The sequence below is a fragment of the Methylonatrum kenyense genome (genome assembly GCF_023195885.1).
Classification (GTDB): domain Bacteria; phylum Pseudomonadota; class Gammaproteobacteria; order Nitrococcales; family Aquisalimonadaceae; genus Methylonatrum; species Methylonatrum kenyense.
Map to the genome: position 1 here is coordinate 286,292 of NZ_JALPKO010000002.1, position 56,344 is coordinate 342,635.

Here is a 56,344-nt window from a genome sequence, read left to right on the forward strand (position 1 = left end):
GAGGGTGAACACCAGCAACAGAATCGGCACGATGATGACGCCGCCGCCCAGGCCGAACAGGCCGGACAGAATGCCCGCGGCAATGCCGGCAGCAAGGTAGAGCAACACGAAACTCATTGACCTGATGACCAAGTGGCGAGCAGGGAAGCCGGAGACGGTAGCGCAGTTGACTCGTGCTGTCAGGTTGCAGCCCTCGGGTGTTGTGCTGCAGCAATCTGTTCCTTCCAATGACCAGTCAGCCGGTGCTGTCGCCACCGCCGTGAGGAATTCGCGAGGTGCCCGGGGCTGGCCCAAGGCAGTACACTATCGGTATGCGTGACAGGAGGAGCACCGTATGACGGTTCGACGAGTCTGCATTCTCGGAGGCAGCGGCTTCATCGGCCGCCATCTCGTCAATCGACTGCAGGCGCACGGCATCAACAGCCGCGTGTTGACCCGGTACCGGGAAGGCTGCCGCCACCTTCTGGTGGTCCCGGGACTCGAATTGCAGCAGGTCGATGTCGAGGATGGTGGCGCGCTGGAGCAGGCCATTGCCGGATGCGATGCCGTGATCAACCTGGTCGGCATTCTCAACGAAAAGGGCGACGATGGCAGTGGCTTTCGGCGGGTCCATCTGGATCTGACCCGGCGTCTGGTGGAGGCCTGCGGACGGGTCGGCATTCACCGCCTGCTGCAGATGAGTGCGCTTGGCGCGAACGCCAAGCTGGGTCCGAGCCACTACCAGCGAAGCAAGGGAGAGGCCGAGAACCTGGCGCTGGAGGCCAATGGCAAGAATCTCGCGGTCACCGTGTTCCGGCCCTCGGTCGTGTTCGGCCCGGGCGACAGCTTCTTCAACCGCTTTGCGAGGCTGTTGCGAATGGGGCCGGTGTTCCCGGTGCCCACGCCAAGCAGCCGTTTCGCGCCGGTCTACGTGGGAGATGTGACCGAGGCGATGGCGGTCTGCCTGGAGCGCGAGGAGACCTACGGCCGCAGTTACGACCTGTGTGGGCCGAAGACCTACAGCATGCGGGAACTGGTCGAGTACACAGCCCGTACCGCGGGCTTGCGCCGCTTGATCATCGGTTGCAGTGATCGCCTGTCGCGGCTGCAGGCGCGAGTGCTGCAGCGGCTTCCGGGAAAACCCTACTCGATGGACAATTTCCGCTCGTCTCAGATCGACAATGTCTGCAGCCGTGGCAACGGGCTTGATGAGCTTGATATTCAGCCAACCGCGATCGAGGCGGTGGTGCCGGGATACCTCTCCGATACGAGCCAGCGCATGCGTTACAACCGGTTCCGCCAGACCGCCCGGCGCTGACTGTTCAGGCAGGCGCCGATCCATTCACATGCACCATTGAGCCCGGGTATCTCGGTGCTCCGGGCCCGGTGTTCACGGTGAGACATTGAGTTGATGCAGCGCAACACTCTGTCTGACTATTTGCACATTCCGCTCAGTATGTTGCACTGCGCAAACCTGCTCCCGGCACTGTTGCCGCGGAGGCACTCGTGACCAGTAGCGACGAGCGGCTGAGCGGCCTCGAAGTCTATCTGGTGGGCGGTGCGGTGCGTGACCGCCTGCTCGGGCGCCCGGTTACCGAACGTGACTGGGTAGTCGTCGGAGCCACCCCGGAATCTATGCTCGATCGCGGGTTTCGCCCTGTTGGCCGGGATTTCCCGGTGTTCCTGCATCCGGACAGCCATGAGGAATACGCGCTCGCCCGAACCGAGCGCAAGACAGGGCCGGGCTACCATGGGTTTACCGTCCATGCGGCCCCCCAGGTGACTCTGGAGCAGGACCTGCAGCGGCGGGACCTGACAGTTAACGCGATGGCGCAGACACCGGATGGGCAATTGGTCGATCCCATGGGCGGTCGCGAGGATCTGCTGCAGCGGACCTTGCGCCACGTCTCCGAAGCTTTCGCCGAGGATCCGGTGCGTATCCTTCGGCTTGCCCGCTTCACCGCTCGCTATGCGCCGCTCGGTTTTCGGCCGGCGAACGAAACCATGCGCCTTTGCTGCCAGATGGTGTCCAGCGGCGAAGTCGATAACCTGGTGCCCGAGCGGGTCTGGCAGGAATGGTCCCGAGCCTTGATGGAGTCGTGTCCACAGGCGTTCCTGCAGGTGCTGAAGGACTGCGGCGCGCTGCACCGGCTGGCGCCGGCCCTGGCGAATCTGCTGGAGACGGATGCCGGCGAACGAGCCCTGGGGGCACTGACTGAGGCCTGCCACCGGCAGATGCCGCTGGCGGTGCGTTTCGCGGTCCTGACCGCCGACCTGTGTCGAGAGCAGGAACCGACGACAGCCGGCAACGCCCTACAGGCACTCTGTCAGCGCTATCGTGTTCCGCAGCCCTGCGCAGAGCTGGCGCAGCGCCTGGGCCGGTGGCACGACACCTTCGAGCGAGCCCCCGAGGCCGGCGCGGAACCGATGCTGTCACTGCTCGAGGCGGTTGACGGGTTTCGCCAGGGCGAGCGCTTCGATACTTTTCTGCTGGCGGCGCAATGTCGATCGGCGGCTGCGGGCGACGAGGGGGTTCGGCGTGGCGAGCGGGCTGCCGGATTGCTGCAGCGGGCGCGCGATGCGGCGGCCCCGGTGACCGGCGCACCGTTCGCTGCCGAGGGGCTCAGCGGGCCGGCAATTGGGCAGGCAGTACGGAAAGAGCGGCTTCGACGCATTGAGGACGTTGTGGCTGATCACCGGAACCAGGCCGGCGCCGTCCCGGGCAAACACTGACGGTGTCCGTGTGTCTAACCGTTGACCACCTGCAGCCGGCTGTCATCGGCTCCCATCAGGTTGAACAGCCGCACCGGCTCGGCGAAGCCGCGAATCTTGACGTAACGGCCGTTGCGGAAGCCGAAGCCCCGGACCGCATGCAAGGCCTGTTCGATGTCCTTGGAAACAACAATATCCATTGATGCGGCATGGCCGCAGAGTCGGGCCGCGAGATTCACCGTTCTGCCGATTACCGTGTAATCCAGATGGCTGCCGGAGCCGATGTTGCCGGCGACCACCGGACCGCGATGAATACCGATGCCCAGGGGCATGCAACCGCTGGACGATCGGGCCGCCAGTTTCCGCGTCTGCGCCATGATGTCCAGGGCGCAGCGGCAGGCCGCCTGCATCATGTCGCGGGCGTCGAACACGGCCATGATGCCATCGCCGCTGAACTTGTCGACATAACCGCCGTGCGCATACACCGCCTCGACCTGCGCACCGAGCTGAAAACTCAGGTTCGCGAACAATTCGTCCGCCGGCATGCTCTCGGACTTGAAGGTGAAGTCGCGAATGTCGGAAAACAGGATGCAGACATCCTGCTCCCGGGGGGCGCCGGGCTGCTCCGCCTGCAGGATTTGCTGAAGCCGGGGTGAGACGTAGCGGGACAGGCTGTGGCGCACGCGTTCGAGGTCGTGCGCCGACTGTGCCTTGCGCAGCAGGTTTTCCAGTCGGGCGCGAAAGACAACAGACTCCAGTGGCTTGCGCAGGACGTCATCACAACCGGCCGCGAACGCGCGGCGCCAAGTGTCGCAATCCGCCGCCAATGTGGCAATGACAATGGGAGTAAAAGCGTGTCCCGGCTGGGATCGCAGTTCGGTGCACAGGGCGATGCCATCACCGCCACAATCTTCCAGGTCGATCAGGATTGCATCCACGTCCCGTTGTCGAACCAGCCTGGTCGCCGTCGGACCATCTTCGGCAACCAGCATCTGTTGACCATCCAGCGACAGTACCGTCTTCGCGATGGTCAGCGCTTCACCCCGTGCACCGACCACCAGAATCGGCCGCCCGGCTTTCCCGTGACTGTCGATCGCCATTTTCATGCCCACCTGTATCGCGAACCGCCGGCTTGTCGCTGCGTGTTATCGATAGCTCACCCATGCGGTGCAGCGGCAGTTCCTTTTGTTATCGGCATACCTGTTGTTGGCCTTGAATATGCCCGTTGGCGTTGTGTGCGTGGGTGACATCCTGCCGTGGCAGCAACCTGTCGCCAATTGCGCACACTTCACCTTAACTTTCGTACTACAGCTTTTTTAGGTGGTTGTAAAGCTGGAAGCCGGGAACCGGGGCCGGGAAATTGCGTCCCAGGGCAAGCGCCTGGAAGCGCTCGCCCATCTCGCTCGGCAGCATCAGGGCCTTGGCCTGCTGCGTCAGGGCGACTTGGGAGGAGGATGACGGGGGGCGGCAAGCCAGCAGTTCGGTCAGGCCGGAGGCCATCAGGAAATGCGATTGCGGTGCGTAACCGAGCACATCCAGCCCGGCCGCATCGGCCGCCAGCGCAACCGCGGTGAAGTCAACCGAGGCGGTCAAGTCCTGTAAGCCGGGTAGCAGCAGCCAGTCATCATGGGCGCGATGCCGGTAATGGCAACGCAGGGTCCCCATCCGGCGTTCCGGGTGATAGTAGGCCGAGCGCGTGTAACCGTAATCGATGAACAGCATCAGACCACGCTGCAATGAGGTCGACAGGGCGCTAATCCAGGGCCTCAGGTCGGGGCAGAGTTCCGAGACATAGCCAGGCTCCAGCCTCCGGCCCAGGTCGTCCTCGAGTTGTTCCACCTGCGCCGCAAGCCTTGCCGGCGCGGCGCGACATGCTTCCCCGAAGGAATCGCCGGCGCGGCGGACACCGAGTTGTTGCACACCGGACGCCTCGCGGCGAAACCGTTCCACCGGCAGGGCATCGAGTACTTCGTTGGCGAGGATCAGGCCGTTGATCGGCGAATCCGGCAGACGGTCCAGCCATTGGACGCGCGCCCGAACCTCGTCAGGCAGAACGCTGAGGGTCTGCGCCTGCTCCTCGCGCAGTGTGCCGCTCCGGTCCAGCATCAGGTAGCGTGCCGGCAGCGTCTCATCCTGTTGCATGGCCCGCAGGATGTCGCGGGCCAGCATTCCGCGACCGGGACCGAGTTCAAGGATCGTATCGCCGGCACAGGCCGCCAGGCTGTCGCCGCATTGGCGGGCCAGCGTCCGGCCGAACAGCGGGGAAACCTCCGGTGCGGTGACGAAATCGCCCGCAGCGCCGAACCGGGTGGCACCGGCGCTGTAGTAGCCGAGGCCCGGGCTGTAGAGCACGTGTTCCATCCAATCGCGGAATGACATCCAGTTGCCGTTTTCCGCCAAAGCGTCGGCCAGCGTCTTGCAAAGCCGCTCACTGTGGGCGGCCGCGCTGTCGTCGGGGGTTGGCCAGCCGGCGGGCAGTGTCCCCGGTGACGGCTCAGCGCGCGTCGTCATCGGCCTCCTCCAGTTCGATGGCCCGCATCGGCTGGCCTGTGGCGTCGAATTCCTGCCAGAGATCCCGGTACCGGCGCTGCAATACCGGGTGCAACGCGTCGGGCGCCAGTTCCGCAAGTGGCCGCAGGACAAACGCGTAGCGGGTTATCTCGTCGCGTGGGATCTCCAGTCGGCCCCGGCGAATGCGCTGGTCGCCGTAAACGAGGATGTCCAGATCCAGCGTGCGCGCGCTGAACTTGCCCTGATCCCGCACGCGGCCCTGTTCAGATTCCAGCCGCTGCAGCCGTGCCGACAGTTCGTCAGCCGACAGCGTGGTGGTAAAGCCAACCACCAGGTTGAGGAAGTCTTCGCCGGCAAAGCCGATGGCGCGGCTGCGGTAGACCGGAGAGACCTGGAGCGGGCCAAATTCCTCGTGCAGGGCGGCCAGGCTCGCCCTGACGTTGCTGACCGGCCGCAGGTTGCTGCCGATGCTGACAAAGACCTGGACCGCACTGGTCATCGCTGGCCCCGCTCGATAATCACGGCGACGTGCTGCGCACCGCCAACCGCTCCCGGCTTGCGCAATTCAAGCCGCAGCCAGGCAACGCCGAATTCGTCACGAATCGCGGCCACCACACGCTCGGCCAGGGTCTCGATCAGCGCGTATCGGCTGCTCGCGACCAAAGCCCGGATGCGTTCCGAGATGGCTGCATAATCCAGCGTTCGACCCAGGTCATCATCGTTGGCCGCCGGGCGAATATCCGTCCCCATGTCCAGATCAAACACCAACGGCTGCCGGATACGCTGTTCCCAGGCGTGGACGCCAATGACTGCCTCCACGCGCAGCGCGCTGATGCGCACGATATCCATGATTCGCTCCTGCGATACGCCGACCGGTCGTCGATGATAGCGGCAGCGCGGGCGTGCCGGCCAGACGCCGGGCTTGACCGTGCCGGATGCCGCCCGTTCAATACCGCGCATGGTTATCGCCGTCCTGCTCATGCTGCTCGCCTACCTGTTCGGATCCGTCTCCAGCGCGGTACTGGTTTGCCGCGCCCTGCGGCTGCCGGATCCGAGGACCAGCGGTTCGCTCAATCCCGGGGCCACCAATGTGCTCCGTATCGGCGGCCGTCCGGCGGCGGCCATGACACTGGCCGGAGATTTCCTGAAGGGCGTTTTGCCGGTTTCCCTGGTTCTGGGTTTCGGCGGGACGCCGGTGCTGGCGGCGGCGGTTGGCGTCGCAGCCTTTCTTGGCCATCTGTTTCCGGTGTTCTTCGGTTTCCGCGGTGGCAAGGGGATTGCCACCGGCCTCGGTGTCCTGCTGGCTTGGTCCTGGACGGCATTTCTCGGCACGGTCGGGGTCTGGCTGCTCGTGGCCCTGGTGTTCCGTTACTCGTCCCTGGCCGGCATGAGTTCCTTCGTCGCCGCGTCGATCTGGCTGCTGGTTCTTGGCGAGCCGCTGCCGATGATCGCCGGCATGCTGATCATCGCCGCTGCAACGCTCTGGCGTCATCAGGGCAACATCCGCAACCTGCTCGATGGCACCGAGAAGAAACTGGGGGAGAGGTCCTGACCTCGGTCCGAAAATGCTGATTCTCGGTGTCGAGACGTCCTGCGACGAAACCGGCCTCGCGCTTTACGACAGTGCCGGGGGCCTGCTCTCGCACGTGTTGCACAGTCAGGTCGATCTGCATGCCCTGCATGGTGGGGTCGTGCCGGAGCTTGCCTCCCGGGATCACATCCGCCGGGTGATACCGCTGCTGGACCAGCTGCTGCAGCAGACTGACCGCCGGACTGCGGAGATCGACGGGATTGCCTACACACGGGGTCCCGGGCTTGCCGGGGCGCTGCTGGTGGGCGCCGGCGTTGCACGATCACTGGCCTGGGCCCTGGACCGGCCCGCACTGGGCATTCACCATATGGAAGCCCATCTGCTGGCCCCCCTGCTGGAGCCGGAGCCGCCGGCGTTCCCTTTCGTCGCGCTGCTGGTGTCCGGCGGTCACACCATGCTGGTCCAGGTGGCCGGTGTTGGCCGTTACCGGCTGCTGGGCGAATCGGTGGACGACGCTGCCGGGGAAGCCTTCGACAAGACGGCAAAGCTGCTGGGCCTGGGATACCCGGGCGGTCCGGCGCTGGAACGGCTGGCACGGCAGGGTCGCCAGGGCGTGTTTCGGCTGCCGCGGCCGATGACCGACAGGCCCGGGCTGGATTTCAGCTTCAGTGGCCTGAAAACGCAGGCGCGAAACCTGATTCGCCGGCATGAAGGCACCGAGGATGCGGCGGCGGATATTGCCCACGCCTTTCAGGAGGCGGTAGCCGATACGCTGGCGATCAAATGTCGCCGCGCGCTGACCGACACCGGTGCCGGGCGCCTGGTGGTCTCCGGCGGTGTCAGCGCCAATGGCGTGATCCGGACTCGCCTGGACGATATGGCCCGGGCTGCAAACGCAGAGGTGTACTATCCGCGGCTGGACCTTTGCACCGACAACGGTGCCATGGTCGCCTATGCGGGTTGGTGCCGAATGCAGGTCGGAGAGTGTGACGGACTGGACTTCGATGTGCGGCCGCGCTGGTCGCTGGCAAGTCTGCAGCCGCCAGCTGCGGACTAGGGAAACACTGAATTTTACAAGTTGTATTCCGCGTGTGGCACGCATAGAATCATGCGCCCTTGCGGGACAGGTGTGCGTGTGGCTGCCTGCTTTTCGGTTTTCGACAGACTTAGGTGAATCGACTATATGCCCAACGTGAAAGTGCGAGAAAACGAGCATTTTGAAGTCGCTCTGCGGCGCTTCAAGCGCTCCTGTGAAAAGGCCGGGGTGCTGTCGGAAGTGCGGCGCCGCGAGCATTATGAAAAGCCCACCCAGGTTCGGAAGCGCAAGGCGGCGGCGGCCGTCAAGCGTCATCTGAAGCGACTCTCCCGCGAACAGCAGCGTAGCGTCCGACTCTACTGAAGCGCGGTTCGGGGGCAACCAGCATGCGTCAGGATAGTGCCCTGCTCGCGCGGCTGCAGGATGAGATCAAGCAGGCAATGCGTGCCGGCGACAAGCGCCGCCTGGGTCTCCTCAGGCTGGTGTCCGCAGCCGTCAAGCAGCGCGAGGTCGATGAGCGGATTTCCCTGAGCGACGACGATGTGGTCGCCCTGCTCAGCAAGCAGGTCAAGCAGCGTCAGGAGTCGATCGCGCAGTATGAGTCTGCCGGCCGGGATGATCTTGCGGAGCAGGAGCGCTACGAGATTACCGTGCTGCAGGAATTCCTGCCGCAGCCCCTGGACGATGCGGAAATCGATCGACTGGTAGATGCCGCGATAACGCAGACTGCCGCTGAATCGATGCGCGACATGGGCAAGGTAATGGGCGTGCTGCGCCCGCAAGTGCAGGGCCGTGCCGACATGGCCGCGGTCAGCGCCCGGATCAAGACCCGTCTGCAGTAGTATCGAACCGTTTCCCGCCGGCGTCCCGAGTTCGGCGATCGCCAGGGCTGTCTGCGATACTTGAGTGTTCAGGCGAATGTTGGCTGCCCCCTGTGATGGCAGGTGCTGAGCGCATGGCGGGACGAATCCCCGACGCATTCATTGATGACCTTCTGGCCCGGACGGATATCGTCGAGTTGGTCGCGGCCCGGGTTAAGCTGCGACGAAGTGGCAGCAATCATCACGGCCTCTGCCCGTTTCACAACGAAAAGACACCGTCCTTCACGGTCAGCGCCGACAAGCAGTTCTATCACTGCTTTGGCTGTGGCGCGCACGGCACCGCCATCCGTTTCCTGATGGAGTACGACCGGCTGTCATTCCCGGAGGCGGTGGAGCTGCTTTCCCGACAGGCCGGCATGGAGATCCCGCGTGAGGCCCGCGCAGCGGCGCCCTCGCCGGAAACCGCGACCCTGTATCCGCTGCTGGAGCGGGCGGCGGACTGTTACCGGGACTGGCTGCGGCGGCATGCCGGACGAGAACGTGCGGTCGATTACCTGCGCAAGCGTGGCCTGAGCGGCGAAATCGCCGCGCGATACGGCATTGGGCTTGCGCCACCGGGCTGGGACAATCTGCTGGGCGCGCTTGGTGATGCTGAGTCGCTGGTCCGTGCCGGCCTGGCGATCCGTAACGAACAGGGTCGGGTCTACGACCGGTTTCGCGACCGCATCATGTTCCCGATCCGCGACCGACGCGGTCGAACCGTGGGCTTCGGCGGCCGTGTGCTGGACCAGCAGGAGCCCAAGTACCTGAATTCGCCGGAGACCCCGGTGTTTCAGAAGGGGCGGGAACTCTACGGGCTTTACGAGTGCCTCGAGCAGCAGCGCAAGCCGACGGAGATCATCGTCGTCGAGGGCTACATGGACGTGGTGGCGCTGGCTCAGCATGGAGTACCCAACGCGGTTGCGACACTCGGGACGGCCACCACGGGCACGCACCTGGAGCGGATATTTCAGGTTTGCCGGGATGTGGTGTTCTGTTTCGATGGTGACCGCGCCGGGCGTGAGGCTGCCTGGCGGGCGCTGGAAAACGCCCTTGCCGTGATGCGCGACGATCGGCAGGCCCGGTTCCTGTTTCTGCCTGACGGCGAAGACCCGGACAGCCTGATACGCGAGCGCGGCGAGGCGGGGTTCCGCGCCCTGCTGGCCGAGGCGGAACCGTTGTCGGAGTTCCTGTTTCGCGAGCTGTCGACGGATGCCGACCTGCGCACGATGGACGGCCGGGCCAGGCTGGCAGAGCGCGGCGCGCCGCTGCTGGCCCGGGTGCCTGCGGGTGTTTTCCGGGATCTGCTGGTTGACGAACTGGCGCGTCGGGCGGGCGTTGACCGCGAGCATGTGCTGGCGACCATGGAGGGCCGTGAGACGCCCGCACGGCAGGCGCGCCCCTCAGCAAAGCAGCCGTTGAATCTGCCGCAGCGTCGCACGACCGTCCGACTGGCGGTGGCGCTGCTGTTGCAGCGGCCTGCGTTGGCGGCACTGGCCGGCGACCCGGCGCGCCTCGCCCGGTTGTCGCTGCCTGGCGTGCCCCTGTTGGTGCAGCTGCTTGAATTGCTGCGCGACGAACCGCATCTCTCTACAGGCGCAATACTGGAGCGATTCTCCGGAGACAGTCACGAGACGGCATTGTGGAAGCTGGCGGCCTGGGACCACATGGTCCCCGGCGATGGGATCGAGGAAGAGTTCACCGACAGCATTCGGCGGCTGGAAACGTTGCTAGCGGCCGAGCGCTTGCAATACTTACATGAGCGTTTGCAAGACGAAGGCTTGTCGGAGGATGAGCATGCGGAATGGTTAAGTCTGCTGCGAAGCCGCCGATAGCTTGTGCAATGCGGCACTCCCTGGCATTCGACCAGACCCACGCTATAATTGCCGGTTTATTTGAATTCAGTTCACCATTCACCGACCTCCAGGCGGGCAGCGATCGGCTATGAATCAGGATCAACAATCTCAGATTAAACAGCTCATTGCCAGAGGCAAGGATCAGGGTTTCCTGACTTATGCCGAGGTCAATGACCACTTGCCAGACGACATCGTTGATCCGGAACAGATCGAAGACATCATTTCGATGATCAACGACATGGGAATCACGGTGCACGAAGTCGCACCGGATTCCGACACGCTGCTGCTGAATGATTCTGCGGTGAGCACCGACGATGACGAGGCAGCCGAGGAAGCTGCCGCGGCACTCGCGGCTGTGGATGCCGAGTTCGGCCGCACCACGGATCCGGTGCGCATGTACATGCGCGAAATGGGTACCGTCGAATTGCTGACCCGGGAAGGAGAAATCCTGCTCGCCAAACGGATCGAGGAGGGCCTGGATCAGGTCGTAACGGCCCTGGCCGCCTACCCGGAATCCGCCCGTCTGCTGATCGGCGAGCACGCCAGGATCGAGAACGAGGAGCAGCGGCTGACCGACGTGGTTGCCAGCTTCCGGCCCAAGGACGACGAGCCGGCCCAGAATCCGCCGCAGGGCGGAAACAACGCGTCCAGCAACAACGACAGCGATGACGATGCGGCGGCGCAGGATACCGGGCCGGACCCGGAGCTCGCGCGCGAGACCTTCCAGCGCATCGGCGAACTCTACGATGCGATGCAGGACAGCCTGTCGGCCAATGAGCGCAAGGCGGTCAAGGGGCAGCGGCAGGAAATGGCCGAGCTGTTCCTCAGCATCAAGTGGACGCCGCGGATCCTCGACGCGCTTGTGCGCCAACTGCGCTCCGCGGTGGACCGGATTCGCCACCAGGAACGGGTGGTCATGGAGTCCTGCGTGCGCAAGGCGGGCATGCCTCGCCGTGCCTTCCTGCAGAGTTTTCCGGGCAACGAATCCAGCAGCAAGTGGTTCGATGGCCTGCTCAAGGGCAAGGATGGCTATGCCTCGAAGTTGGCCGAGGTGCAGGAGAAGGTGCGTTACGCACAGGATCAACTGGCCGAGATCGAGCGTCGTTCAGGGCTGGATATCCTGGAGATCAAGGACATCAATCGTCAGATGTCCATCGGCGAAGCCAAGGCACGCCGGGCGAAAAAGGAAATGGTCGAGGCCAACCTGCGGCTGGTGATTTCCATCGCCAAGAAGTACACCAACCGGGGCTTGCAGTTCCTTGACCTGATCCAGGAAGGCAACATCGGCCTGATGAAGGCGGTGGACAAGTTCGAATACCGGCGTGGCTACAAGTTCTCCACCTATGCGACCTGGTGGATCCGTCAGGCGATAACCCGGTCCATCGCCGACCAGGCGCGGACGATCCGGATTCCGGTGCACATGATCGAGACCATCAACAAGCTGAACCGCATTTCGCGGCAGATGCTGCAGGAGATGGGTCGCGAGGCGACACCGGAAGAACTGGCGGAACGCATGGAAATGCCCGAGGACAAGGTCCGCAAGGTACTGAAGATCGCGAAAGAACCGATTTCCATGGAGACGCCGATCGGCGACGACGAGGACAGCCATCTGGGGGACTTCATCGAAGACTTGATGGTGATGTCACCGATCGATTCGGCCACCCGTGAGGGGCTGAAGGAGGCCGTGCGCTCGGTGCTTGGCGGCTTGACCCCGCGCGAGGCCAAGGTGTTGCGCATGCGCTTCGGCATCGATATGAACACCGACCACACCCTCGAAGAGGTCGGCAAGCAGTTCGACGTTACCCGTGAGCGGATCCGGCAGATCGAGGCCAAGGCGCTGCGCAAGCTGCGTCATCCGACCCGCTCGGAATCGTTGCGCAGTTTCCTCGACGAACAGTAAAGCCGGACAATGTAAGGCCCCGTAACGAGGCATCGTTGCGGGGCCTTTTCGTGGGTGGCCGGCTGCCGTCAACGGATGCCCGAGCGACGGAGTGTCGGTTCACCGGCCATCTGCTCGCGCAGCCGCACCTGCTCCATGACACTCTGGATGCCATCGATCACGGAATCCGGCTGTTCCAGATGGATATGATGGCCGCTGCCTGGCACGATGCGCAGCTCGCCCATCGGTGCGCGCGCCGCCAGATCCTCGTGCAATTCGCGCCACAGCGCCTCCATGATCATGCCGCGTTCGTTCTGGGGCCAGGCATTCGAGCCTCGGCTCAGGATGATTATGGGTACATCGGGGAGCTCCGGTGCGGATGCTACCTGGGCGGCACTGGTGCGAAAGCCGAGCAATTCATTACGGGTCGTCGAAATCCGGAGGTCGGTAATCAGCAGCCGTTTCGCCGTGCTCACCCATTCCTCGGGGAGGTTCGGCGGCAGTTCCGGCCGGTAGAAGACCTGTCCGCGCTCGTTGCTCGGTGCGATGTTGACTCCGCTTTCCTCATAGAAGCGCAGGATCTGCTCCTCGTGGGACGGGTCAACCAGCACCATGCCCGCGACCTTGGCGGGATACCGGCGCGCGAAGATGCGCAGCGTATAGGCACTGAAGGAATGGCCGACCAGGACGAAGGGGCCGCGTTCAACGCTGTTATTGAGCAGCCGGTGCAGATCACTGGCCATCCGGCCCGCCGTGCGGGGGCCTACCGGCGCATCGCTCCAGCCCAGGCCGCCGCGATCGTAGCTGCAGACCCGCGTCGACTCGGCGAGCTTGCCCTGGACCCGCACCCATTCCAGCGAGTCGCCGCCGAGGCCCGCGTCAAGGATGACAGTGGGTTGCCCGCTGCCCTGGCAGTGCAGATGCATGCGGTGTTCGCCGGACAGTGTCGGCAGCAGGACGCCTGGCGCGGGGATGTTGGTGCCATGCACGGTGCCGTGCATGAGAACGCCCGCAATAAGGGCGGCGGCGGAAGACAGTGACAAGAGACACGATCGCATTGACGCGACCTCCCTGGTGCATTGTTGCACGGAAGCTGACTGTCCCCCTATCGCAGTTTGCAACGAACTTCAGACTGCGTCCAGTATGCTTCGCTTCGCGAAAGACAGAGGATCATCGAGCATGGAACAGACGGACAGGCGGCTGCTTGGGCAGATCGCCGTGGTGACCGGCGGCAACCGGGGTATCGGTGCCGCCGTGGCGCGGGGGCTGGCGGCGGCCGGCGCCGACGTGGCCATCACCTACCACCGATCAGTTGACGATGCCGAGACTGTGCAACGGGCCATTCAGGCCCTGGGGCGACGCAGTCTTGCAAAGCCCATTGATGTCTCGAGGCCGGAGCAGCTGACCGCGCTGGCGGAGGCGACCCGGGCCGAGTTCGGGCAGCCCACGATCTGGGTCAACCTGGCCGGTGCGGACATCCTGACCGGCGACTTCGCTCGGCAATCCGACGAGGAGAAGTTGCAGCGGCTTGTGGCCGTCGACCTGCTGGGGACCGTGCACGGGTCGTGGGTAGCCGCGGACAATCTGAGCGACGGGGGCGTGATCATCAATACATCCTGGGATCTGGCACTGCGCGGCATGGCCGGGCGCGAGGCCGAGATGTTCGGTGCGGTAAAGGGCGGCGTTACCGGGTTCAGCCTCAGCCTGGCCCGTTCACTGGCGCCCGGCCAGCGCGTGAACGTTATCGCCCCGGGGTGGATCGAGACCGCCTTCGCGCAGAAGGATTTGTCGGCGGATGCCTACGAGGAAATTGCGCAGCGGATGCCGATGAAGCGTTTCGGCCACGGCGATGATGTCGCCGAGGCGGTCATCTACCTGGCCAGTCCGGCGGCATCCTACATCACCGGTCAGGTGTTGATGATCAATGGGGGGTTAACGAGTTAGAAACAAAGTTTTCAGTGGTTCAGTTTTCAGTGTTCAGACGTTGCAGGCCCGCAACGTTGATGCCGAAGTCGTTTGGTTTGTCTGAACACTGAACCACTGAAAACTGAACACTTGCGCTAAAAAACCCCGATCGCCGTACAAGCCGAGCGGGGTTTCGAAGGCGTTTACAGCAGGGGCTGCACCCCACGCGCCTTACCGCGGCGCCATTTCCTTCTCGATCTTGTAGTCGTGGAAAATCACGCCCCAGGGTGAATCACCGACCGGGATGTCCTTGATCACCTCCAGCGTCTCGGTGTCGATGATCGAGACATCATCGCTCTCGCCATTGGCCACCGCGAGCAGGCTGCGGTCGCGGTTCATCGCCAGGCCCCAGGGCCGGTCACCGACATCGATCAGGTCGACTTCTTCCAGGGTCTCCGCATCCAGCACGGCGACCGTGTTGTCGCGCCCCAGCGAGACAAAGACCAGCGATTCGTCGGCATTCAGACGTACGTCCTTGGGCCGGGCGCGGCGCTGGCTGAAGCGATGGTTCTTGACGATGTCCCGTGCCTCGATGTCGATGATGTTGATCTCACCGGCGACCTCCGAGGTCACGTAGAGATACTTGCCATCGGCGGTCACGGTCAGCTCGCGCGGCCTTGTACCGACCAGGATGTTCGCCACCACATCGTGGTCCGGCCAGGTGATCAGGTGCACCATGTGGCTGGATTCGCTGACCACGGCGATGATGCTGCCGTCCGGCGTCGATACCACGCCTTCGGGCTCGAGGCCGACATCGATGCCGCCCTTGAGCTCGCCAGCCTCCGGGTCGACCTGCATCAACTGGGCGGTGGCCTCGTTCGAGACGTATATGTGCCCGGTTTCCGGGTGCACGGTAAATGCCTCCGGATCGTCACCACCCGGAATCGTCTCGATCAGCTCCATTTCGTAAGGATCGATTATCGCGATCAGATCGGAAATGCCGAGCGCCACGTAGAGTTTCGTGCCGTCGCGGGAGAAACCCATATCCCGCGGCCGCTCACCACCGATCTCGTCAATCACCTTGATCACTTCCCAGGTTTCCGGGTCGATCACCGAGACGGTGTGATCCCATTCGTTGGACACGAACAGGCGGCCGGTGAGCTCGTCGGCCGCCACCGGGACCATTGCGCCAAGGTAGAGGCCCAATGCCAGGCACCAGTGCTTGATTCTCATATCAGATCATCCTCCAGTCGGCTTGCGAGTTGTTGTCTCGCTTTCGGCCAATGCGTCAATCCGCGCAGGAAATATTGCCCAGGGTGTCCAGATCGTCCGGGTCGACGACACCGTCCACCGGTGCCTCGCCGATGACGCTGTCATCTTGCACGATCCACAGTGGTTGTCTGAGCTGGCCGTTTTCACGGAAGCTCAGGGGTTGCCCCTTGGACGCGTCAAAGCTCTCGAGATCCTTCAGATGCTGGATCAGGGTGTCGGCTTCGCGGCTCGCGGTCCGGGTTACACCGTCGCCTACCATGCGTAACGCGACGAATGCCGTCCAGGCGCGTTCCGTCATCGGCTCGTCGTAGGCTTCAACGAAGCGGCCGTTCAGGTCACCGGAGGAGTAGCGGCGGAACGCGTGGTGGTGCGCAACGGCCGCGATATCGTGGTCATCGGCCTGCTGATGCCACTGCTCCAGCGCATCCTGGCGCATGCTCGCGCTCGGCATGATGCTGAACAGGTTGTCACGGCAGGCCTCTCGCAGCGCGTCATCATCGGAACCGGTATTGAATACCGCCAATGCGGGGAAGCCGTCCGCCACGGACCCGGCGTCGTCACCATCGCTGGTTACGACAACGGCGATTGCGTCGTCGGCGATATCGTCGTGGCTCGCGACCACGTCCAGCGAAAATTCGTAGCCAAGAAAGCCTCCGGCCCGGTTGATTTCTTCCAGACCCATTTCGGCGCCCTTGTAGGCATCGCTTCCGTCCTCGCCGATGAAGGCGATGGAGACAATTTCATCTGCGACGCTGGCTGAAACCAGGCCCATGCCGATCAGTCCTGCCAGCAGCGGCGCCGCGTAGCGCGTTCGATTCATCAATGCTCCTCCCTGTCGGGCCATCTCTGGCCGCATTGTTCTTTCTGCCGCCCAGCATCACACCACGTATCTGTATGGCGCGTGAATGGGGAACGCTGTATCCGAGACTGAATGAGTCGTTGATTCAGCCGCAAGGGGAAAACTTCCCGCTGTGTGTGTTCACATCCTTGGACGCACTGTGCCACCTTCGGTTCACTCGGCTCGCTGCCCGGCTTCGGCAGCCCCTTTGCGCCATCGGCGCCAGCCGCGGGCTTGCAAGCGGTAGTGCACTGATGTTCTCCTTATCGGCTCGCTGGCACGTCCATTGCTACTGGTGTGGACTTGAAATGCCATAACAACGTTAACTTTTCTGGGGGACATTCACGGCGTGAGTGACAAGCCGACGATTTTGCACATGCTTGATCCGAACCCTCGGGTCAGCCCATTTGATGTCAACATGGCGGTCGACGCCGGATTCCAGCACATCATTCCCTACACCAACGTCGGGATGGAAGAAGTGCTGGGTTTGACGCAGGACGCTATTTTTTCGCGTGGTCCGAGCGGTGTGAAGGCCACAGGGCTGTTCATTGGTGGTCGCGACCCCTGGCTCGCGCTGGACATGGTCGAGGAAGCCCGCAAGTCGATGGTTCCGCCGTTTGAAATGGCGGTCTTTGCCGACCCGTCGGGTGGTTTCACGACAGCGGCCGGCCTGGTTGCCGTGGTTATCGAGCAGATGAGGGAGGCTGGCCTGGATGGCGGTCTGGACGGCACGAAGGTTGCAATTTTCGGTGGTACCGGGCCGGTCGGCCTCGTCTCGGCGGTATTGGCCGCGGACGCCGGCGCCGAGGTGGTCGTGGTTAGTCATCGCTCCGCGGAGGCTGCGGCCAAGCACACCGCCGTAATCAAGGAACGTTATGGTATCGACACGGTTCCTGGTGACGGCTCCAGTGAGTCCAGTCGCGCGGAAATCCTCAAGGACGTGCATGCGGTGATGAGCACGGCCAAGGCCGGCATTCAGATTCTCAGCAACAAGGAACTTTGCGCGGCGCCGGAATTGCTGGTCGCCGCCGATGTAAACGCTGTGCCGCCGCTGGGCCTTGAGGGCGTTGGCGTGTCGGATAGAGGCAACATTCTGGAAGGCACCGCTCGAGGTGCCCGTGGTGTGGGCGCTCTCGCGGTCGGTGACGTGAAATATCGGACGCAGAACCGACTCTTTCAGGATATGCTGGCGGGCGATGGAACACTCGATCTCGAGTTCCGGGCCGCCATGAAACGGGCAATGGAGTTGCTCGGATAAGAAGCGCCACCAGGCTTGCCTGGGTGAGCGGCGCCGCACGGCGACGCCTGACCTGAAGGATGACGAGTCGCCGGGCAACTGAAGTCCAAGAAGGAGGGTCAGGATTGTGGGAATTTTCAATCTCTTTAAATCGCAAGAGCAAGCGCAAGGAGTAAGTAAAATGGCACGAATCAACAGCATGCGTGTTGGTGAAGCATTGGTTGGTGACGGCGCGGAAGTCGCGCACATCGACCTGATCATCGGTCCGCGCGGTAGCACCGCCGAATCCGCGTTCACGAATTCCCTGACCAACAACAAGGACGGTTTCACCTCCCTGCTGGCTGTGGTCGCCCCGAACCTGATGTGCAAGCCGGCCACCGTGATGTTCAACAAGGTGACCATCAAGAACGGCACTCAGGCGGCCCAGATGTTTGGTCCGGCCCAGCGCGGCGTGGCAATGGCGGTTGCCGATTGTGTCGAGGACGGCACCATCTCCCAGGACGAGGCCGATGACCTGTTTATCTGCGTCGGCGTGTTCATCCATTGGGAAGCCAAGGATGATGCCAAGATCCAGGACTACAACTACGAAGCGACCAAGATGTCGATCAAGCGTGCGGTGAAGAACGAGCCGTCCGCCGCAGAAGTCGTTTCCCAGAAGGGCAAGGCTTCGCATCCGTTTGCTGCCCACGACTGATACACGTCGGATCAGCATGCACTAAAAAGGCCGCCATCCCGACGGGATGGCGGCCTTTTCTGATGGCGGTACGAAAACCTGGGAGCTACCTGTCGGCTTCCTCCGGGGCAGGCCAGTCCATGTCGCGATGGATCGCGATGCGGCCCCGGCGCCAGGATTCGTCGGTGTTGCCGGCAATTCGTACCGATCTGACGCCGACCGGTTCGCCGGTTTCCGTGTTCCGTATCTCGACGCGAAGCGACATGATCAACTCGCTCATTTTGTCCGCCACCGGCATGATCACCCGGTCCGCCCCCAGATCCCTGCCGATCCGGGCCTGGCAGCTGTCGCAACTGTTGATTCGCCGACCGCCCACGTGCTGTTTCGTCAGCGCCTGCAGATCGGCGTGGTCAACCAGTTCGTAGTTATCGGAGCGCTCCAGCGCATGCCGCAATTCCGAGGAGAACCGTTCCAACCGTGCCTGCTCGTGCTCGGTGATCGGCTGCTCGACACTGCCGAAGGTCATGGAGGCATCCAGCACGGCAATCTTTGTCGGTTCCGCGGCTGTGGCGCTTGTCGCCCAGGCCAGGCTCAGGGCGGCCAGCAAGCCGCCGATCCATTGTCTTTTCACTCTTTCTTCTCCTCCGCCCTGCCGGGCAACATACGCTGGAAGACGGTATCACGTTTGATGATCAGGTGGCGCAACGCAGCAGCCGCGTGCATCAGCACCAGGAACGCAAGGAAATAGGCGGAGCCCACATGAATGAAGGCGAAGATATCGTTCGCCAGTTCGTTTTCGCCGCCCCACTTGCCCAAGTCGATGGGGATCCACCAGAAATAGGTAGGGTATCCTGTGAACGAGGTGGTGAAAAAGCCGCTGATCGGCATCACCGCCATCATGATGTAGAGCACGCGATGGCTGACGGCCGCCGCGCGGCGCTCCCAGTCTGGTGTCTCAGGGGGCAGCGGCGGAGCCGGGTGGCGGATACGCCACCAGACCCGCAGCAGCAACAGCAGGCCGACGGTCAGTCCGATGTTCTTGTGATGCCGGAAAAACCAGGCTCGGGTGTCGTCGAACGGCAGGTCCACCATGTAAACACCCATGGCGAAGGCGACCATGATCATCAACGCCATCAACCAGTGGAGACTCATCGCGAGCCGGGTGTACCGTTTGCCGGTGTTTGCTTCCTGCGCCATAACGATCCTCGTTGTCCCTGCCATGCCGCCCCGAGTCTGCGGAGTTGGCATGAATCGTACATGAACACTCTGCTCGGCGTTTTCTGTTGAGGAAACACTGATTTATCCCCGCGTCTGCGTCCGAGGCCGGTTTTGGCCCCTCGGGTTGGGCCGCATTTTCCCCGATTGCTGCGTTGCGCTGCTTGACCGCAGAATGACTGCGGCGCTGCGCAGCGCGCCTTGCCTCGGAAAAAATGCGGACTCCTACGCAGGCGTGCGAATAGATCAGTGTTTCCTTAGTTGCTTTTCCGACTTCGTGGACAATGGTGTGTTCCGGGAAAATCTCCCGACTGGCGGATTTCGCCCCGATTCTGGCCGAATCCCGGCGAACCGTCCGCTGATAACCGGCTTTGAACGAACAAGGGCACGTTTTCCCGGTCGGGCGGGGAGCATTTGGCGCAGGTTTGTTGTCATATTGCGCGACGATGGTCTGACCGGTGAAACAATGGCCTGCCTCTGGCGCTGCGTGACCAGATTGCCGGACAGCTTTCGATTTCACGAGCGGGTGGATATAAAGGTGTCCGCTCGGATTCGGTTCGGAGAGGAGGGAGGAGTGCCGTCCGCTGCGGTCGGGTATCCTCCGAATAATCATTTCGAGAGTGGAGTGAACAATGAAGCGATTCAGTCTTGTCGCATTGCTTATGGCATCCCTGGGGTTTGCTGCAACGGCGCTGGCCGAAAACGAGGCACATGATTACCCGACCATTGACCGCTATCAGTGGATTGAGGAGTGCATGTATTTTCAGGGCGAACGCAATTTCGAGACGCTGTATGCGTGTGCCTGCGCCATCGACGTGATTGCGGAGCATATGCCGCATGAAAAGTTCGTGCAGGCGGACACGGCGGAAAAGGCGGCAACCGTTTCCGGTGAGTCCGGCGAGTATCTGCGGGAACCGGCTCGCAACATCCAGGAACTGCGGCTTGCCTATGGCGAGGCAAAAAACGAGGCCGACAAGCGGTGCTTCGTGCGGCCGAACCGGCTGCGAAACATCTGGCCGGAGTTTTAAGCCTAATACCTGTCCCGGGTCTGTCCGGACCCGGGATATTGCCCCCTGCCTGCCCTCGGTTTTCCTCGCCTAATACTTTGGTTGTAACCCTTCCGTCGATCGTCCATTTCCCGATCGAATGCCGCTGTCCACGGCGGTTTCCTCCCAGTCGCTGCCGTCCGTCGAAGAGTGCGCAACGGTTTGTGACAGAAACGACGCACCGTTCTAACGGTGTTGAACACTCGAATCTGCGGCGCCGGTTGGTCGATTCCCCACGAGCACAGGCGAGATGCCGCTCAAGACAAGGTCTTGCGACACTTCCTGCTCAAGGGCATGGGATTGGCCTGCATTTTGAATGCCTTCTACCGCGGTGGATTCCGATCGCCACCGCCCGAGTGACTGTGTCCTTGGGTGAAATCTGATCGGATCTGTCTTGCGGTACCGGCAACCCCCAAGCGCCGGGCGCCGTCACACAAAACACTAGGAGGGGGAGAAGAAGATGACTCCGACGAGACTTTCTCGTACGACCCTGGCCTTTATGGCTTCTGCGTCCATGGGCGCAATGATGCTGTCCGGTGGTGCGATGGCCAACCAGAGCGTGTTGGACCGCATCGATACCAACGTCAACCACGCGATCACCGGTGGTAACTACGAGCAGCACCGCTTCAGCGAGATGGACCAGATAAACCGGGACAATGTGCATCGCCTGGTGCCGGCCTGGACCTTCTCCACCGGCGTGCTGCGTGGCCACGAAGGTGAGCCGCTGGTCGTCGACGGCATCATGTATGTGCATACGCCGTTCCCGAACAACGTCTACGCCATCGACCTGGATACCCGGGAGATTGTCTGGGCCTATGAGCCGAGCCAGGATTCCAACGTCATTGGCGTGATGTGCTGTGACACCGTCTATCGTGGCCTAGCCTACGGCGACGGCAAGATCTTCCTGCAGCAGGCGGACACCACCCTGGTCGCCCTGGACGCCAAGTCCGGTGAAGAGCAGTGGTCGGTGAAAAACGGTGATCCGGCCGTCGGTGAAACCAACACCAACGCCCCGCTGGTTGCTGGCGACAAGGTCGTCACCGGCATCTCCGGTGGTGAGTTCGGTGTGCGCGGTTTCGCGATCGCCTACAACATCGAAGACGGTTCGGTGGCCTGGAAGGGCTACAGCACTGGTCCAGACGATGAAATGATCGTCGACCCGGACTCCACCACCCACATGATGGAGCCGATCGGCGCCAACACCGGCCTGGATTCCTGGGAAGGTGACGAGTGGACCCGCGGTGGCGGTACCACCTGGGGCTGGTTCTCCTATGACAAGGACCTGAACCTGGTCTACTACGGGACCGGTAACCCGGGCACCTGGAACCCGGAACAGCGCCCGGGCGACAACAAGTGGTCCATGACCATCTTCGCTCGTGACCTGGACACCGGTGAAACCAAGTGGGTCTACCAGAAAACCCCGTGGGACCAGTGGGACTACGACGGTGTTAACGAAAACATCCTCGTCGACATCGAGATCGACGGTGAAGAGCGCAAGGTCATGGTCAACTTCGACCGTAACGGCTTCGCCTACACCCTGGATCGTGAAACCGGTGAGCTTCTCGTCGCCGAGAAGTACGATGACACCGTGAACTGGGCCACCCACGTCGACATGGAAACCGGCCGTCCGCAGGTTGTGGACGAGTACGCTCCTGGCGTCCAGGGTGCTGACGTGAACACCACCGGCATCTGCCCGGCGGCTCTGGGCTACAAGGACCAGCAGCCGGCCTCGTTCAGCCGTGACACCGGCCTGTTCTACGTGCCGACCAACCACATCTGCATGGACTACGAGCCGTACGAAGTGTCCTATGTGGCCGGTCAGCCGTATGTCGGTGCAACCCTGAGCATGTACCCGACTCCGGATTCCTTCGGCGGCATGGGCAAGTTCATTGCCTGGGACGCCGCCAAGGGTGAAGTGGTCTGGGAGCAGGAAGAAGCCTTCGCTGTCTGGTCGGGTGCGCTGACCACGGCCGGTGGCCTGGCTTTCCACGGGACCCTTGAGGGCTACATCCGTGCCCGTGACAAGGACACCGGTGAAGAGCTGTGGAGCTTCCGTACCCCGTCCGGCATCATCGGCAACGTGTTCACCTACGAGCATGACGACAAGCAGTATGTCGGTGTGCTGTCGGGCATCGGTGGCTGGGCCGGTATCGGCATGGCTGCTGGCCTGGAAGGTGATTCCGAAGGCCTGGGTGCTGTGGGTGCCTTCCGTGGTCTCTACGACCACACCCGTCTGGGTGGCACTCTGACCGTGTTTGCACTGCCTGACTTCGATTAATCGATAACAGGTAAGGCACACAGTCGGGCCGGTCGCATTGCGACCGGCCTTTTTTTTTGTCGCGAAAGTGAATAAAAAGAAGAGTCCCCGTTGCAGGCCTTCCCGTTGGTCCGCCGGGCACGTGATCGGGTTTGATCCCGGATGACCTTGGATGTGGAGATGAAAAGAATGAAAAGCGATACGAATGCCCTCCGTTCGAGCGGCATGAGGTTCTGGCTTGTTCTGCTGATCGCCATGGTGGGTGGCGCCATGGTGCTGACCGGTTGCGGCGACAGCTCTGTCGAACAGGAGGAGGTTGTCGAGGAACTGGATGATGTCGAGGATGCCGCGAACAATGACGATGAGGCGCTGTCTGAAGAAGCGGATACCGAGGAGCTTGATGAGGCAGCTGAAATCGACGCTGAGACCGAAGCGGACCGCGATCTTTATACGGTGGTTTGCGAGACGGATGCCGACGGACGTCGTGTCAGTTGCGCTGTCGATCAGGACACCTTTATTGGCTGGCGTTCGGTGGGCAGCAATTGCGCTGTCTGCCACGGTCAGGAAGCGGCCGGGTCATCGTTTGCGCCGAACCTGATCCGGCGTGTGAACGAGATTTCGGAGGAGCAGTTTTTCGAAGTACTCAAGAATGGGGTCCAGACCGAAGGCAGCGCGATGCCCGGCTTCGGTGACAACCCCAACGTCTGGCCCCGGCGGGAAGCGATTTACGCCTACCTGAAGGCCCGTGCCAACGGGGATCTCCCGGCGGGCCGTCCGGAGCGACTGCAGGACTAGAACGCCCGTCCCCCGGGATTGGCGAAAACGAAAACGGGCGGCGGTTGACCGCCCGTGTTCTATGGTGAGGAGTTACAGAATGTTGTTGTTATCGGTCAATTGGATCCGGCGTGCCGGGCTTGCCATGCTGCCTGCCGCCACGCTGCTGCTGGCTGCGCCAGCGGCCATCGCCGACGATATGTTTACCCGGGACCACGGTGGCCCGCCGGAGGAGCGTGGTGCTCTGCGCATCTGTGCCGATCCGAACAACATGCCGTTTTCGGGTGCTGGCGGTGAGGGCTTCGAGAACAGGATGGCCGAATTGTTCGGTGAGTCGCTGGACCTGCCGGTCGAGTTCTTCTGGCTACCCCAGCGGTTTGGTTATATTCGCGCCACGCTGCGCAGCTGGGTCGACGAGGAACGTCGTTATCGCTGTGACATCATGATGGGTGTGCCGCAGGAGGCATCAGGGCTAAGCACCACGACGCCTTACTATTACACAACCCATATGCTGGTCTTCAAGAAGGACCACCCGGTCTTCAGCGAATACGAACAGGCCAACGATCTCCTTGCCAAGGGTATTCCCGCCGATACCAAAATCGGCGTGTTCGATCGCTCGCCGGCCAATGAATGGATGATCCGCAATGGCATGCGGAACAACATCAAGGGCTACATCATGGCGGACGGCGACATCGGTTTCTATCCCGGCAAGGTTATCGAGGGTGACTTGGCCGAGGGCAATATCGATGCTGCGATCATCTGGGGTCCCATCGCCGGTTATTACGCGAACAAGGTCACCGAGGAGACGGGGCAGGAAATTGCCATGCTGCCGATGGAGTCCGACGTGCGGGCCCAATTCGACTTCGGCGTCTCGGTGGGCGTGCGTGCCGGCGACCACGAACTGATGCGGCCACTGCAGGTGGCGCTGCGTGAAAACGAGGACGAGATCAAGGCCTTGCTCGACGAGTATCACGTGCCGCAGGTTGATCGCCCGGAACGGCGTCGGCGTTAAGGAAACACTGAATTATTCGCGCGCCTGCGTTGGAGTCCGAAATCAATGTCTTTGGTGGTAACGGGTGGAGTGGCATGGCCACTCCCGCCCGAGTCTTTTTGTCGACAATAATTTCGCGTTTGGAGGAGCCCCCCGTGAAACCCTTATCATTACTGGCAACGCTGACCCTTGGTCTGAGCATGGCGGCGACAACGGCTTATGCCGATAACCGGGATGAGTTTTCCAAGGCCAATCAGCTGCTTTTCCTGACGCCGCATATGGATGCGCTTGACGAATCCGGAATCGATGTCCGCTATCGGTATGAGCGGTCCGGTACGCACCAGGAGCCGGACGACGTCTTCTCGGATCACATCACCCTGACCATCACCGACGTGCTGGATGACAGCTTCCGCGCCGGTGAGGTGGAGTTCCTGACCGGTGAGCGGCAGCGGCCTTTCCCGGGGTTCCGGCAGGCACGAGGCAACCCGGTCCTGGCCGGATTTCTGCAGCATGACGTGCATCGCATGGGCCTCGCCTCAAGTGCTCCGGTCCGGTATTTCCAGGATCGGATCAAGATAAAGCTGGAAGAAGAACCGGTCATGGAGGAAGTCAGCTTCGAATTCGACGGTGAGGAGTTCGACGGCCACCGCATTACCGTGACGCCGTACGCCGATGATTCGGATCGCAGCCGGTATGACCGGGAGTTCTGGGAAAAGTACTACGTCTTTACGGTTTCGGAAGAGCTGCCGGGCTTCATTTATCAGCTCGAGGCGGTTGCACCGAATTCCAATGGAGAAGAGCCGTACTACAAGGATGTCCTGACCCTGGAATCGATCGAGCGGCCGTAGGCAAGAGCAGGCCGGCATCGCATCAATCGACCCGGCAGGCCGCCGATGTATCAGTCATCGGCGGCCTTTTCCTTGCTGCTGCTCCGCTTTCGCCGGGCCTTCATGGTCGGCCCAGGGTTGCGATGCACCAGCTTGTCCTCCGGCGGTGGATCAACCAGCGCACCCCAACGGAGTTCCTCGTCCTGGACGTAGCGCTTGCCAAGCTGTAGCGCGATCTGCGCGCGCGCCAGTTCCACGCCCAGGTAAAAGGCATGGCCACCATCCTCCTCCACGCCCAGGTGGGGAAACAGTTCAAACGGGTCGTGATGGCTGTGCAGTCCGTCGCGATTGTAGATATGCAGGCCTTCTTCGGTCACGTGAATCCGGAAGTTCGGGTCGCGGACGCGGCCGGCGAGTTCGCGAATCTCGTCCAGGGTGTCCGGGTACGGTTTGCGCTCGTGCAGGGCGAGCAGGTCGCCCCCGTAGCCTTTCGGAAGATCCTGATTCTCCCGGGATGCGTACATGACCCGGCGCGCCCGATCAGTTTCCCGGACCACGGTTCGCGCGTGCTCCGAGACCTGTGTCGTCAGCATGTAGGTAATGCGAAGCTCCGAGCAGATGCCCATGAGCAACGTGCTGATGCCGACGGTGTCCGCCTCGGTCAATTCGGTCACATTGCCCGCGCCGAACATGATGTCGGTTTCCGGATGCCGTTGCCGCAAGTCGCGATAGCGGCAGATGGCCTCGGTAAAGCCGAAATGAATGGGGTCGAGAATGGCGTCGGCGACATGATGACGGCCCCGCTGTTCCATGCCCTTGATGGCTCGGCTCAGCGAATCCAGGTCACCTGCCTCGGCCGGAATCAGGATCGGCGTCGACGGGACCTCATCGGCAATCCACAGCGTGTTCTCGGTCAGGCTGAGCAGATAGTCGGCACCGGCCCGCCCGCCGCGCAACAGGTCATCGCTATTCAGTGAATCGACACTGACCTTGAAGCCCGCCTGCTGCAGGGCCTGGACCGATTCCTCCAGGTGCGGAAACGGCGTTTCCGGCAGGCAGCCCAGGTCGATGACATTGGCGCCTTCCCGGCAAAGGGTCTCGGCACGCCGGACGATGTCTGCCACCTCCAGTCGCGGTGCGTCAGTAATCTCGGCAAAGATGTTTAAGTCATAGCGACTCAGGTCCGGGGCCTTGCCCTTGAACCCCAGGTGAACCGGAAGGTCTTTCAGGTCAGTGGGACCTCGCTCCACCGGAATGCCATAGCGTTGTTCCAGTTCCCGGATGTCCCCGCGGCAGTGGCCAGGCAGCATGATGCGGTCAACGTCGCTGACGCTTGGCAGACGCCGGCCGATCATCGCCACGGTCATCAATGCGGCCACATTGATGCCGATATTGTGCACGTGGTAACGGCCCTCCTCCGAATCCAGTTCGGCAAGGATTCGACGCAGGCTGGGCTCTGCAAGGTGGCCGGTCAGGAATAAGATGGAGTCGCTCACGAGTGGCCTATCAGGCTGCAGTCGGCCGCATTTTTCGCGAATGCAGTGTTGCGCCGCTTGACCGCGGAATAACTGCGGCGCTGCGCAGCACGCCTTGCCTCGGGAAAAATGCGGACTCCAACGCAGGCGTGCGAATAAATCAGTGTCTCCCTAGACGCCAGGTATCCGTGGACGCACCGGCAGTCACGGCGTGCCCGGTCGTGCGACAGCCAGACTGCTGCATGACCGGGCCAGGAACGGCCCGGGGCGGGTCGCGTCTCGTTCAGGAATTTCCCAGCTTCACATTATGCCGGCGCATCTTGCGATAGAGGGTGTTTCGGCAGACGTTGAGGTGCTTCGCGACGCGGGTGATGTTCCAGCGATGGCGTTCGAGGACCTCCACCAGCGCTTCCCGCTCCGCAGCTTCCAGCGGGTTGGTGCTGACTGGCGCCTCACCGCCGTCGTCCTGTCCGCCGGAGTCCCCCGACATGGAGCCGGTCATCTCCATCTGCCGGAGTTCCGGAGGCAGATGCTCAAGCTCCATCACATCGTCCGACAAGGCCAGCGCTGTTCGCAGCACAAGCCGCAGCTGACGGATGTTGCCGGGCCAAGGGTACTCGTGCAGCAACGACCAGACCGCATCATCGATCTCCACGTTCCGGCCATCCTGGACCTCGGACTTGAGGATTTCGTTGATCAGACGCCGTTTGTCACTGCGTTCATTCAATGACGGCAAGGTCAGCGTCAGGCCGTTAAGGCGGTAATACAGGTCCTCACGGAAGGCATCGCGCTTGACCAGATCCTTCAGCGAGCGGTGGGTCGCACTGATGATACGAATATCCACCTTGACCGCGGTGCTGCTGCCCAGCGGCAGTACTTCCTTGGTCTCAAGCACGCGTAATAGCCGGGCCTGCAACTCCACCGGCATATCGCCGATTTCATCCAGGAACAGTGTGCCCCCATTGGCATCCAGAATCTTGCCACGCTGACCCTTGCGACTGGCACCGGTGAATGCACCGGCGCGGTAACCGAACAGCTCGCTTTCGATCAGGGTGTCGGGTATCGAGGCGCAGTTGACGGCGATGAACGGCTGATCTGCCCGGCTGCTGGAGTCATGGATTGCACGGCTGAAGACTTCCTTGCCGGTACCGGTCTCACCCTGCAGCAGCAGCGGAATATCCTGTTCGAGGATCCGCTTGGCGCAGCGGATGTTGTACGCCATCGTGCTGTCGCCGTAGTGCAGGTTGTCCAGCGGCGTGCTATCCGGCACCGCGCCGGGCGCATTACCGGCCTCGGACCGGCTATCCGTGTCGGGGACCGTTCCCACGAGTTTGTCTTCCATGCCTCGCGGACGCTGCACCACCGCGAAGAATAGCCGGCTATGTGTGACTTCGCGGAGCGGCTTCGGATGCAGGCCCTGAAAACGCGGTCCGATACACAGTTCCTCCATGCCGGTTTCGAACAGTTCATCGATGCCCTGGCCACGGAGCTGGTTTTGGTCCTCCATGCCAAGCTGCATCAGCGCACTGCGATTGGCGTTCAGGATCTGTCCGTCACCGCGAATGGCGATCATCCCCTCACCAGAGGTCGCCACGTATTCGGCGCGGCTGTGAAAGCGCAGCACGAAATCCTCTTCGTGGGCCTTGAGGAACAAGCGGTTTTCGATGATCTGTGCCGACATGTCCACCAGGGCCATGGTGTGCTGCTGGGCGTACTGGGAGTCACTGGACGCGTCCAGCACGCCGAGCAGAGAACCGTCGGGACTGCGAATCGGCACGGCGGCACAGGTCAGCCCGGTGTTGCGCGAAAGAAAATGCTCGGCGTGGTGGATGACCACCGGACGTTTCTCGACCAGGCAGGTGCCCATGCCGTTTGTGCCCTGTTCGGGCTCGTTCCAGAGGCCGCCGGCACGGAGGCCGCTCTCGCGCACCGACCGTTCAAAGCCGGCTTCGGAAAGGCAGCGCAGAATGACGCCTTCGTGATCGGTCAGGACCACGGCATATTTCGACCCGGCCACCTGCTGGTAGAGAGTCTGCATCTCGAAATCAGCGATCTCGATCAGATCACTGAGGCGATCCTCCCGCTCCCGCAGTTCCGGATGTGTCAGGATCGGTGGTGACTTGTCGTCATCGGGGTTCAGTCCGTAATGTTCGGCGCAGCGGCGCCATGACGCCTCTATTGTCGTTTTCCCGATTCTCCTCTCTCCATCCAGAGTGGCCCGCACCAGGGCCGCATGATCAACTGCGCTATCAGGCATCGTCATGTCACAAGCTCTCTTCCGGGATTATCGTTGTTCTTGTCTGTTGTTTGTTGTCGCCGATGGTTTGTCCCCCTGAGCATTTCACCGCGCCGGCACCATGTTGCGCCGACACGGATAACCGGCATTGGCCGGCAAAAGCTGAATCGCTTCCTCGCGGGATGGTGATAAGTGTAGCCATCAGCATAGCAGGCCGCCGCACAAGGCGGCGTTTCCCTGACCGATCGACGCCGGTCTCTCCTGAGCCACGTAGCAATATGGCAGTGCGACGCCCAGTATTCAAGGCGAATGGAAGGCGGCCTGCTGCCGGTGAGAGGCGGTCCAGTCAGTGCGCCACTGGCCCGGCGGTGGTTATCCGATTCTCGCCCCGCAGCTGCAACAATAATGGGGTGTGACCGATGCGCCAGCCGCCGATATCCAGTTCCCGCAAGGGCCCCGGCCTTTCCGGTGTCATCGGCGTGGCGACATTGAGCGCTGTCACGATCTCGTGCATGGGCCGTTGGATATAGGCGGGAAGGCTGCGCCAGTCCGTTTCGCCCAGCGCGGCAGCGCGGTCCAGCGGACCGGCCAGAATATCCAGGTCGATGCTGACCGGCAGAGGGGTGTCGTCAGCTGCTCGCCGGCGGCCGAGGCGGCTTTCGATGCGTTGCAGTTCGGCCTTGAGTTGCCGGGCCGACATCGGGCTGCGCAGATAGACCGCCAGGTTCAGGAAGCGGTCGCCGCCTGCCTGGTTGCCAGCGGCCTCGGTACTGTACACGCGGCTGACAACCAGGGCCCCGTGCCGCCGTGCCAGCATCGTCAGGGTAGCGACCAGGCGCAACTCCGCCTGGTCATTGCTGCCCAGCGACAGCACATAGCCCGACCCCGAATCCGTCGCCAGGCCGCATTCCCGCTCCAGGGACAAGGGCAGTGGCGATGGCACGCCGGAGGCAAGCCAGGCCTTCATTCCCACGGCCGGCATTGTTCGTAAAGCCCGCGAGCTTGTCATCCGACTACTCCCGGCGCAGCTCAGCTACCCGAGCCGGCTCGCCGCGCCTCGTCGCTCAGCGGCACAATGGAAACGGCGCTGTACTTGAACGACGGGATCTTGCCCTGCGGGTCCACAGCCGGATCGGTCAGCACATTGGCGCAGGCCTCGCGGAAGTGCATCGGGATGAACACCGAGCCTTCGGCCACCCGGTCCATCAACTGCGCCTTGAGCTGGATGGTGCCGCGACGCGAGCGGACCTCCACCATCTGACCATCCGTGACGTGCAACGAGACCGCGTCATTGGGATTGATCTCGACAAAGGCTTCCGGGCTGATCGTGTGCAGCGCGGTGGAGCGCCGGGTCATGCTGCCGGTGTGCCAGTGCTCGAGCATACGGCCGGTATTCAGCACCAGGGGATACTCGGCGTCGGTTTTCTCGTGTGGCGGGCTCTGACGCGCGGCGACCAGCCTGGCCTTGCCGTTCGGCCGCGGGAAGCTTTCGCTGAACACAATGCGCTCGCCCTCGGAGTTAGCCGGATCGTGGCAGGGGTACCATTTGCCGTCCCGTCCCAGCACTTCGTGACTGAGATTCTGGTACTCGGTGGTGCAAGCGACGAACTCGTCGAACACCTCCGACACCGAGTGGTAGGCCATGTCGGCACCCATACGCTTGCCGATCTCGCAGATCAGCTCCCAGTCCTGGCGGGCATCCCCCGGCAGGGCCAGAGCCGGCCGGCCGATCTGCACGCGCCGGTCGGTATTGGTGTAGGTGCCGAGCTTTTCCATGAACGAGCTGCCGGGCAGGATGACGTCGGCGAACTCGGCGGTCTCGGTCATGAAGATGTCCTGCACCACCAGGAAGTCGAGAGCCATCAGTCCCTTGCGCACCTTGTTCGTGTCCGGGTCGGAGACGAACGGGTTTTCGCCCTGGACATACATGCCCTTAATGCTGCCGTCCAGCGCGCCGCTCATGATTTCGGTGACGGTCAGGCCCGGGTTCGGCGACAACTCGGTGTTCCAGTAGGCCTCGAATTTCTTCTGGATCTCCGGATCGTCGACCGGCTGGTAGTCGGGGTAGACCATCGGGATCAGACCGGCGTCGGAGGCACCCTGCACATTGTTCTGGCCGCGCAGCGGATGCAGGCCGGTACCCGGCTTGCCGACATTGCCGGTGATCATAGCCATGGCGATGATGCAGCGTGAGTTGTCGGTGCCGTGGGTGTGCTGGCTGATGCCCATGCCCCAGAAGAACATGGAGCGATGGTCGGCGCCGAGCAGCCGGGCTGCCTCGATCAGCGCGTCCTTGTCCACGCCGCAGAGGTTGGCGACCACCTCCGGCGTGTACTCCTCGACCGTTTCGCGAATCTCGTCAAAGCCTTCGGTCCGCTGCTCGATGAAGTCATGATCGAGCAGGTCTTCCTTGATCAGGACATGCATGATGCCGTTGAACAGCGCCACGTCGGTGCCCGGATGGATCTGCAGGTAGATCGCCGCGTGGTCCGCCAGCCGCGGCCGCCGCGTGTTCACGATCACCAGCTTGGTGCCTTTCTCGGCGGCCTCCTTGATGAAGGTGGCGGCCACCGGATGGTTATCGGTGGGGTTGCAGCCGGCGAGCAGCGCCGTGTCGGCGTTCTCGATGTCGCGCACGACATTGGTCACGGCGCCGGAACCGACGCCTTCGAGCAGGGCGGCAACCGAGGAGGCATGGCACAGCCGCGTGCAGTGGTCAACATTGTTCGTGCGGAAGCCGGTGCGTACCAGCTTCTGGAACAGATAGGCTTCCTCGTTGGAGCCCTTGGCCGAGCCGAAACCGGCCAGCGCATCGCCACCGTGGGTGTCGCGGATCCCGGCCAGCTTGCGGCCAACCAGTTCCAGCGCTTCCTCCCAGGTCGCCTCGCGGAAATGCGGCATGACGTCGTCGTAATCAACGATGCCGCCGGCCTTGCGCTTGCCACCGCGTTCGCCCTTGACATCCGCCGACAGCGCGGTCTTCGGGTAGCTTTCCTCGCGCCGGATCAGCGGTTTGGTCAGGCGCTGGGCGTGCATCGCGTAGTCATAGCCGTAACGCCCCTTGACGCACAGGCGGCCGGAGTTCGCGGCACCGTCCCGTCCGGTGACGTCCAGGATCTGTGTCTGTTCACCGTCCACCCGATAGGTGAGGGCGCAGCCCACGCCACAGTATGGGCACAGCGAATCGACGCCCTTGAAGCCAACGGCCTTGCGGGTTTCGGCAGTGGAACCAGGAATCTTGCGCATGATGGATCCTCCTTCGCGGGCAGCCTTCAATCGCTGCCCAGCGGCTCCAGTTTAAGGTCGGCCAGTGCGCGGTTGGTCAGCGCACCGGTGGGACAGACAGCCATGCATTCGCCACAGGACACGCAGGTACTCTCGCCCATGGGCGTGTTCAGGTCGAAGGCGATGCGGGTGCCATAGCCCTTGCCGGACCGGGTAATCACATCATTGTGCTGCAATTCGTTACAGCCGCGCACGCAGCGGTCGCACAGGATGCAGGCCTGGTGGTCGACGGCGATCACCGGCGAGGACAGATCCACGCCCTGCGGCCGCCCGCTGGCGCCGTCGCGCAGGCGCACCTCGGTGATGCCGTAATCACGGGCCATGTTCAGCAACTCGTCGTCACCGGTGGCGGCATCGCGTGCACTATCCTCAGGATAGTCGGCCAGCAGCATCTCCAGCAGCATGCGGCGGTGCTTTTCCACCTTTTCCGAGCGCGTGTCGACTTCCATGCCATCTTCGCAGGGCCGCACGCAGGAGGCCTGCAGATTGCGCGCACCGGTATCGACAACGCACATCCGGCAGACGCCCACCGGGCGCATGCGCGTGCTGTGGCAGAGCACCGGAATATCGATGCCGAGTTCGCGGGCCGCATCCCAGATCGAGGTGCCGGCCGGAACCTCGGTGGCCTGACCGTCGATGGTCAGCTTGACGGTGTCATTGCTCATGCGTCCTCCTTCGTTCCGAGCCGCCGGGCGACCTCGGGAAACAGTTCCATCACCCCGGTCACCGGCGACAGCGCCACCTGACCGAGGCCGCAGATCGAGGTCTGCGCCAGCGTGTCATCGAGTTCGTGCAGCAGCTCGGCAAGGCCGTCCTCGACCTCGCCGTTGAGCGCATCTTCAAGCATGGCCACGGCCTTGTTGCTACCCACACGACAAGGCACGCACTTGCCGCAGGACTCATTGCGGAAGAAACGTGCCTGCGCGGTGGCGAGATCCAGTAGGTCGCGGCCTTCGGCCACGGCAACAAAGGCACCCGAGCCGAGTGCGCTGCCGGCCTTCTGCATGGCATCGAAGTCCAGCGGCGTGTCCGCCTTGTCGGCCGGCAGGAAGCGGGTCGAGGCGCCGCCCGGCGAGAAGGCCAGCAGCTGTTTGCCATCCGCGACGCCGCCGGCCCGGGCAATCAGATCAGTTACCGTGGTGCCCATGGGTACGCAGTAGACGCCCGGTTTGGCGACATCACCGGATACCGCCATGTACTTGAGACCCGGACAGTCGTTGGTGCCCTGGCTCTGCCACCAGTCGCCGCCGTTTTGCAGGATCATCGGCACCGCGGCGAAGGTCTCGACGTTGTTCATCAGTGTCGGCAGGCCGTTGAGGCCGACGTTGGTCGGGAACGGCGGCTTGTTGCGCGGCTCGCCGCGCTTATCTTCCAGCGCCTCGAGCAGGGCCGTCTCCTCGCCCAGGATGTAGCCGCCGGGTGAGATGAAGACCTCCATGTCGAACGGCTTGCCCGGACCGAAGGCGTCCGGCCCAAGCACCCCGAGTTCGCGCGCACGCACCAGTTCGCGGCGCAGGATTTCGGCGGCCTCCCCGTACTCGTGGCGCAGATAGATGATGCCGCGCTCGGCCTCCACCACCCAGCCGCCGATGATCATGCCTTCGATCATCAGATGCGGCAGGGTCTCCATGATGCAGCGATCCTTGAACGTGCCCGGTTCACTCTCATCGGCGTTGCAGACCAGCTGCTTCGGCCCGCCCTTGGCGCCGCGGGTGAAGGCCCATTTCATGCCGGTGGGGAAGCCGGCGCCGCCCATGCCGCGCAGGCCGGAGGCCTTGAGCTCGTCGATCACCGTGTCGCGGCCCGCATCGGCGGCACCGTCACGCAGCGTCTTGAACATGCCGTAGTGGGCATCGGCGGTCGGGTACGGGTCGGTGGCGGCGTCAACCGCCTGCAGCACATTGTGCGCCTGCGCCTGACCGTCGAGCGCGAGCCGAACCTCGGTGGCATTGCTGGCCGCGTGGTGATGGTCCACCAGGGCGACCGGTGCCTGCTCACAGCGTCCCAGACAGGAGACCTCGCGCACCTCGACGTCCGGATCCTGCCGCAGTTCCTGCAGCAACTCCTCATGGAAGGCGGGTGCGCCGTGCATGCGGCAGACGACGTCGCGGCAGACCTCGATCACGTGTTTGGCGCCGGGCTCTTCCTGAAACACCGGATAGAAACTCCGCAGCCCCTCCAGCCGGTAAAGCGGTTCACCGGTCTCCTTTGCCAGCTGGCTGAGCGTCTCGTCGCTCAGCCAGCCCTCTCGCTCCTGCAAAGCGAGCATCGTTTGCAACAACTTCATCCCGGAACGCTCCGTCCAAACGCTATAAAATTTATACTGCAATGCCCATGCCGTCAGTTTCCCGGCAGGTCATGCCCGAAGGCAGCACCGGTCCAGAACCGGGGCCTGCCCAATGGAACCGCCGCCAGTTGCAGCGTATCCGTCATACTTTCGGCTCTTGGCGGCCGTTGTGACACGGCCGGAACAGGCTGTACCTTGGGCGCATACGCACGCATTGCGCCGTGCTCCCACAACCCCGTTCCATGGAGGTCCGCATCATGAACAGCACCGATCGCCGCAAGGACACCGTCTACGACGAGGCAACCATCAAGACCCGCCTGGCCGAGGAACTTCCCAACTGGTACTTCGAAAACGGGTGGATCCGGCGCAAGTACAAGACTTCCGGCTGGAAATCCACCCTGATGGTGATCAACACGGTTGGCCATCTTGCCGAGGCCGCGTTCCACCATCCCGACATCTCGGCGTCCTACGCCTTCGTCGTGGTCAAGCTGATGAACCATGCCGCCAAGGGTGTCACCGACAAGGACTTCGAACTTGCCCGCAAGATCGAGGACGTCGTCATGTGGCAACCCGGCCTGATCGAAGGGGGCTCGCTTGAGGGCACCCCGGACGATCCGCGTTTCAAGTACATCAAGTACGACTGAACGGCGGTGCCGCCTCAATCCTGCAGTAACAGGATCTCACCCAGGCCCTGGACGCTGCGGTCGCCCAGCCAGCGCTGGACCCGACACGGGTTCAGCGCTACAAACGGGCCGTCCAGCCCGCGCCAGGCCTTGCTCATCAGCGCCAGAATCGACAGCGCCTGTTCGCCGTTATCCCGGAACAGCGGCGACAGGCTGGCCGGCGGCTGCCGCAACAGAATCGTGCCGCGCCGCATAGCCCAGCCCAGGCCATGGCCGGTGCTGCCCAATACGGCAATCGTGCCGGCGCGCATCCTGGCCGCAGTCCATGCGCCGCTGTTGCCTTCGATCAGTACCGAACCGCGCCGCATGCGTTCCCCGACGCGATCGCCGGCGTTGCCGCGAACCAGCAGCAGGCCGCCTTCCATGCCGTACTTTTCGCCGGGACGGGCCGCAGCCAGGCAATCGCCGGCATCCCCGTCGATCACGATCCGGCCGCCCCGCATGCCGTTGCCCGCGTACTCACCGGCATTGCCGGTGATATGCAGTTCGCCGCCACGCATCTTGCGCCCGGCATACGGCCCTGCCGGGCCATGAACGCGGATCGTACCCTCGCTCATGCCGTAGCCAATGCCCCACAGGCAGGCCGCGTCGGTTTCGAATTCCAGTGTCTCGCCGGGCGCGCCGGAGATGTCGAACAGCTCGCCCAGCGGCAGCCGCTCGGCACCCTTCCACACCTGGAGTTGGGCAACACCCTCCGGGCTCAGTTCACGCAGCCGTTCCGGCACCAGATGGCTGACGTCGATGGTCGACGCCGTGGGTTCACGCAGGCGCAGGCGCAATGCGGTCATGCCATCACCTCCCGCAGATGGAAATGGTGTTTGCCGAGCTTGCCGCCGTAGTTGCCAGCGGTCACCGTCAGCACGCCCTGTTCACTGCCACGCCCGGTGATCGCCTGGATGCCGCTGCGCATCGCGCGCGCGACATGGTCCGGCGTCAGTCCGTTGACCACGATTTCCAGGACTGCGCCCACCTCCGGGCCGAGTTCACTGCGTGGCGACACGCCACGCAGGGTTGGACAGTAGGCATCATTGCTCGAGGCCATCAGGGCCTTGTACTGCGAGCCGACCTTGGATCCGGAGCGCACGACACCACCCGGGAAGGGCATGATCACGCCTGATTCCTGCTTCATCGCGGCCACTGCATCCGCTGCGGCGTCCAGCGCCTGGCGATGACTGCGGGCGCTGAAGATCAGGTTGCCGCCGCCCACCGCAGACACCATGCCGGTGGACTCCTGGCAGATGAATTCGCCGTCCATCACCGGAACGCGCCAGTAGCGCACGCCGTCGACCACCTTGGACGCCTGGTAGCCGTCACCGAAGAAACGGATCTGGCTGCCCATCGGCACCTGGCGTTCGCCCTCGATGCCGGAATAGATGGCCGAACCCGGTGCTGTCAGCACAGCCTGGCCGACACGGTTGGAGACCTGTTTCCCCAGGTCTTTGCTACTGACCGCGAACAGCAGGCAGGCCACGCCGGGGCGGCCGTCCGGGGTTTCCGCGGCCGGCAGCTGCGTCTCGATGCCGCCCTCGACCCCGCAGCCGATGACCGACGTTGCAAAACCGGTGAAGGCATTGGCGGCATGGTTGGCCCAGGTCTCGTCCGGGCCGGTGATGATGACGCGTGTGGCCCGCATGTCGAAGGCCTCGGCGTAGGTGTCCTCAATGTATACGCCGTTGATCTTCACCGTTCCCTCCGACAGCTGTAGGCCACCAGTTTGCCGCGCCCGTCACCCTCGATGTCGTCATCGCGGACCGGGTAGTTGGCCAGGCCCATCGCGTAATGCGAGCGGAAGTGTTCGTCCAGCGATGTCTCGATGCCGGCGTCGTGTTCGGTCTGCATCCAGTGCGTCACACCCCAGGAGATATCCACCAGCTTGCCGTCACGAACCACCAGCGTGCCGTCCTTGAACACCAGGCTGGCGTCGCGGAACACGGCTTCCCAGTCATCACCCGGCGTGTACACCGCGATATCCGCGGCCGAGCCGGGCGCCAGGTTGCCGCGTTCGGTCAGGCCCAGCAGCCGTGCCGGGCCGGACCGGGTGATGACGGCGATTTCGTAGAGATCGTATTCCCGCTCCATAGATGCCAGATGGGTCGCGGCCTGCGCTTCGGCGTGGACGCTCGACAAGCGATCATTGCGGAAACTGCGGTCCATCAGCAGACGGATCAGGTGCGGGTAGCTGGTGAACGAGGCGCCGTTCGGGTGATCGGTGGTCAGCACTACCCGCCAGGGGTCGTTGACGCCGAGGAACAGTTCCAGGCCGATGGCCCACTGCAGGGCGTTGACGAAACTCTTGTCGCGGTACTTGAAGGGCACCACGCCGCAGCCGGCCTCGCATTCCAGATCCGCCGCCAGCCAGCGTTTCGGGTTGGCATGCGGGTGCGCCGCATACTGCAGCATGGCGTCAGCCGAGATCGTGCATGTCTGGCCGAACATCACCTGGCCGACATCGACGCTGACGTTGTCATGGCCGTTGATGTACTCGGCGATCGGCGCCGCCGCCGAGGAGAAACCCATGTCGCCCTCGGTGCCGTAGCTGTGGAACTGCAAATGGGTCAGGTGCACCGGTACGCCCCCGGTGGCTCCCATGGTTGCCAGCGTGGTCTCGACGTTGCCCGGCACGCCCAGGTTGCAGGTATGCACATGCAGCGGTTTCGGCACGCCAAGTTCCTGCACCGCTGTCGACAGGGTCTCCAGCACACGCCGACCGGTGACACCGTAGTACGGGTTGGTTTCGTCCAGGTCCATCTTGCGCTGGTTGAACTTGAAGGCGTTGATGCCGCCCGGATTGACCACCTTGATGGCCATGCAGCGGGTCGCCTGCAGGATCCAGCTCACGTAATCGTTGATCTGCGCCTGCGGCGCGTCGGCCGCCAGCAGCTTGAGCAGGAAGTCGTCGTTCCCGAGCATGGCGAAGCCGCCCTTGTCCATGATCGGGATATCGCCCATTTCCTGATGCGCCAGGCGGGCGTTGACCGGCAGCAACGCCGGCTCGAACACCGCGGTATAACCCATCCGTGCGTACTCCAGCCCGGTTTCCCAGGCCGTCGGCACCGGGCCACGCAGGCTGTCTTCGACTTCGGCACGGAGTTCCGGCGGCAGCAGCGTGCGGGCGATATTGACCTTGCCGCCGCCGACATGGGTATGCATATCGATACCGCCGGCCATGACAATCTTGCCGCGCAGCTCATAGGTCTGCTGGGGTTCGGCATCGGCGCCCGGCGCATCGATAATGCGGCCGTCCCGCACCCAGATGTCGCGGACCTCACCGTTGATGCCCTGCACCGGATCGTAGACGGTGCCGCCACGAAGCAGTGTCAGCATGAGGAGGTCTCCCGGGCCGGCAATCCGGCCAGTATCCGGTCAAGCACGTCGGCGGCGGCTGGTTGTTGACTATCTCGCAAGCTGCGCAGCGGCAAGCTCACCACGTGGTCGCTGCGCACGCTGGTACCGGCATGGTCAAGCCCGGGCACACCGATGGGGATCAATACATCAGGCTGCCAGTCGAGGCGCTCGGGATACGGCGTCAGGACGATACTTGGCACCTCGGCCTTGCCCGGCAGGTGATCCCCTTCCATGCCACCGATCCAGACCATGCAGTCCGTTGTGCCCGAAGACAGCAAGCGCCCGGCATCGATCAGTCGTGGTTCGTAGATCACGTCATCGCCCCGGAAGCGGATGCGACCGGGATACCCGGTGGACCAGAGGCAGACTTCCTCGAACGTGGTTGCGCTCTCGTTTCCCGCCAGCGCCAGGCCGCCCCAGCGCTTTTCGGCATTCAGGGACTGCACCAGCGTCTGCAATGCTTCCACCAGCAGATCGCCATGCGCGCCCAGGCCCGCAGGCCCCCAGACCACGGCGCCATAGTCCACCTCGCGCATGCGCGAGGCCAGTTCGGCCAGTGCCGTCATTGGCAGGTCCGAAGTCGCCGCGTCGTCCAGGTCGCGTTCTTCCAGCAGGCAGCGCAGGGCGCCGATGGCATAGGGGACGTCGTAGACCGGGCAGTCGATGTGCTGCCAGTGCAGTTGTTCGCTGTCGGAGGCGTCGGGCGCCTGCGGGCCGATGACTACGACCTCGCGGGGCTTGCCGTCCAGGAATGCCGCCTGGCTACCCTCCAGAACCCGCTCGGTCAGTCGAGGCATGACGTCCACACCATTGGTGCCGACCAACAGAACCAATTCCGCTCGATTGCGCAGTTCCGACATTGTCGTGCTCATGCCGCCGGATGACTGCATGGCGAGCACGCCCTGAAAGCCCCCGATACCATGCAGATGATCCATTGAGGCTTGGGTGCGTTGCGCCAGCCGCAGCGCTGCGCGGCTGCCGGCAACATCCGTGGCAAGTCCGGTCAGCAGGGGCTCGCGCGCCTCACCCAGCAGACCTGCGGCCTGGCTCACGGCGGCATCAAGGCTGGCCTCGGCACCGTTGACCCGGGCTTTGGCACTGCTCGGCGGCTGGCCAAAGCCGGCGCGACTGCGCACGCAGGCGCCATGCTCTATCGCAAAGCCGGAATCGCTGGCGCGCAGTGCAAGATCGTCACAGCCCAGGCCGCAAAAGGGGCAGGGCACATTGCGTGCGTTGTCCAAGTCCGAAATCTCCGGATCGGGAATGTGTTGGAAACTGCTCCGCCCCGACCGCTGCGCCTCTTCTGATCGGGCGCATTGCTCTGCCGGGTGATCGGGCATTTAATCATCAATGCAGATTCGCTGTCATGTTGCGCAGCAGAACAGGGCCTGGTCCTGTGAGGCACAGGGAATCGATCAGCGTTTCCCGAGGTAGGTGCTGAACAGTCTGTGCATGAAATAAGACAGAAACATGGTCTGGCCAACGGCTGGTCGAAGCCGATTCCTATCCCCGGTCCGCGTCCTGCGGACCCTCGTCGTGCCCCTGTGGACCGTCACGCAAGCTCGATAACCGTCGCCCACTTTGTCGCTGCTTTGACGGAAAAATTTCCGCGTCACGGTCCGCATTTCGGCCCGCCGATCCGGGCGGCTGGCACAGGCGTTGCAGCCACCGCGGTATGAACAAGTCATCTTCAACGGTGCGGGCGTCGCGGGTCCGCGTGCAGGCACCAGCCCGTCTGCATATGGGGTTTCTCGACCTCAACGGCGGGCTGGGTCGCCGCTTTGGCAGTGTCGGCCTGGCGCTGGACCCGATTTCCACGGTGCTCTGGGCCGAGCCGCATTCGGAGGTGCTGGTGGAGGGCGATGCACCGGAGCGAGCGCCCCGCGTTGCCGGTCAGATGCTGGCCCAGCTCGGTCACCCCGGCGGGATTCGCCTGCATTTCGAATCGATGATCCCCGAACACGTGGGACTTGGCTCCGGCACGCAACTCGCGTTGGCGGTCGGAGCCGCGATCAGCCATCTGTACGGCCTCGACTGGGATACCGCGCGGGTCGCGCACCAGCTTGATCGCGGCGCACGCTCAGGCATTGGTGTCGGTGCTTTTGACCACGGAGGCTTTCTGCTTGATGGCGGTCGTGGCGAGGCCGATCGACCACCGCCGCTGCTGTCGCGGCTGGACTTCCCGGAGACCTGGAGCACGGTGCTGATCCTCGACCGGACGGAGCGCGGTTTGCACGGCGCGGCGGAGCTGCAGGCGTTCCGGGATCTGCCGCAGTTCCCCGCGGATACGGCCGCGCACTTGTGCCGGGTGGCGCTGATGCAGCTGCTTCCGGCGATCCGGGAGCAGGATCTGGCGTTGTTTGCCCGTGCAATCTGGAGCCTGCAAACCGCGGTCGGCGATCATTTTGCGCCGGCTCAGCAGGGTCGTTTTTCCAGTCCGGCGGTTGCCAGCCTCCTGGAACAGGCGGCCGCCGAGGGTTTGCCCGCCGGCCAGAGTTCCTGGGGACCGACCGGGTTTGTCGTGCAGCCGGACCGTGCCGGCGCGGAACGGTATTGCGAGCGGCTGGGTGGGCAGGTCCCGGAACTGGAGTTCCTGATTTGCCGTGGCCGCAACACGGGGGCCGAGGTGCTGGTCGAGCATGCCCAGCGACTGGCGTCAAGTTAGCGGGTGGCCGGGAACCGACTCGCCGGCGGTCGCGATGACAGACCGTATTTGCTCGTCGGCACCAGCGTTCGCGGGCTGGCGCAGTCGGCGATCAAAGGTGGCTACCGCGTTATCGCCATGGACGCGTTCGGCGATGCCGACACGCTTGCTGCGGCGGAGGTGTTCGTGCCCCTGCCGCTGCGCGGCGGGGTGGTCGATGTGGCGGGCCTGGCGGAGAGCGTTTCGGCCGTGGCGCGCCGTCACCGGCCCGCGGGCCTGGTGTATGGCAGTGGCCTGGAGGCGGTGCCGTTTCTGCTGGATCGCCTGGGCCGTCATCTGCCGGTGACCGGCAATCCGGCCGCGGTGCTGGCCGCGGTGCAACGGCCGGAACAATTGCAGTACTGGCTCGAAGGCGGGCCAGTGGCGTTTCCGGACACGCAGACGGCAAGGCCCGATGATGCTGCGCACTGGCTGGTCAAGCCGCTGGCCGGAAGCGGCGGCAGCGGCGTCCGACCGGCCGCGGTGGTTGCCGAGCCGAATGAAGTCTATCAGCGCCGGATTCACGGCGTGTCGCGGTCGGCCCTGTTTCTGGCCGACGGCAAGCGGGCCTGCCTGCTGGGTGTCCATCAGCAGTGGTGCAGGCCGGATAACAGCGATGGGGGAGGATTTCTGCATGGTGGCGCGGCCAATCGCAACGATCTGACCGGTGCGCAACTGGAGCGGCTGCGCGCATTACTGGATGCGCTGACTACGCGGGCCGGCTTGCGCGGCCTGAACGGCGTTGACTGCATCGATGACGGCCAGCAGCTCTGGCTGCTGGAAATCAATGCCCGCCCATGTGCCAGTCTGGATCTGTATGATGCCGCGCTTCCCGGTGGCCTGTTCCACTGGCACCTGCGGGCCATGGCGGGTGTGCTGCCCGAAGCGCCCGGTCAGGTACCGCAGCGCGGCTATCGGGTGGTTTATGCGCCGCATGCGCTGCGCGTGCCGCGCGCCATTGACTGGCCTGACTGGATCTCGGACCGTCCGTTGCCAGGGAGCCGGATTGCCGCGGGTGCGCCGGTCTGCACCGTGCATGCCGAGGGTGGTGATTTCGATGCCTGCTGCCGCTGCCTTGCGGCCCGTGAACAGCGACTGTTGCAGGCACTGCGTGAACCGCGGCGGCGCTGGTGGCGCGTCCTGGCGGGCGGCAGAAACCGAATCAGTTCTTGATATTACCAACAGAGGGGATGAACCGAGGTGTCACTCAAGAGTCTTTCCAACGCACCAAGCATCAGTGACGGCGCCGATGCGATCGTGCGCCAGCTTGTCGACAATGCCGATGCCTTCCGGCTCGGTGTCAGCCGCAGCAGCAGCGGCGTCACACTGATCGACGCAGGTATCGATAAACGCGGTGGCCTGGAAGCCGGTCGCCTGATCACCGAGATCTGCATGGGTGGGCAGGGCCGCGTCAGTGTGCACGGCGGTTCCGGTATTTCCGACTGGCCGATGGCGATCAGCGTGCACAGCGTGAACCCGGTACTTGCCTGCCTTGCCAGCCAGTACGCGGGCTGGAGCCTGTCTCACAAGGAAAGCAAGTTCATGGCCCTGGGCTCCGGCCCGGCCCGTGCGCTGGCGCAGAAGGAGCCCTTGTTCGAGGAGCTCGCCTACCGTGACCGCAGCAGTCGAACCAGTCTGGTGCTGGAAGTCGATCAGGTGCCGCCGGACGCCCTGCTGGAAAAGATTGTCGCCGATTGTGGTCTGGCCAGCCCGGAAGAGCTGACCATCATCCTGACGCCGACGCAAAGCCTGGCCGGCATTACCCAGGTGGTGGGCCGCGTGCTCGAGGTGGCGCTGCACAAGGTGCATACCCTGGGCTTCGATCTGGACAAGGTGGTCGATGGCCTGGGCTGGGCACCGTTGCCGCCTGCCGGTGGCGACTTCCTGAAAGCCATGGGCCGGACCAATGACGCCATCATTTTCGGCGGCACCGTCGTGCTCCAGGTCGATGCCGACGATACCGAGGCGGAGAAGCTGGCGCTGGAGATGCCGAGCCAGGTGTCGAAGGACTACGGCACGCCGTTCGCCGAGTTACTGAAGCAGTTCGAGTTCGACTTCTACAAGATGGATCCGAACCTGTTCAGCCCGGCACGGATCGTGATCAATGCCCTGCCCAGCGGCAAGCGGTTCGTGGCCGGCCGGGTCGACGAGGACGCCCTGACCCGCGCCCTCGACGGTCAATAGGCCGGGCGTCCATGAGCACCACGGTTGCCATCGTCACCGATACGCCGGGCTGGCACGGGGCGCGGCTGCGCGATGCATTCCGCCGTCGCGGCTGCGATGCACCCTGGCTGCAGTTGCAGGACTGCGTGATCGACACCCGTCTGCCCGGTGGCGTCCGCTTGCCGGGTTTCGGCGGCCGGCTGCCGGATGCCGTGTTCGTGCGCGGCATTCCCGGTGGCAGCCTGGAGCAGGTGGTTTTCCACCTGAACATCCTGCATATCCTCCAGGCGCTGGGCGTGCCGGTGTACAACGACGGCCGCGCCATCGAGCGCAGCGTGGACAAGGCCCTGACCAGTGCACTGCTGGCCCGTGACGGTATCAACACGCCGCCGACCTGGGTCTGCGCCAACCGGGACGAAGCCGAATCCATCCTGGCCCGGGAGTTTGCCGCCGGCCATCGCGTGGTGATCAAGCCCCTGTTCGGTGCCCAGGGCGAGGGTGTGCAGCGCCTGGAACGCGCCGGTGACCTGCCTCCGGCCGCCGCCTGTCAGGGTGTGTATTACCTGCAGCGGTACGTGGACACCGGCGAAAGCCGGGGTCGCGACTGGCGGGTGCTGGTGGCTGGTGGGCATGCGGTGGCGGCGATGCAGCGCATCGGCCTGGACTGGATCAGCAATGTTGCGCGTGGCGGCGAGGTGCGCTCGGTGCCGCTGGCACCGGAGCTTGCCGAGCCGGCCGAGCGGGCCGTTGCGGTGCTCGAGATGGATTATGGTGGCGTCGACCTGATTCGAGATGCCGATGGCCGGATCCATGTGCTGGAGGTCAATTCGGTGCCAGCGTGGCGGGGCCTGCAGACTGTCGTGGAAACGGATATCGCGCAGTTGCTGGCGGATGACCTGCTGCGCCGCAGGTTGGGGCGGCCGGCACTGGAGGTCGTGTCATGACCGCCGGGGCGCCGCTGCAGACCATGCCGCCGCAGCGGGCCTTTCGCTGGGCCTGCTGCATGGATCTGCGGGCGCTGAAGCCGGGCAATGTTGCCGCCAGCCGCCCCGGTCACGGCATGAGCGGCCGCGACTTCCTGGTTAGTGCGCGCCGTTCGGCGCCGGTGCTTTGCGCGCCCGGGTCCAGTCTCGGCCAGCGCCTGCGAGACGCCGCCGCAGCCACCCGGGAGGCGGTGGGCTGCAATACCAATCTCGGGATCCTGCTGCTCTGTGCGCCGTTGCTGATGGCGGCGCAACGGCGGTCTTCCGACCAGGGCTTGCAGGCCGCTGTCGCCGACGTGCTCGGGCAGGCGGATCGGACCGATACCAGGTATATGTACCAAGCGATCCGGATCGCGTCGCCCGGTGGTTTGGGTGATGCACCGAAGCATGATGTCCGGCAACCGGTGGATGCCTCGGTGCTCGAGGTCATGGGCGAGGCCGCCCATCGTGACCGGATTGCCGCGCAATACGTCAACGGCTTTGTTGATCTGCTGGGCCCGCAACGTGAACAACTGGCGAGGGACTGGCGCCGCTGGCAATCGCTGAACTGGGCAACCACGGCACTGTATCTGCGGTTGCTGGCCGAGGCCCCGGACAGCCATACCCTGCGCCGGCAGGGTGCGCCGACGGCCAGATGGCTTATGGAACAGGCGGCGCCGCTGGCAGCAGCGGTCGCCGCCAGTGACGAGCCGGGCCAGTTGCGTGGCCGGTTGCTGGCCTTTGATCGGGAACTGCACGCAGCGGGAATCAACCCCGGTACCTGCGCTGACCTGACTGTCGCCACCATCTGCGGTCTCCTGCTGGAGCCGGATCCGGGGGCAGCAGGGCAGACAGCGCGGGACGCCGCCGCCGGGAGGGCGCGGCCGTGAACCGCAACCGGACGTCAGTCAGCCTGCCCCGTGCAGATCGCTGTCAGGCGGTCCGGAGCAAGCCGGCAGTCCCAGAGTGCCGAGGCCAGCAGCACGCCGGCGGCCCCGGCGTCCCGCGCCACCTGCAGATCCTCGGCGTGGCGGATGCCGCCCGCCAGGTGAAAGCGGTGATCCGGGGCACGCTGGCGCAGCATTTCAAGCCGTGCCAGGTCCGGCCCGCGGTTGCTACCCACCCGCCGCAGGTCCATCAGGATCAGATCCTGCGGCCAGTCTGCGGTGGCCTGCTCCAGCTCCTTCGGCCCCAACGTCTCGGCACCGCGTCGGTCCAGCGACAACACCGGTTGACTGCTGCCCGCGAGTGCCGCCCGAAGTGCCGGCAGGCTGGCGAAGGCCTCGCTGCCCAGTACCGGCCGCACGCCTTCTGGCGGGCGCAGTGGCCCGGCGTCCAGCCAGACCGTTCCCGGCCAGTCCCGGGCCAGCGCGGCGACCAGCGCGAGCTGGTCGCCGCTGCCGGTAATCGCATCCAGGTCGGCCAGATAAAGGGTATCGAACGGGTGCAGCTCAAGCAGTGCCGCCAGCACGGCCTCGGGCCTGCTGTCGGCAATCAGGGCACAGTCCAGCGGCTGGTAGCGATCGCGACTTCCACCGGCTGCCCGCACCACGCGATCGTGCATCAAGTCCACCGCCGGAATGATCTGGAGGGGGGCTGACATATGCGCGTGGTGATCCTCGAATCGGTATTTTCCGGCGGTATCGGTGATCCCGCGCTGGCACGGCGACTGGCGCCGGAAGCCCGTCAGATGGTCATGGCGATGCTGGAGGATAGCATTGCCGAGGCCGCTATTGAGCCGCGTGTTCCCGTTACCGCCGACCTTGCCGATCTGATTCCGGCCGTCTATCGCGTGGTTTCAAGCCCCGGGGAACCGCTGGCGGACTTCTGGCGTCGGGCCACGGCCGATGCGGATGCCGTGATCCCGATCGCGCCGGAGACCGGCGGTGCACTGGCCCGCATGACCAGGCTTCTTCAAGCGTCCGGCCGCCGCCTGCTCGGCAGCTCGGATGTGGCAGTCCGGATCGCCGGCAGCAAGGCCCGTACTGCGGCGGTATTGCGGCAGGCAGGGGTGGCAGTGGCACCGACCTGGGCCAGCGGTGACGCTTTGCCCGACCACGCCGGGTCCTGGTTGCTGAAGCCGGATGACGGTGCGGACTGCGAGGGCATTCAACTGTTGCGCACGGTACCGGCGCGCATCCCCGAAGGCCAGGTGCTGCAGCCGGTTCTGCCGGGATGCTCCTGCAGCCTGTGCCTGCTCATTACCACTGACCGGGTAACAGTGCTGGGTTGCAATGAGCAGCAGATCAACGGCGACGGCGAGACATTTCGTTACCACGGCAGTCAGGTTGCCGTGCGGCCGGTGCTGGCGCGGCACCGGCAGTTGGCCGATGCGATCCACATGGCAATCCCCGGTCTGTACGGTTTCGTCGGCGTGGATTTTCTGGACGCTGACGGTGACCTGACCGTGCTGGAGGTCAATCCGCGGCCCACCACCTCCTTCGCCGGCTTGCGTGCCGCCACCGGCACCGGGCTGGGTGTCCATCTGCAGACCCTGCTGCGGTCGTCGACGGTGCCGGAAACGCAAAAGGTGGCGCCATGAGCACCGTCGTGGGTTGGGATATCGGCGGCGCCAACCTGAAGCTCAGTGTGCTCACCGATGGTGTGGTGCGGGCGACCCTGCAACTCCCCTGTCCACTCTGGCGTGGCCTGGACCGGCTGGAGCAGGCCCTGGACCAGGCGCGCCAGCGACTGGATTGGCCAGGCCGAAAGACCCGACACGCAGTGACACTGACCGGTGAACTGGTTGACCTGTTTCCGGACCGCACCACCGGTGTGCAGCAGATCCTCGATGTGGTGGTGGCACGCTTGCCCGGGCCGCTGGCGGTTTATGGTGGGCCCAGCGGTTTGCTGTCGCCGGCTGCAGCGCGTGAACACCCCACCAGTGTGGCTTCCGCCAACTGGCATGGCAGTGCGCGACTACTTGCCATGACTGGTGGTGACGGTGTGTTGGTGGATGTGGGCAGCACCACCAGTGACATCATTCCGGTACGCGATGCCACGGTATGTCACCAGGGGCTCAGTGATCACGAGCGGCTTGTGTCCGGGGAACTGGTGTATGCCGGGGTGTTACGCACGCCAGTGATGGCCATGGCCCGCTCGGTGCGTCTGGACCGGCAGCAGGTGCCGCTGATCGCCGAGTTGTTTGCCACCGCCGCCGACGTCTACCGCCTGACCGGCGACATCGCGCTGGATGCGGACCCCTGGCCGACCGCAGATGGCGGTGCACGGACGGTGGAAGGCAGCGCGCGCCGGCTGCTGCGCATGATCGGGCTGGATTTCCAGCAGGCCGGACTGGACCGTGCCCGAACCCTGGCGCAGCAGTTGCGTCGGCTGCAGTTACGGACCCTGGGGCGCGCCCTGGACAAGGTGGATGGCGCCGGTACGGCGCGCCTTGTCGCAGCCGGTAACGGCCGCTTCCTGGTGCATGAGCTGGCGCAGCGCTTGGGCCGCCCCTGCGACGATTTCGAGCAGGCCTGCGCCATCCATGCCCTCGATCCCGACATGGATCTGGCCAATTTTGCCCCGGCCATTGCCGTCGCCATGCTCTGGGAGCAGACCCGTGACTAGGGCGATACGCATTGGCAGCCTGCCCTACGTGGAGGAAGGGGCGCGGCTGTTCGAGGCAGTGGCGCACTGGCCCTGGTCGGTGTTCCTGGATAGCGGTCCGGCCAGTCGCCGTCACGGCCGCTACGACATCATTGCCGCGAATCCGATGACCGTGCTGATGACCCGGGGGCGGCTGACCGAGATCCGGCGTGAACGGGAATCGGTTCTGTCCTCGGCGGATCCGCTGGAACTGCTTGGCCGCGAGCTCGGACCGCTGGTCGAGACACCCGATTTCCTGCCGCTGGCCGGCGGCTGCCTGGGTTATTTCGCCTACGATCTGGCGCACCGGCTGGACGGGCGGCATGGCGTGGCGAGCCCGGGCGAGGGGCTGCCGGAGATGGCGGTCGGCCTGTACGACTGGGTGGTGGTGATCGATCACCAGGAGCGTCAGGCCTGGCTTGCCAGCCAGGGCCAGAGTCATGACACGACACACATGTGGCCCGAGCTGATTGCCCTGTTCAGCCAGCCGCCGCCCGAGCGATCACGCCGGCGTCATCGCCTGCGGGTTTCGCCGGGGCTGGAGTCCAATCTGGACGAAGCCGCCTACCGGCGCTGCTTCGATCGCATGATGGACCATCTGCAGGCCGGCGACTGCCGTCAGGTGACGCTGTCGAGGCGCTTTGATGTCAGCGTCTCCGGCGATCCGTGGAACGGCTACAAGCGGCTGCGCATGCTGAATCCCGCCGCCTTCGGTGCGTTCCTGCGGCTACCCGAATGCACGGTCCTCAGTAATTCGCCGGAGCGTTTCCTGCGCGTGCATGAGGGTCGGGTCGAGGCCAGCCCGGTAGGGGCGGCACGCAGCCGGTCTCGCGATGCCCTCAGCGATGCCGACCTGATGCGCCGGCTGCTGCAGGATACCGGCGAGAAAGCCGCCAGCGACGCCCTGATCCAGCTCATGCAGCAGGACCTCAGCCGATTCTGCCGGCGGGGAAGCGTCCGCGTCCTCGAACGCCACCGGCTGGAGAGCTCGGTTCATGTGCACCATCTGATCAATCGCCTCAGCGGCGAGCTGGATTCAGCCTACAGTGCGCTGGACGCCCTCCGGGTCTGTTTTCCGGGCGCCTCCACCACCGGCACCCCGCGACAGCAGGCGATGCAGATCATCGACGAGGTCGAGCCTTGTGGCCGCGGGATCTGCAGCGGCGCCATCGGCTACCTGGGCGGCAATGGTCATATGGATCTCAATGTGGCCATTCACACCCTGGTGCATACCCGCGGCAAATTGCGCTTTTCCGCGGCCGGCAATCTGACCGAGGAGTCGGCGCCGGAAGACAGCTACGCCGAAACCAGTGAGCGCGCGGACACGCTGATGCAGTTGCTCGCACTGCGGGAGGTCGGCGATGCGCGTGATTAAGCTCGGCGGCAGCCTGATGCAGGGCCCCTGGTTGCGTGCCTGGCTCGGCGCCGTCAGCCGTTGCCCCGATGCCGTGATCGTGCCGGGCGGCGGCATGTTCGCCAATGCTGTGCGCGAGGCGCAGGATTTCTGGGAATTCAGCGAGGACGTGGCGCACCGCATGGCGCTGCTGGCGATGGATCAGTTCGGGCTGATGTTGGCCGCAATGGACGAGCGGCTGGTGCCGGTCAGCAATGCGGCCATGATTCCCGGTCTGGTCGGCATAGGCCACGTGCCGGTCTGGTTGCCGGCCACCGAACTCAGTGGTGGTCACCCCGAGATTCACGAGAGTTGGGATTTCACCTCCGACAGCCTGTCCCTCTGGCTGGCGGCCACCCTGGCTGCGGACGAACTGATTCTGGTCAAGTCGGCCGATCCGCCGGGTGGAAACCCGGGAATCCAGCAACTGGCCGATGGCGGCATTGTTGATGCGGCCTTCCCGGCACTGCTGGGCAGGTTCCCGATGGCGGTTCGCGTTCTCGGGCCGGCGCAATTGCCGGCACCGGACGCGCCGCTCTAAACGATTCGCTAGGATGCGGTTGCCGGCAACGCGGCGCTGGCGCCGCTATCGGATATCCGCAACACCGCGTCCCGCACCTGTTTTGGATCCAGTCGACCGCGGCGATCGCCATTACACAGCCCACCGCGAAACCCCAGGTAGTCGGCACCGAACGGTGCCAGTCCCGGAATATCGCTGAGGCGAAGCGATCCGGCGAGCCCGGTGAGCAGTCCATGACGGCGGCTTGTCGTCACAAAGGCGGCAATCTCCCGGTTACTCAACAGCTCGGGCAGGGCGCCGTGGGACTTGTCGGCCGTGTCCAGCATGGCGCCGGCAAAGTCGGACGTCGCCAGGTCAGCCATTTCGCTGTCGCCCGGAACGCCATGATCGGCAAGCCAGACGGCGACCAGATGGTAGCGCCGCGCCAGCGGGGCGAGGGCCTCAAGGCAGGCCTCGAGCTGCTGGTCCATGCGCAGTCCGATCTTGACGAAATCCACACCACAATCGCCGATGGCGCGGACGCGTTCGGTCAGGCCGGCAGCTGGCAGCGGCGTGTCGCCGATGGTGGCGCTGGTCAGCGTTCGACCGTTCACCCTGCATACCGCATCGCGAATCATCGGCGGGTCCACCGCGCCCAGTGCGCCCCGCGACGGCTCCTTCATATCGATAAGGTCCACGCCGGCATCGAGTACGATGTCGACCTCATCCATGTCGCGCACGCTGGCGAGGAGTTTCAGGCGCTTGCGTGTGTCTGCCGCCATTTGTCCACTGCCTCCATCAACCAGCCCCAGGCTTCCAGTTCCTCGGTGCCGGCAGTCTTGTCGATTGCAATGCGCAGGTAATCGATCTCCCTGTCCACTTTGTCGCGATCCAGCATGTGCAGCCGGCTGACAAGGATGGATGCTTCCAGTACCGCCGCCTGCGCCCGGTTGAGACCCGGAAACGGTCCATGGCTGTAGGTGCCGAGTACGCGGCCGTAGAAATGCGGCCGCAAGTCATCGTCTTCCAGCTTATGCAGATCCAGTTCCGTGTGGCTGAGGGCTGCGGCCAGACGGAACCCCGAGATCTGTTCCGCCGGCTCCACCGGCCAGTCGCGGCGGCCGGTCAGCGCGCCCGCCATGATGCGGGTGTCGGTGATCGCGTTGACGGTGACGGTGCGCTCGCGCCGCAGATTTTCCAGCGTGCGTGACGGATGAAAAGGCGCCAACAGCATTTCGTCGCCCACCAGCCGGACGCCCAACGGTGCGATGTGCGGCGAGCCGTCGGCGTTGCGGCTGACGACCACGGTCTCGAGGATGCGCTGCGCTGTGGTACTGCCCATCGACTTCCCGTCCCGGCTCGAACGCTGAATCAGGGCAGCTAGTCTAGGCAAACACCGGCCAGTTCGCACGCCCGGCTTGGCGTTCTGGTTTCCGCGGGACGAAGCCGGTCCGGAGGCCGGCCGGGAATCGGACGCCGCCTATCGAGGCGGCCGCGCTGCCGGTATACTGGCCGCCGCTGCCTCCGCCCAGGAGGCGGCGAGCATGACAAGAAAGGGCCTGTAGCTCAGTTGGTTAGAGCAGGGGACTCATAATCCCTTGGTCCCAGGTTCGAGTCCTGGCGGGCCCACCATAAAAACAGCAGGTTATGTGTGACCTTCGGCATTCGCTAATATTAAGTAAGCGCACTGTAAGCATCTGTAACGCGTCCGTGCAGCACGCTTCTGCGGCACTGCTTAGTGATGAACCCCCGGGTTATTCATTGATAGGGGCAGGTCGGCCCTAGCCTTCTCTCGGTATCGTGATGTCTCCAACACGTGGAGACATATGTCTCTGGCTTACACTGAAAAGCCTCGGGATCATTTGGAATGATCGGTTTAGGATTTCCCACAGAGGCTCTTGAAGGCGCCTTGCGGACCCGTCATCAATCATTTTTCTTCTTTGAAACCATCGTCTCTAGGCCTTTGGGTATTCTGAATGGCTGTTGTCGTAGGTTTGATGAATCTGCCATCGTCGAACCGCGGCGAAAAATCTTCACCGAGCGTCCGCAACTGCATTTGCTGTTGCTGGCCCCGGGAAGTATGCCCGATGAAATGGAGGCCCCGTTGACCTCAGAACAGAAAATTGAAGAGCTGCAGAGACAGTTGCGGCGATGGTTACTGGAAAGCGAGTCGAAGGGCGAGGCGGGAACGCTGGCGGGCCTAGAGGATGATGTCCGGGCGCTGGATACAAACCTCACGACGCTGTTCCCTTCCGGTCAGATCAACGACGATCCGCTCGGGACGCTCCGCGAGCAGGCCGTATTTCGCACCGTGCTCGAGTCGATGATCGAGGGGGTGATCGTCTCGGACATGGACGGACGGTTTCTGGTCTTCAATGCTGCGGCTCAGGAACTGCTGGGTCAGGGTGCCACGGAAATAGGTCCCGAAGGCTGGAGTGAGCAGTACCGCCTCTTTTACGCCGACGGTAAGACGCTCTGTCGCTCGGAAGACATCCCCCTTGCCCGCGCCATGTCTGGTGAGGTTGTTGACCGGGAAGAGCTAATCATCCGTGCTCCAAGGCGGGAGGAGGATACGTACATCAGCGTGAGCGCCCGTCCCCTGTGGAGTGAAACAGGTGCGCAATTGGGTGGCGTGGTGGTGTTTCATGACATCAGCGGTTCGAAGCGGACAGAAAACGAGTTGCGCGAGGCCAGCAATCAAGCCGAGGAAGCATCGCGTACCAAGAGTGAGTTTCTCGCCAATATGAGCCATGAGATTCGCACACCGTTGACCGCAGTGCTCGGATTCGCGGATTTGCTGCTGGATTCGGACCTGGGTGAGAGCGACCGGTTGAACTATATCCAGGGGGTTAGACGCAACAGCGAACACCTGCTCAATCTGATCAGCGACATCCTCGATCTCTCAAAATTGCAGGCGAATAAAGTGTTGGTCGAGCGGGCGGATTTCTCACTGCACCAGCTGTTACATGAAATTGCATCCGTAATGCAGGTGCGCGCCTATGAGAAGGGCCTGGGGTTTCATGTGGTTTATGACACCGCGATTCCGGTGCGCATCCGCAATGATGTCACGCGTATTCGCCAGATTCTAATCAATCTGCTCAGCAATGCCATCAAGTTCACGCGCCGCGGTTCAGTCACCCTGAGCTGTCGTTGCCTGGACCCGGGAACCGATCAATCCCGCCTGGAGTTCTCAGTCTCAGATACAGGGCTTGGCATGAGCAAGGCGGAAATCGACAAGCTATTTCAACCGTTTCATCAGGCAAATCTGTCCACAACCCGGGAATTCGGTGGCACCGGCCTCGGCCTTGCCATTTGCCAGAGTCTAACTGAAGCATTGGGGGGCGAGATGGGCGTCGAGAGCCAACCGGGCAAGGGAAGCGTTTTTCGGCTTGAGCTGTGCCAGCCGGTGGATGCCAACGCGGAAATGGTGGCCGAGCATTGCGGAGTTAAAGACGGAGCAGGGCAAATGGGAGGGCCGGCTGCTAACAAACAAAGCCTGTCAGGGCGCATCCTGCTTGCCGAGGATGGGCTGGATAACCAGTTCCTGATATCCACGATGCTTATACGCCAAGGCTTGGACGTGGATATTGCCGGTGATGGGCAAAAGGCCGTCGACATGGCGTTGCAGGCCATGGCCGACGAAAAGGCTTATGACCTGATCCTTATGGACATTCAGATGCCGCGACTGGATGGCTATGGAGCGACGGCCAGCCTTCGAAGCAAGGGGTATACCAGCCCGATCGTTGCCCTGACTGCCCACGCAATGGCGGGTGAACATGAGCGCTGCCTGGCGGCCGGCTGTGATGACTACCTGACCAAGCCAATTTTGCGCCCGAAACTGGTCGAGGCCGTGACAGCGTATCTCCGGTCGCCGCAGGATGATGCCACTCAGGGCGGCAACAGCGTTGAAGCTGCCCTTGTGGGCAGTGATTCCAGCCAGGCGATCTACAGCAGCTACGCCGATGATCCCGAGATGATGGACCTGGTCAGTGGTTTTGTTGATCGTTTATCGGGAACTGTCATGGACATTCAGGCAGCCGAAGAAGCCAACGATTTTGAACGCTTGCGTCGCCTGGTTCATCAACTCAAGGGCGCGGCCGGCGGTTACGGATTTAAACAGCTTGGTGAGGCCGCCGACGCCCTCGAACAGGCGGTCCGGGATGGCCGTTCCCCCGCGACACGAGATTCAGCAATGGCAAGACTGGTGCAGATTTGTAGCCGCGTCAGGAAGGTCCGTGGGGGGAGATAGATGGGGCAGACGCCAGATCGCCAGTGTGTGCTTGTGGTCGATGACTCCGAAGATATCCACCAACTCGTCGGTGCGCGTCTCAAAACCGAGCAACTTGCCTTGCTGCATGCTTATGATGCCGACCAGGCACTGGAAATGGCCCGCAAAGACCGCCCAGATCTTATCCTGCTGGATCTCGATATGCCGGGCACGGACGGTTTGACGCTTTGCCATATCATCAAAGGTGAAGACGGACTGAAGCATATACCGATCATTTTTCTGACCGGTACGCTTGATGTAAAGACCAAGGTAAAAGCGTTCGAGCTTGGCGCGGTGGATTACGTCACCAAGCCCTTCGATGCGATTGAATTGAAGGCACGCGTGCGTGCAGCCCTTCGAACCAAGCGTTATCAGGATCTGCTGGCCAACAAAGCCCAAATCGATGCCTTGACGGGCCTCTGGGACCGCGGCTATCTCGATGAACAACTTTCTGCGGAGATTGCGCTCCAGCAACGAAGCGGGCATCACGTTTCACTGCTCATGCTCGACATCGATCATTTCAAGCCCATCAATGATTCTTACGGGCACCCCTTCGGTGATCTGGTAATACAGCAGGTAGCGCGCGTTATCGGCCGCATTTCACGCGAAAGTGATGCAGTCTGTCGCTATGGCGGGGAAGAGTTTTGCCTGATCCTTCGGAATACCGCGACAGATGGTGCTGTGCTGCTGGCGGATCGGATCCGAAAAGAAGTTGCGGCACTCAGCTTTTCTGCCGACAAGGAAACCATTGCGATTACCATCAGTATTGGCGTATCCGGCAGTGACACGCTTGAGGGCCCAGCGGCGTTGTCGGAGCAATTGCTTATCAATGCTGCTGACAAGGCGCTGTATGTGGCCAAGTCGAACGGTCGCGACCGCGTGGAGGTTGCGTAGTCGTAGATCACCCTTGTGACCGGCTGCGCTGGCAAAATTCGAAATTCAGGAAAGGGGGAATCGGGGGGAAATCGGGGAGGGGAAATCGGGGACACCCATAGATTTCCTGTTGGCCGGTCCACCACTTTCCCACCTCCTCGCTTCTTGTTGCCGGACCTCGCGATATCCGCAGTTCGCTTGGCAAGCGAGCCCGTGTATCCGGGCGGTTCGTCGGGTTGTCCGGGTGTTGCCACTCGTCGGCATTATGTGTCCGTCTGTATTCCCGCTTGACCTCCGATGTGGGCGCCATGGCCCATTTTGTGGTAATACCTTTGTAAAGTGCGCGATGAATAGCGCGGCATCCCGGGCGTTTCTGATAGCGCCGGGGCGACGATGAAGAACCTGGATCCACCCGCGAGACGGTGTCGATGTTGTTTCCCGCCCCGCGCTACCACGGCGAGCCGATACATGGAAAACCGACAGAATGTCCGACTGCCCCTTGCACTGAGCGGCCAGTTGACAATGGGTGCGCTGCGCAACCAGGTGGTGGAGACACGGGATGTCGGTCTGCGCGGCGCCCGGGTTTCGCCGGTGCCCTCGAACATCCGGCCCGGTGATGCCTGCACACTGACGCTGTTCATCGCTGACAGCGATGTGGATTGCGTCTCGATCCGCTGCCGGGTTTGTCACGCCGACGGCGGGGCTTGCGGCGTTTCGTTTCTGGAAGCCGACGCGACGGACTTTGTCATGCTGGGCGACTACCTGAGCAGAACATTCCGCGACGATCCCCGGCTGCAGGCCGAGATCATCGGCGGCCAGACGCCGACACTGACCGATTGGTCGCAGACACTGAACTGAATAAGGGCTTCGCCCCTTCCTGCCTATCCATCCGGTCCTGCCTGTCGCAGGCTTCGCCGCATCCAGTCGACCAGGTATTCCTTCTCGCCACGAATCAGCAGGGCCTCGGTGTGTCCGGCCGGTGTGGCGCGGCGCAGTTCCACCGGGCCCTCGGCGGCTTCCAGCAATGCCTGGGCGTGATGCGGCGGCACGATCTCGTCCTCCTTGCCCGCCAGTAGCAGAAGGGGAATGGGCGCGATGCGGTGGACCCTGTCGATTGGGTCGAACTGGTCGCTGATGGTTCGTGCCAGCGGCGCCTGGAATGGCCAGGTCAGCCAGAAACCGGCGAACTTCTCGCGGGCGATGCCG

At 63.5% G+C, this 56,344-nt stretch carries 53 protein-coding genes and 1 tRNA gene (2 of these 54 cut by a window edge); 30 read left to right on the forward strand and 24 right to left on the reverse strand.

Annotated elements, in window-relative coordinates:
- Positions 1-117, reverse strand: the beginning of a protein-coding gene (locus M0534_RS03450) for a sulfite exporter TauE/SafE family protein (RefSeq protein WP_248567019.1). 678 nt of this gene lie to the left of the window's left edge; only the first 117 of its 795 coding nucleotides appear in the window; its start codon is at positions 115-117; its stop codon lies off the left edge, out of view.
- Between the two features lie 217 nt (positions 118-334).
- Between M0534_RS03450 and M0534_RS03455 the strand changes: the two genes are divergently transcribed.
- Complete coding sequence (locus M0534_RS03455; RefSeq protein WP_248567020.1) at positions 335-1,297, forward strand: complex I NDUFA9 subunit family protein; 963 nt, start codon at positions 335-337, stop codon at positions 1,295-1,297.
- A gap of 188 nt (positions 1,298-1,485) precedes the next feature.
- Positions 1,486-2,712: a tRNA nucleotidyltransferase/poly(A) polymerase-related protein gene (locus M0534_RS03460; protein ID WP_248567021.1), complete on the forward strand. Its 1,227-nt coding sequence runs from the start codon at positions 1,486-1,488 to the stop codon at positions 2,710-2,712.
- A gap of 14 nt (positions 2,713-2,726) precedes the next feature.
- On the opposite strand, the gene M0534_RS03465 is transcribed toward M0534_RS03460, so the two are convergent.
- From M0534_RS03465 to folB, 4 genes are all read right to left on the reverse strand, one after another.
- Positions 2,727-3,791 (reverse strand): adenylate/guanylate cyclase domain-containing protein, encoded by a 1,065-nt coding sequence (locus M0534_RS03465; RefSeq protein WP_248567022.1) that lies wholly within the window; start codon positions 3,789-3,791, stop codon positions 2,727-2,729.
- 205 nt (positions 3,792-3,996) lie between these two features.
- On the reverse strand, positions 3,997-5,202 hold the full coding sequence (locus M0534_RS03470; RefSeq protein ID WP_248567023.1) for a class I SAM-dependent methyltransferase: 1,206 nt from the start codon (positions 5,200-5,202) through the stop codon (positions 3,997-3,999).
- A complete protein-coding gene (gene folK, locus M0534_RS03475) occupies positions 5,186-5,701 on the reverse strand; it encodes a 2-amino-4-hydroxy-6-hydroxymethyldihydropteridine diphosphokinase (protein WP_248567024.1) in 516 nt (171 codons plus the stop codon). Before folK ends, M0534_RS03470 begins: the two co-directional genes overlap by 17 nt.
- Positions 5,698-6,162 (reverse strand): dihydroneopterin aldolase, encoded by a 465-nt coding sequence (gene folB, locus M0534_RS03480; protein WP_345894693.1) that lies wholly within the window; start codon positions 6,160-6,162, stop codon positions 5,698-5,700. Before folB ends, folK begins: the two co-directional genes overlap by 4 nt.
- Here folB and plsY point away from each other — a divergent pair.
- The 6 genes from plsY to rpoD all read left to right on the forward strand — a co-directional run bounded on the left by plsY (position 6,161) and on the right by rpoD (position 12,385).
- Entirely contained in the window at positions 6,161-6,754 is a 594-nt protein-coding gene (gene plsY / locus M0534_RS03485; protein ID WP_248567025.1) for a glycerol-3-phosphate 1-O-acyltransferase PlsY, read from the forward strand. The two genes, folB and plsY, sit on opposite strands and share 2 nt — an antisense overlap.
- A gap of 13 nt (positions 6,755-6,767) precedes the next feature.
- Positions 6,768-7,790 carry a tRNA (adenosine(37)-N6)-threonylcarbamoyltransferase complex transferase subunit TsaD gene (gene tsaD / locus M0534_RS03490; protein WP_248567026.1) on the forward strand — a complete coding sequence of 341 codons (1,023 nt, stop codon included), beginning with the start codon at positions 6,768-6,770 and terminating at the stop codon, positions 7,788-7,790.
- Between the two features lie 126 nt (positions 7,791-7,916).
- Positions 7,917-8,132, forward strand: a complete 216-nt coding sequence (gene rpsU, locus M0534_RS03495; protein ID WP_248567027.1) for a 30S ribosomal protein S21 — start codon at positions 7,917-7,919, stop codon at positions 8,130-8,132.
- A 23-nt stretch (positions 8,133-8,155) separates the two neighbouring features.
- Complete coding sequence (locus tag M0534_RS03500) at positions 8,156-8,611, forward strand: GatB/YqeY domain-containing protein (RefSeq protein ID WP_248567028.1); 456 nt, start codon at positions 8,156-8,158, stop codon at positions 8,609-8,611.
- A 113-nt stretch (positions 8,612-8,724) separates the two neighbouring features.
- Positions 8,725-10,464, forward strand: a complete 1,740-nt coding sequence (dnaG, locus tag M0534_RS03505) for a DNA primase (protein WP_248567029.1) — start codon at positions 8,725-8,727, stop codon at positions 10,462-10,464.
- A gap of 109 nt (positions 10,465-10,573) precedes the next feature.
- Positions 10,574-12,385 carry an RNA polymerase sigma factor RpoD gene (gene rpoD, locus M0534_RS03510; RefSeq protein ID WP_248567030.1) on the forward strand — a complete coding sequence of 604 codons (1,812 nt, stop codon included), beginning with the start codon at positions 10,574-10,576 and terminating at the stop codon, positions 12,383-12,385.
- A 68-nt stretch (positions 12,386-12,453) separates the two neighbouring features.
- On the opposite strand, the gene M0534_RS03515 is transcribed toward rpoD, so the two are convergent.
- Positions 12,454-13,365 (reverse strand): alpha/beta fold hydrolase, encoded by a 912-nt coding sequence (locus M0534_RS03515; protein WP_248567031.1) that lies wholly within the window; start codon positions 13,363-13,365, stop codon positions 12,454-12,456.
- 178 nt (positions 13,366-13,543) lie between these two features.
- On the opposite strand from M0534_RS03515, the gene M0534_RS03520 reads away from it, so the two are divergent.
- On the forward strand, positions 13,544-14,308 hold the full coding sequence (locus M0534_RS03520) for an SDR family NAD(P)-dependent oxidoreductase (RefSeq protein WP_248567032.1): 765 nt from the start codon (positions 13,544-13,546) through the stop codon (positions 14,306-14,308).
- A gap of 192 nt (positions 14,309-14,500) precedes the next feature.
- On the opposite strand, the gene M0534_RS03525 is transcribed toward M0534_RS03520, so the two are convergent.
- Together M0534_RS03525 and M0534_RS03530 are read right to left on the reverse strand one after the other, a co-directional pair.
- A complete protein-coding gene (locus M0534_RS03525) occupies positions 14,501-15,502 on the reverse strand; it encodes a YVTN family beta-propeller repeat protein (RefSeq protein ID WP_248567033.1) in 1,002 nt (333 codons plus the stop codon).
- A 55-nt stretch (positions 15,503-15,557) separates the two neighbouring features.
- The gene (locus M0534_RS03530; protein ID WP_248567034.1) at positions 15,558-16,361 is read right to left on the reverse strand and encodes an ABC transporter substrate-binding protein; all 804 of its coding nucleotides are present in this window, start codon (positions 16,359-16,361) and stop codon (positions 15,558-15,560) included.
- 367 nt (positions 16,362-16,728) lie between these two features.
- Between M0534_RS03530 and M0534_RS03535 the strand changes: the two genes are divergently transcribed.
- Both M0534_RS03535 and fae read left to right on the forward strand, forming a co-directional pair.
- Positions 16,729-17,637: an NAD(P)-dependent methylenetetrahydromethanopterin dehydrogenase gene (locus tag M0534_RS03535; protein ID WP_345894694.1), complete on the forward strand. Its 909-nt coding sequence runs from the start codon at positions 16,729-16,731 to the stop codon at positions 17,635-17,637.
- Between the two features lie 160 nt (positions 17,638-17,797).
- On the forward strand, positions 17,798-18,310 hold the full coding sequence (gene fae / locus M0534_RS03540) for a formaldehyde-activating enzyme (RefSeq protein WP_248567035.1): 513 nt from the start codon (positions 17,798-17,800) through the stop codon (positions 18,308-18,310).
- 85 nt (positions 18,311-18,395) lie between these two features.
- On the opposite strand, the gene M0534_RS03545 is transcribed toward fae, so the two are convergent.
- Together M0534_RS03545 and M0534_RS03550 are read right to left on the reverse strand one after the other, a co-directional pair.
- Positions 18,396-18,920 (reverse strand): DUF3280 domain-containing protein, encoded by a 525-nt coding sequence (locus M0534_RS03545; protein WP_248567036.1) that lies wholly within the window; start codon positions 18,918-18,920, stop codon positions 18,396-18,398.
- The gene (locus M0534_RS03550) at positions 18,917-19,486 is read right to left on the reverse strand and encodes a cytochrome b (protein WP_248567037.1); all 570 of its coding nucleotides are present in this window, start codon (positions 19,484-19,486) and stop codon (positions 18,917-18,919) included. Before M0534_RS03550 ends, M0534_RS03545 begins: the two co-directional genes overlap by 4 nt.
- Positions 19,487-20,136: 650 nt before the next feature.
- On the opposite strand from M0534_RS03550, the gene M0534_RS03555 reads away from it, so the two are divergent.
- The 5 genes from M0534_RS03555 to M0534_RS03575 all read left to right on the forward strand — a co-directional run bounded on the left by M0534_RS03555 (position 20,137) and on the right by M0534_RS03575 (position 25,420).
- The gene (locus M0534_RS03555) at positions 20,137-20,532 is read left to right on the forward strand and encodes a hypothetical protein (RefSeq protein ID WP_248567038.1); all 396 of its coding nucleotides are present in this window, start codon (positions 20,137-20,139) and stop codon (positions 20,530-20,532) included.
- Positions 20,533-21,049: 517 nt separating this feature from the next.
- On the forward strand, positions 21,050-22,828 hold the full coding sequence (locus M0534_RS03560) for a methanol/ethanol family PQQ-dependent dehydrogenase (RefSeq protein ID WP_248567142.1): 1,779 nt from the start codon (positions 21,050-21,052) through the stop codon (positions 22,826-22,828).
- Between the two features lie 168 nt (positions 22,829-22,996).
- On the forward strand, positions 22,997-23,602 hold the full coding sequence (locus M0534_RS03565; protein WP_248567039.1) for a c-type cytochrome: 606 nt from the start codon (positions 22,997-22,999) through the stop codon (positions 23,600-23,602).
- Between the two features lie 79 nt (positions 23,603-23,681).
- Complete coding sequence (locus tag M0534_RS03570; protein ID WP_248567040.1) at positions 23,682-24,593, forward strand: quinoprotein dehydrogenase-associated putative ABC transporter substrate-binding protein; 912 nt, start codon at positions 23,682-23,684, stop codon at positions 24,591-24,593.
- Between the two features lie 134 nt (positions 24,594-24,727).
- Positions 24,728-25,420 (forward strand): hypothetical protein, encoded by a 693-nt coding sequence (locus tag M0534_RS03575; protein WP_248567041.1) that lies wholly within the window; start codon positions 24,728-24,730, stop codon positions 25,418-25,420.
- A 50-nt stretch (positions 25,421-25,470) separates the two neighbouring features.
- On the opposite strand, the gene M0534_RS03580 is transcribed toward M0534_RS03575, so the two are convergent.
- The 6 genes from M0534_RS03580 to M0534_RS03600 all read right to left on the reverse strand — a co-directional run bounded on the left by M0534_RS03580 (position 25,471) and on the right by M0534_RS03600 (position 34,682).
- The gene (locus tag M0534_RS03580) at positions 25,471-26,895 is read right to left on the reverse strand and encodes a DUF6513 domain-containing protein (RefSeq protein WP_248567042.1); all 1,425 of its coding nucleotides are present in this window, start codon (positions 26,893-26,895) and stop codon (positions 25,471-25,473) included.
- Positions 26,896-27,157: 262 nt separating this feature from the next.
- On the reverse strand, positions 27,158-29,137 hold the full coding sequence (locus tag M0534_RS03585) for a sigma-54-dependent Fis family transcriptional regulator (protein WP_248567043.1): 1,980 nt from the start codon (positions 29,135-29,137) through the stop codon (positions 27,158-27,160).
- A gap of 319 nt (positions 29,138-29,456) precedes the next feature.
- Positions 29,457-30,092 (reverse strand): 2-amino-4-hydroxy-6-hydroxymethyldihydropteridine diphosphokinase, encoded by a 636-nt coding sequence (locus tag M0534_RS03590; RefSeq protein WP_248567044.1) that lies wholly within the window; start codon positions 30,090-30,092, stop codon positions 29,457-29,459.
- A gap of 47 nt (positions 30,093-30,139) precedes the next feature.
- A complete protein-coding gene (gene fdhF / locus M0534_RS03595; protein ID WP_345894695.1) occupies positions 30,140-32,356 on the reverse strand; it encodes a formate dehydrogenase subunit alpha in 2,217 nt (738 codons plus the stop codon).
- A gap of 26 nt (positions 32,357-32,382) precedes the next feature.
- Positions 32,383-33,060: a 2Fe-2S iron-sulfur cluster-binding protein gene (locus M0534_RS13770; protein WP_345894696.1), complete on the reverse strand. Its 678-nt coding sequence runs from the start codon at positions 33,058-33,060 to the stop codon at positions 32,383-32,385.
- On the reverse strand, positions 33,057-34,682 hold the full coding sequence (locus tag M0534_RS03600; RefSeq protein ID WP_248567045.1) for an NAD(P)H-dependent oxidoreductase subunit E: 1,626 nt from the start codon (positions 34,680-34,682) through the stop codon (positions 33,057-33,059). The genes M0534_RS13770 and M0534_RS03600 overlap by 4 nt, the downstream gene beginning before the upstream one ends.
- Positions 34,683-34,939: 257 nt before the next feature.
- Here M0534_RS03600 and M0534_RS03605 point away from each other — a divergent pair, with 257 nt between their 5' ends.
- Positions 34,940-35,326 (forward strand): 4a-hydroxytetrahydrobiopterin dehydratase, encoded by a 387-nt coding sequence (locus M0534_RS03605; RefSeq protein ID WP_248567046.1) that lies wholly within the window; start codon positions 34,940-34,942, stop codon positions 35,324-35,326.
- 14 nt (positions 35,327-35,340) lie between these two features.
- Here the strand turns inward: M0534_RS03605 and M0534_RS03610 are convergent, their stop codons facing one another.
- Genes M0534_RS03610 through M0534_RS03625 form a run of 4 tightly spaced genes read right to left on the reverse strand, consistent with a single transcriptional unit; the run spans position 35,341 to position 39,951 of the window.
- Positions 35,341-36,153, reverse strand: coding sequence for a formylmethanofuran dehydrogenase subunit C (locus M0534_RS03610; RefSeq protein ID WP_248567047.1), 813 nt, complete (start codon positions 36,151-36,153; stop codon positions 35,341-35,343).
- A complete protein-coding gene (gene fhcD, locus M0534_RS03615) occupies positions 36,150-37,049 on the reverse strand; it encodes a formylmethanofuran--tetrahydromethanopterin N-formyltransferase (RefSeq protein WP_248567048.1) in 900 nt (299 codons plus the stop codon). Before fhcD ends, M0534_RS03610 begins: the two co-directional genes overlap by 4 nt.
- A complete protein-coding gene (locus M0534_RS03620) occupies positions 37,046-38,689 on the reverse strand; it encodes a formylmethanofuran dehydrogenase subunit A (RefSeq protein ID WP_248567049.1) in 1,644 nt (547 codons plus the stop codon). The genes fhcD and M0534_RS03620 overlap by 4 nt, the downstream gene beginning before the upstream one ends.
- On the reverse strand, positions 38,683-39,951 hold the full coding sequence (locus tag M0534_RS03625; protein WP_248567050.1) for a molybdopterin-binding domain-containing protein: 1,269 nt from the start codon (positions 39,949-39,951) through the stop codon (positions 38,683-38,685). Before M0534_RS03625 ends, M0534_RS03620 begins: the two co-directional genes overlap by 7 nt.
- 434 nt (positions 39,952-40,385) lie before the next feature.
- Between M0534_RS03625 and M0534_RS03630 the strand changes: the two genes are divergently transcribed.
- The 5 genes from M0534_RS03630 to M0534_RS03650 are packed head-to-tail and all read left to right on the forward strand — an operon-like array spanning position 40,386 to position 45,408.
- Complete coding sequence (locus M0534_RS03630) at positions 40,386-41,375, forward strand: beta-ribofuranosylaminobenzene 5'-phosphate synthase family protein (RefSeq protein WP_248567051.1); 990 nt, start codon at positions 40,386-40,388, stop codon at positions 41,373-41,375.
- 3 nt (positions 41,376-41,378) lie between these two features.
- Complete coding sequence (locus M0534_RS03635; protein WP_248567052.1) at positions 41,379-42,566, forward strand: ATP-grasp domain-containing protein; 1,188 nt, start codon at positions 41,379-41,381, stop codon at positions 42,564-42,566.
- Positions 42,567-42,593: 27 nt separating this feature from the next.
- The gene (gene mch / locus M0534_RS03640) at positions 42,594-43,577 is read left to right on the forward strand and encodes a methenyltetrahydromethanopterin cyclohydrolase (RefSeq protein ID WP_248567053.1); all 984 of its coding nucleotides are present in this window, start codon (positions 42,594-42,596) and stop codon (positions 43,575-43,577) included.
- A gap of 11 nt (positions 43,578-43,588) precedes the next feature.
- Positions 43,589-44,500, forward strand: coding sequence for an ATP-grasp domain-containing protein (locus tag M0534_RS03645; protein WP_248567054.1), 912 nt, complete (start codon positions 43,589-43,591; stop codon positions 44,498-44,500).
- Positions 44,497-45,408, forward strand: coding sequence for a triphosphoribosyl-dephospho-CoA synthase (locus M0534_RS03650; protein WP_248567055.1), 912 nt, complete (start codon positions 44,497-44,499; stop codon positions 45,406-45,408). The genes M0534_RS03645 and M0534_RS03650 overlap by 4 nt, the downstream gene beginning before the upstream one ends.
- Positions 45,409-45,422: 14 nt before the next feature.
- Here M0534_RS03650 and M0534_RS03655 read toward each other — a convergent pair whose 3' ends face one another.
- Entirely contained in the window at positions 45,423-46,121 is a 699-nt protein-coding gene (locus M0534_RS03655) for a HisA/HisF-related TIM barrel protein (RefSeq protein ID WP_248567056.1), read from the reverse strand.
- Between M0534_RS03655 and M0534_RS03660 the strand changes: the two genes are divergently transcribed.
- The 4 genes from M0534_RS03660 to M0534_RS03675 are packed head-to-tail and all read left to right on the forward strand — an operon-like array spanning position 46,122 to position 50,040.
- The gene (locus tag M0534_RS03660) at positions 46,122-47,060 is read left to right on the forward strand and encodes an ATP-grasp domain-containing protein (protein ID WP_248567057.1); all 939 of its coding nucleotides are present in this window, start codon (positions 46,122-46,124) and stop codon (positions 47,058-47,060) included.
- A complete protein-coding gene (locus M0534_RS03665; RefSeq protein ID WP_248567058.1) occupies positions 47,057-48,088 on the forward strand; it encodes a hydantoinase/oxoprolinase family protein in 1,032 nt (343 codons plus the stop codon). The genes M0534_RS03660 and M0534_RS03665 overlap by 4 nt, the downstream gene beginning before the upstream one ends.
- Positions 48,081-49,481, forward strand: coding sequence for an anthranilate synthase component I family protein (locus M0534_RS03670; protein WP_248567059.1), 1,401 nt, complete (start codon positions 48,081-48,083; stop codon positions 49,479-49,481). Before M0534_RS03665 ends, M0534_RS03670 begins: the two co-directional genes overlap by 8 nt.
- On the forward strand, positions 49,468-50,040 hold the full coding sequence (locus M0534_RS03675; RefSeq protein WP_248567060.1) for an amino acid kinase family protein: 573 nt from the start codon (positions 49,468-49,470) through the stop codon (positions 50,038-50,040). Before M0534_RS03670 ends, M0534_RS03675 begins: the two co-directional genes overlap by 14 nt.
- An 8-nt stretch (positions 50,041-50,048) precedes the next feature.
- On the opposite strand, the gene M0534_RS03680 is transcribed toward M0534_RS03675, so the two are convergent.
- Positions 50,049-50,780: a (5-formylfuran-3-yl)methyl phosphate synthase gene (locus M0534_RS03680; RefSeq protein WP_248567061.1), complete on the reverse strand. Its 732-nt coding sequence runs from the start codon at positions 50,778-50,780 to the stop codon at positions 50,049-50,051.
- Positions 50,753-51,340 carry a DUF447 domain-containing protein gene (locus M0534_RS03685; RefSeq protein WP_248567062.1) on the reverse strand — a complete coding sequence of 196 codons (588 nt, stop codon included), beginning with the start codon at positions 51,338-51,340 and terminating at the stop codon, positions 50,753-50,755. Before M0534_RS03685 ends, M0534_RS03680 begins: the two co-directional genes overlap by 28 nt.
- A gap of 213 nt (positions 51,341-51,553) precedes the next feature.
- Here M0534_RS03685 and M0534_RS03690 point away from each other — a divergent pair.
- The 4 genes from M0534_RS03690 to M0534_RS03705 all read left to right on the forward strand — a co-directional run bounded on the left by M0534_RS03690 (position 51,554) and on the right by M0534_RS03705 (position 55,996).
- Positions 51,554-51,630 (forward strand) — tRNA-Ile (locus M0534_RS03690).
- A gap of 235 nt (positions 51,631-51,865) precedes the next feature.
- Positions 51,866-54,247 (forward strand): PAS domain-containing hybrid sensor histidine kinase/response regulator, encoded by a 2,382-nt coding sequence (locus M0534_RS03695; protein ID WP_248567063.1) that lies wholly within the window; start codon positions 51,866-51,868, stop codon positions 54,245-54,247.
- A complete protein-coding gene (locus tag M0534_RS03700) occupies positions 54,248-55,159 on the forward strand; it encodes a diguanylate cyclase (RefSeq protein WP_248567064.1) in 912 nt (303 codons plus the stop codon).
- 447 nt (positions 55,160-55,606) lie between these two features.
- Entirely contained in the window at positions 55,607-55,996 is a 390-nt protein-coding gene (locus M0534_RS03705; protein WP_248567065.1) for a PilZ domain-containing protein, read from the forward strand.
- A 23-nt stretch (positions 55,997-56,019) separates the two neighbouring features.
- On the opposite strand, the gene M0534_RS03710 is transcribed toward M0534_RS03705, so the two are convergent.
- Positions 56,020-56,344: the end of an alpha/beta hydrolase gene (locus M0534_RS03710; protein ID WP_248567066.1), read on the reverse strand. Its footprint extends 527 nt past the window's final position; only the last 325 of its 852 coding nucleotides appear in the window; the start codon falls outside the window, past its right edge; the stop codon is at positions 56,020-56,022.

What these genes read in the sequence shown, in the direction of transcription:
- M0534_RS03455 (WP_248567020.1), top strand. Translation starts at nt 335, where the DNA reads ATGACGGTTCGACGAGTCTGCATTCTCGGAGGCAGCGGCTTCATCGGC.
- M0534_RS03465 (WP_248567022.1), bottom strand. Translation starts at nt 3,791, where the DNA reads ATGGCGATCGACAGTCACGGGAAAGCCGGGCGGCCGATTCTGGTGGTC.
- M0534_RS03470 (WP_248567023.1), bottom strand. Translation starts at nt 5,202, where the DNA reads ATGACGACGCGCGCTGAGCCGTCACCGGGGACACTGCCCGCCGGCTGG.
- folK (WP_248567024.1), bottom strand. Translation starts at nt 5,701, where the DNA reads ATGACCAGTGCGGTCCAGGTCTTTGTCAGCATCGGCAGCAACCTGCGG.
- plsY (WP_248567025.1), top strand. Translation starts at nt 6,161, where the DNA reads ATGGTTATCGCCGTCCTGCTCATGCTGCTCGCCTACCTGTTCGGATCC.
- folB (WP_345894693.1), bottom strand. Translation starts at nt 6,162, where the DNA reads ATGCGCGGTATTGAACGGGCGGCATCCGGCACGGTCAAGCCCGGCGTC.
- tsaD (WP_248567026.1), top strand. Translation starts at nt 6,768, where the DNA reads ATGCTGATTCTCGGTGTCGAGACGTCCTGCGACGAAACCGGCCTCGCG.
- rpsU (WP_248567027.1), top strand. Translation starts at nt 7,917, where the DNA reads ATGCCCAACGTGAAAGTGCGAGAAAACGAGCATTTTGAAGTCGCTCTG.
- M0534_RS03500 (WP_248567028.1), top strand. Translation starts at nt 8,156, where the DNA reads ATGCGTCAGGATAGTGCCCTGCTCGCGCGGCTGCAGGATGAGATCAAG.
- dnaG (WP_248567029.1), top strand. Translation starts at nt 8,725, where the DNA reads ATGGCGGGACGAATCCCCGACGCATTCATTGATGACCTTCTGGCCCGG.
- rpoD (WP_248567030.1), top strand. Translation starts at nt 10,574, where the DNA reads ATGAATCAGGATCAACAATCTCAGATTAAACAGCTCATTGCCAGAGGC.
- M0534_RS03515 (WP_248567031.1), bottom strand. Translation starts at nt 13,365, where the DNA reads ATGCACGGCACCGTGCATGGCACCAACATCCCCGCGCCAGGCGTCCTG.
- M0534_RS03520 (WP_248567032.1), top strand. Translation starts at nt 13,544, where the DNA reads ATGGAACAGACGGACAGGCGGCTGCTTGGGCAGATCGCCGTGGTGACC.
- M0534_RS03525 (WP_248567033.1), bottom strand. Translation starts at nt 15,502, where the DNA reads ATGAGAATCAAGCACTGGTGCCTGGCATTGGGCCTCTACCTTGGCGCA.
- M0534_RS03530 (WP_248567034.1), bottom strand. Translation starts at nt 16,361, where the DNA reads ATGAATCGAACGCGCTACGCGGCGCCGCTGCTGGCAGGACTGATCGGC.
- fae (WP_248567035.1), top strand. Translation starts at nt 17,798, where the DNA reads ATGGCACGAATCAACAGCATGCGTGTTGGTGAAGCATTGGTTGGTGAC.
- M0534_RS03550 (WP_248567037.1), bottom strand. Translation starts at nt 19,486, where the DNA reads ATGGCGCAGGAAGCAAACACCGGCAAACGGTACACCCGGCTCGCGATG.
- M0534_RS03555 (WP_248567038.1), top strand. Translation starts at nt 20,137, where the DNA reads ATGAAGCGATTCAGTCTTGTCGCATTGCTTATGGCATCCCTGGGGTTT.
- M0534_RS03560 (WP_248567142.1), top strand. Translation starts at nt 21,050, where the DNA reads ATGGCTTCTGCGTCCATGGGCGCAATGATGCTGTCCGGTGGTGCGATG.
- M0534_RS03565 (WP_248567039.1), top strand. Translation starts at nt 22,997, where the DNA reads ATGAAAAGCGATACGAATGCCCTCCGTTCGAGCGGCATGAGGTTCTGG.
- M0534_RS03570 (WP_248567040.1), top strand. Translation starts at nt 23,682, where the DNA reads ATGTTGTTGTTATCGGTCAATTGGATCCGGCGTGCCGGGCTTGCCATG.
- M0534_RS03585 (WP_248567043.1), bottom strand. Translation starts at nt 29,137, where the DNA reads ATGACGATGCCTGATAGCGCAGTTGATCATGCGGCCCTGGTGCGGGCC.
- M0534_RS03590 (WP_248567044.1), bottom strand. Translation starts at nt 30,092, where the DNA reads ATGCCGGCCGTGGGAATGAAGGCCTGGCTTGCCTCCGGCGTGCCATCG.
- fdhF (WP_345894695.1), bottom strand. Translation starts at nt 32,356, where the DNA reads ATGCGCAAGATTCCTGGTTCCACTGCCGAAACCCGCAAGGCCGTTGGC.
- M0534_RS13770 (WP_345894696.1), bottom strand. Translation starts at nt 33,060, where the DNA reads ATGAGCAATGACACCGTCAAGCTGACCATCGACGGTCAGGCCACCGAG.
- M0534_RS03600 (WP_248567045.1), bottom strand. Translation starts at nt 34,682, where the DNA reads ATGAAGTTGTTGCAAACGATGCTCGCTTTGCAGGAGCGAGAGGGCTGG.
- M0534_RS03605 (WP_248567046.1), top strand. Translation starts at nt 34,940, where the DNA reads ATGAACAGCACCGATCGCCGCAAGGACACCGTCTACGACGAGGCAACC.
- M0534_RS03610 (WP_248567047.1), bottom strand. Translation starts at nt 36,153, where the DNA reads ATGACCGCATTGCGCCTGCGCCTGCGTGAACCCACGGCGTCGACCATC.
- M0534_RS03620 (WP_248567049.1), bottom strand. Translation starts at nt 38,689, where the DNA reads ATGCTGACACTGCTTCGTGGCGGCACCGTCTACGATCCGGTGCAGGGC.
- M0534_RS03630 (WP_248567051.1), top strand. Translation starts at nt 40,386, where the DNA reads ATGAACAAGTCATCTTCAACGGTGCGGGCGTCGCGGGTCCGCGTGCAG.
- M0534_RS03645 (WP_248567054.1), top strand. Translation starts at nt 43,589, where the DNA reads ATGAGCACCACGGTTGCCATCGTCACCGATACGCCGGGCTGGCACGGG.
- M0534_RS03650 (WP_248567055.1), top strand. Translation starts at nt 44,497, where the DNA reads ATGACCGCCGGGGCGCCGCTGCAGACCATGCCGCCGCAGCGGGCCTTT.
- M0534_RS03655 (WP_248567056.1), bottom strand. Translation starts at nt 46,121, where the DNA reads ATGTCAGCCCCCCTCCAGATCATTCCGGCGGTGGACTTGATGCACGAT.
- M0534_RS03660 (WP_248567057.1), top strand. Translation starts at nt 46,122, where the DNA reads ATGCGCGTGGTGATCCTCGAATCGGTATTTTCCGGCGGTATCGGTGAT.
- M0534_RS03665 (WP_248567058.1), top strand. Translation starts at nt 47,057, where the DNA reads ATGAGCACCGTCGTGGGTTGGGATATCGGCGGCGCCAACCTGAAGCTC.
- M0534_RS03675 (WP_248567060.1), top strand. Translation starts at nt 49,468, where the DNA reads ATGCGCGTGATTAAGCTCGGCGGCAGCCTGATGCAGGGCCCCTGGTTG.
- M0534_RS03680 (WP_248567061.1), bottom strand. Translation starts at nt 50,780, where the DNA reads ATGGCGGCAGACACACGCAAGCGCCTGAAACTCCTCGCCAGCGTGCGC.
- M0534_RS03685 (WP_248567062.1), bottom strand. Translation starts at nt 51,340, where the DNA reads ATGGGCAGTACCACAGCGCAGCGCATCCTCGAGACCGTGGTCGTCAGC.
- M0534_RS03695 (WP_248567063.1), top strand. Translation starts at nt 51,866, where the DNA reads ATGATCGGTTTAGGATTTCCCACAGAGGCTCTTGAAGGCGCCTTGCGG.
- M0534_RS03700 (WP_248567064.1), top strand. Translation starts at nt 54,248, where the DNA reads ATGGGGCAGACGCCAGATCGCCAGTGTGTGCTTGTGGTCGATGACTCC.
- M0534_RS03705 (WP_248567065.1), top strand. Translation starts at nt 55,607, where the DNA reads ATGGAAAACCGACAGAATGTCCGACTGCCCCTTGCACTGAGCGGCCAG.